The organism is Streptomyces sp. NPDC033177 (assembly GCF_055577715.1).
This window is the reverse complement of record NZ_JBVIPS010000010.1, coordinates 56,198-112,215: the sequence shown is the minus strand read 5'-3', so window position 1 is coordinate 112,215 and position 56,018 is coordinate 56,198. Positions and strand designations below refer to the sequence as shown.

The 56,018-nt window shown below is 71.0% G+C and carries 51 protein-coding genes (2 of these 51 running past the window's edge); 29 read left to right on the top strand and 22 right to left on the bottom strand.

Annotated elements, in window-relative coordinates:
• Together ACZ5U5_RS31185 and ACZ5U5_RS31180 are read left to right on the top strand one after the other, a co-directional pair.
• A protein-coding gene (locus ACZ5U5_RS31185; RefSeq protein ID WP_469028278.1) for a sensor histidine kinase crosses the window boundary here: on the top strand, window positions 1-1,857 show its 3' portion. The gene continues 393 nt to the left of window position 1, outside the view; 1,857 of the gene's 2,250 nt are visible here — the last part of the coding sequence; its start codon lies off the left edge, out of view; the stop codon is at window positions 1,855-1,857.
• 322 nt (window positions 1,858-2,179) lie between these two features.
• Window positions 2,180-5,737 carry an AfsR/SARP family transcriptional regulator gene (locus ACZ5U5_RS31180; RefSeq protein WP_469028275.1) on the top strand — a complete coding sequence of 1,186 codons (3,558 nt, stop codon included), beginning with the start codon at window positions 2,180-2,182 and terminating at the stop codon, window positions 5,735-5,737.
• A 75-nt stretch (window positions 5,738-5,812) separates the two neighbouring features.
• Here the strand turns inward: ACZ5U5_RS31180 and ACZ5U5_RS31175 are convergent, their stop codons facing one another.
• The 3 genes from ACZ5U5_RS31175 to ACZ5U5_RS31165 form a co-directional block, all read right to left on the bottom strand.
• Window positions 5,813-7,531, bottom strand: coding sequence for a bifunctional 3'-5' exonuclease/DNA polymerase (locus tag ACZ5U5_RS31175; protein WP_469028272.1), 1,719 nt, complete (start codon window positions 7,529-7,531; stop codon window positions 5,813-5,815).
• Between the two features lie 624 nt (window positions 7,532-8,155).
• Window positions 8,156-10,291: an ABC transporter permease gene (locus tag ACZ5U5_RS31170; protein WP_469028270.1), complete on the bottom strand. Its 2,136-nt coding sequence runs from the start codon at window positions 10,289-10,291 to the stop codon at window positions 8,156-8,158.
• Window positions 10,291-11,067 carry an ABC transporter ATP-binding protein gene (locus ACZ5U5_RS31165; protein WP_469028269.1) on the bottom strand — a complete coding sequence of 259 codons (777 nt, stop codon included), beginning with the start codon at window positions 11,065-11,067 and terminating at the stop codon, window positions 10,291-10,293. The genes ACZ5U5_RS31170 and ACZ5U5_RS31165 overlap by 1 nt, the downstream gene beginning before the upstream one ends.
• A gap of 104 nt (window positions 11,068-11,171) precedes the next feature.
• On the opposite strand from ACZ5U5_RS31165, the gene ACZ5U5_RS31160 reads away from it, so the two are divergent.
• A complete protein-coding gene (locus tag ACZ5U5_RS31160) occupies window positions 11,172-12,404 on the top strand; it encodes a DUF2786 domain-containing protein (protein ID WP_469028948.1) in 1,233 nt (410 codons plus the stop codon).
• A gap of 804 nt (window positions 12,405-13,208) precedes the next feature.
• Entirely contained in the window at window positions 13,209-15,392 is a 2,184-nt protein-coding gene (locus ACZ5U5_RS31155) for an FUSC family protein (RefSeq protein WP_469028266.1), read from the top strand.
• 37 nt (window positions 15,393-15,429) lie between these two features.
• Here the strand turns inward: ACZ5U5_RS31155 and ACZ5U5_RS31150 are convergent, their stop codons facing one another.
• The 3 genes from ACZ5U5_RS31150 to rpmB are packed head-to-tail and all read right to left on the bottom strand — an operon-like array spanning window position 15,430 to window position 16,529.
• Complete coding sequence (locus ACZ5U5_RS31150) at window positions 15,430-15,945, bottom strand: hypothetical protein (protein ID WP_469028263.1); 516 nt, start codon at window positions 15,943-15,945, stop codon at window positions 15,430-15,432.
• Window positions 15,946-15,987: 42 nt separating this feature from the next.
• Window positions 15,988-16,293, bottom strand: coding sequence for a 30S ribosomal protein S14 (gene rpsN / locus ACZ5U5_RS31145; RefSeq protein ID WP_469028260.1), 306 nt, complete (start codon window positions 16,291-16,293; stop codon window positions 15,988-15,990).
• The gene (gene rpmB, locus ACZ5U5_RS31140; RefSeq protein ID WP_451215230.1) at window positions 16,293-16,529 is read right to left on the bottom strand and encodes a 50S ribosomal protein L28; all 237 of its coding nucleotides are present in this window, start codon (window positions 16,527-16,529) and stop codon (window positions 16,293-16,295) included. Before rpmB ends, rpsN begins: the two co-directional genes overlap by 1 nt.
• Window positions 16,530-16,616: 87 nt before the next feature.
• On the opposite strand from rpmB, the gene rpmG reads away from it, so the two are divergent.
• The 4 genes from rpmG (at window position 16,617) to ACZ5U5_RS31120 (ending at window position 18,756) form a co-directional block, all read left to right on the top strand.
• The gene (gene rpmG / locus ACZ5U5_RS31135) at window positions 16,617-16,781 is read left to right on the top strand and encodes a 50S ribosomal protein L33 (RefSeq protein WP_009719228.1); all 165 of its coding nucleotides are present in this window, start codon (window positions 16,617-16,619) and stop codon (window positions 16,779-16,781) included.
• Between the two features lie 5 nt (window positions 16,782-16,786).
• Window positions 16,787-17,071 carry a 50S ribosomal protein L31 gene (gene rpmE / locus ACZ5U5_RS31130; protein ID WP_469028257.1) on the top strand — a complete coding sequence of 95 codons (285 nt, stop codon included), beginning with the start codon at window positions 16,787-16,789 and terminating at the stop codon, window positions 17,069-17,071.
• Window positions 17,072-17,106: 35 nt separating this feature from the next.
• A complete protein-coding gene (locus tag ACZ5U5_RS31125) occupies window positions 17,107-18,240 on the top strand; it encodes a CobW family GTP-binding protein (protein ID WP_469028946.1) in 1,134 nt (377 codons plus the stop codon).
• A 276-nt stretch (window positions 18,241-18,516) separates the two neighbouring features.
• Complete coding sequence (locus tag ACZ5U5_RS31120) at window positions 18,517-18,756, top strand: DUF397 domain-containing protein (protein ID WP_363210578.1); 240 nt, start codon at window positions 18,517-18,519, stop codon at window positions 18,754-18,756.
• Between the two features lie 52 nt (window positions 18,757-18,808).
• On the opposite strand, the gene ACZ5U5_RS31115 is transcribed toward ACZ5U5_RS31120, so the two are convergent.
• A complete protein-coding gene (locus tag ACZ5U5_RS31115; RefSeq protein ID WP_160506374.1) occupies window positions 18,809-19,294 on the bottom strand; it encodes an ATP-binding protein in 486 nt (161 codons plus the stop codon).
• Window positions 19,295-19,623: 329 nt separating this feature from the next.
• Between ACZ5U5_RS31115 and ACZ5U5_RS31110 the strand changes: the two genes are divergently transcribed.
• From ACZ5U5_RS31110 to ACZ5U5_RS31100, 3 genes are all read left to right on the top strand, one after another.
• Window positions 19,624-20,487, top strand: coding sequence for a helix-turn-helix domain-containing protein (locus tag ACZ5U5_RS31110; RefSeq protein WP_469028254.1), 864 nt, complete (start codon window positions 19,624-19,626; stop codon window positions 20,485-20,487).
• Between the two features lie 72 nt (window positions 20,488-20,559).
• Entirely contained in the window at window positions 20,560-22,017 is a 1,458-nt protein-coding gene (locus tag ACZ5U5_RS31105) for an aldehyde dehydrogenase family protein (RefSeq protein WP_469028252.1), read from the top strand.
• A gap of 135 nt (window positions 22,018-22,152) precedes the next feature.
• Window positions 22,153-22,698, top strand: a complete 546-nt coding sequence (locus ACZ5U5_RS31100; protein ID WP_469028249.1) for a DinB family protein — start codon at window positions 22,153-22,155, stop codon at window positions 22,696-22,698.
• Between the two features lie 24 nt (window positions 22,699-22,722).
• On the opposite strand, the gene ACZ5U5_RS31095 is transcribed toward ACZ5U5_RS31100, so the two are convergent.
• Window positions 22,723-23,316, bottom strand: a complete 594-nt coding sequence (locus ACZ5U5_RS31095; protein ID WP_469028247.1) for a bleomycin resistance protein — start codon at window positions 23,314-23,316, stop codon at window positions 22,723-22,725.
• A 42-nt stretch (window positions 23,317-23,358) separates the two neighbouring features.
• On the opposite strand from ACZ5U5_RS31095, the gene ACZ5U5_RS31090 reads away from it, so the two are divergent.
• The 3 genes from ACZ5U5_RS31090 (at window position 23,359) to ACZ5U5_RS31080 (ending at window position 25,933) form a co-directional block, all read left to right on the top strand.
• Window positions 23,359-24,000, top strand: coding sequence for a PadR family transcriptional regulator (locus ACZ5U5_RS31090; protein WP_469028244.1), 642 nt, complete (start codon window positions 23,359-23,361; stop codon window positions 23,998-24,000).
• A gap of 98 nt (window positions 24,001-24,098) precedes the next feature.
• Entirely contained in the window at window positions 24,099-25,100 is a 1,002-nt protein-coding gene (locus tag ACZ5U5_RS31085) for an ATP-binding cassette domain-containing protein (RefSeq protein WP_469028242.1), read from the top strand.
• An 83-nt stretch (window positions 25,101-25,183) separates the two neighbouring features.
• A complete protein-coding gene (locus ACZ5U5_RS31080; RefSeq protein WP_469028944.1) occupies window positions 25,184-25,933 on the top strand; it encodes an ABC transporter permease in 750 nt (249 codons plus the stop codon).
• Window positions 25,934-25,983: 50 nt separating this feature from the next.
• On the opposite strand, the gene ACZ5U5_RS31075 is transcribed toward ACZ5U5_RS31080, so the two are convergent.
• Complete coding sequence (locus ACZ5U5_RS31075) at window positions 25,984-27,411, bottom strand: glutamate decarboxylase (RefSeq protein ID WP_469028240.1); 1,428 nt, start codon at window positions 27,409-27,411, stop codon at window positions 25,984-25,986.
• Window positions 27,412-27,542: 131 nt separating this feature from the next.
• Here ACZ5U5_RS31075 and ACZ5U5_RS31070 point away from each other — a divergent pair, with 131 nt between their 5' ends.
• Window positions 27,543-28,301, top strand: a complete 759-nt coding sequence (locus tag ACZ5U5_RS31070; RefSeq protein WP_469028237.1) for a MerR family transcriptional regulator — start codon at window positions 27,543-27,545, stop codon at window positions 28,299-28,301.
• A gap of 52 nt (window positions 28,302-28,353) precedes the next feature.
• On the opposite strand, the gene ACZ5U5_RS31065 is transcribed toward ACZ5U5_RS31070, so the two are convergent.
• A complete protein-coding gene (locus ACZ5U5_RS31065; protein ID WP_469028235.1) occupies window positions 28,354-28,719 on the bottom strand; it encodes a YbjQ family protein in 366 nt (121 codons plus the stop codon).
• A gap of 139 nt (window positions 28,720-28,858) precedes the next feature.
• Here ACZ5U5_RS31065 and ACZ5U5_RS31060 point away from each other — a divergent pair, with 139 nt between their 5' ends.
• Window positions 28,859-29,551 (top strand): DedA family protein, encoded by a 693-nt coding sequence (locus ACZ5U5_RS31060; protein WP_469028232.1) that lies wholly within the window; start codon window positions 28,859-28,861, stop codon window positions 29,549-29,551.
• Window positions 29,552-29,574: 23 nt separating this feature from the next.
• On the opposite strand, the gene ACZ5U5_RS31055 is transcribed toward ACZ5U5_RS31060, so the two are convergent.
• Window positions 29,575-31,248, bottom strand: coding sequence for a threonine/serine exporter family protein (locus tag ACZ5U5_RS31055; protein WP_469028230.1), 1,674 nt, complete (start codon window positions 31,246-31,248; stop codon window positions 29,575-29,577).
• Window positions 31,249-31,377: 129 nt separating this feature from the next.
• Window positions 31,378-31,866, bottom strand: coding sequence for an inorganic diphosphatase (locus tag ACZ5U5_RS31050; RefSeq protein WP_135330561.1), 489 nt, complete (start codon window positions 31,864-31,866; stop codon window positions 31,378-31,380).
• 85 nt (window positions 31,867-31,951) lie between these two features.
• Here ACZ5U5_RS31050 and dacB point away from each other — a divergent pair, with 85 nt between their 5' ends.
• The 6 genes from dacB (at window position 31,952) to folE (ending at window position 39,674) form a co-directional block, all read left to right on the top strand.
• Complete coding sequence (gene dacB, locus ACZ5U5_RS31045) at window positions 31,952-33,532, top strand: D-alanyl-D-alanine carboxypeptidase/D-alanyl-D-alanine endopeptidase (RefSeq protein ID WP_469028227.1); 1,581 nt, start codon at window positions 31,952-31,954, stop codon at window positions 33,530-33,532.
• A 97-nt stretch (window positions 33,533-33,629) separates the two neighbouring features.
• On the top strand, window positions 33,630-34,748 hold the full coding sequence (locus tag ACZ5U5_RS31040) for a zinc-dependent metalloprotease (RefSeq protein ID WP_469028225.1): 1,119 nt from the start codon (window positions 33,630-33,632) through the stop codon (window positions 34,746-34,748).
• A 236-nt stretch (window positions 34,749-34,984) separates the two neighbouring features.
• On the top strand, window positions 34,985-36,094 hold the full coding sequence (gene tilS, locus ACZ5U5_RS31035; protein WP_469028222.1) for a tRNA lysidine(34) synthetase TilS: 1,110 nt from the start codon (window positions 34,985-34,987) through the stop codon (window positions 36,092-36,094).
• Window positions 36,095-36,145: 51 nt separating this feature from the next.
• The gene (gene hpt / locus ACZ5U5_RS31030; RefSeq protein WP_135330538.1) at window positions 36,146-36,706 is read left to right on the top strand and encodes a hypoxanthine phosphoribosyltransferase; all 561 of its coding nucleotides are present in this window, start codon (window positions 36,146-36,148) and stop codon (window positions 36,704-36,706) included.
• A gap of 204 nt (window positions 36,707-36,910) precedes the next feature.
• Complete coding sequence (ftsH, locus tag ACZ5U5_RS31025; protein WP_453444673.1) at window positions 36,911-38,935, top strand: ATP-dependent zinc metalloprotease FtsH; 2,025 nt, start codon at window positions 36,911-36,913, stop codon at window positions 38,933-38,935.
• 133 nt (window positions 38,936-39,068) lie between these two features.
• Complete coding sequence (gene folE / locus ACZ5U5_RS31020; protein ID WP_469028218.1) at window positions 39,069-39,674, top strand: GTP cyclohydrolase I FolE; 606 nt, start codon at window positions 39,069-39,071, stop codon at window positions 39,672-39,674.
• A 36-nt stretch (window positions 39,675-39,710) separates the two neighbouring features.
• Here folE and ACZ5U5_RS31015 read toward each other — a convergent pair whose 3' ends face one another.
• From ACZ5U5_RS31015 to ACZ5U5_RS30990, 6 genes are all read right to left on the bottom strand, one after another.
• Window positions 39,711-40,196, bottom strand: a complete 486-nt coding sequence (locus tag ACZ5U5_RS31015) for a DUF3180 domain-containing protein (protein ID WP_469028216.1) — start codon at window positions 40,194-40,196, stop codon at window positions 39,711-39,713.
• Window positions 40,197-40,280: 84 nt separating this feature from the next.
• Entirely contained in the window at window positions 40,281-40,892 is a 612-nt protein-coding gene (folK, locus tag ACZ5U5_RS31010; RefSeq protein WP_469028213.1) for a 2-amino-4-hydroxy-6-hydroxymethyldihydropteridine diphosphokinase, read from the bottom strand.
• On the bottom strand, window positions 40,889-41,248 hold the full coding sequence (folB, locus tag ACZ5U5_RS31005; RefSeq protein WP_160506392.1) for a dihydroneopterin aldolase: 360 nt from the start codon (window positions 41,246-41,248) through the stop codon (window positions 40,889-40,891). Before folB ends, folK begins: the two co-directional genes overlap by 4 nt.
• A gap of 132 nt (window positions 41,249-41,380) precedes the next feature.
• Window positions 41,381-41,908 carry a nuclear transport factor 2 family protein gene (locus tag ACZ5U5_RS31000; protein ID WP_469028210.1) on the bottom strand — a complete coding sequence of 176 codons (528 nt, stop codon included), beginning with the start codon at window positions 41,906-41,908 and terminating at the stop codon, window positions 41,381-41,383.
• Window positions 41,905-42,777, bottom strand: a complete 873-nt coding sequence (gene folP / locus ACZ5U5_RS30995) for a dihydropteroate synthase (RefSeq protein WP_469028208.1) — start codon at window positions 42,775-42,777, stop codon at window positions 41,905-41,907. The genes ACZ5U5_RS31000 and folP overlap by 4 nt, the downstream gene beginning before the upstream one ends.
• Window positions 42,778-42,807: 30 nt before the next feature.
• Window positions 42,808-44,667, bottom strand: coding sequence for a phosphatidylglycerol lysyltransferase domain-containing protein (locus ACZ5U5_RS30990; protein WP_469028205.1), 1,860 nt, complete (start codon window positions 44,665-44,667; stop codon window positions 42,808-42,810).
• A gap of 187 nt (window positions 44,668-44,854) precedes the next feature.
• On the opposite strand from ACZ5U5_RS30990, the gene ACZ5U5_RS30985 reads away from it, so the two are divergent.
• On the top strand, window positions 44,855-45,973 hold the full coding sequence (locus ACZ5U5_RS30985; protein ID WP_469028202.1) for an alpha/beta hydrolase: 1,119 nt from the start codon (window positions 44,855-44,857) through the stop codon (window positions 45,971-45,973).
• Between the two features lie 19 nt (window positions 45,974-45,992).
• Here the strand turns inward: ACZ5U5_RS30985 and ACZ5U5_RS30980 are convergent, their stop codons facing one another.
• Window positions 45,993-47,150, bottom strand: coding sequence for an ABC transporter ATP-binding protein (locus ACZ5U5_RS30980; RefSeq protein WP_469028200.1), 1,158 nt, complete (start codon window positions 47,148-47,150; stop codon window positions 45,993-45,995).
• 132 nt (window positions 47,151-47,282) lie between these two features.
• Here ACZ5U5_RS30980 and ACZ5U5_RS30975 point away from each other — a divergent pair, with 132 nt between their 5' ends.
• The 4 genes from ACZ5U5_RS30975 (at window position 47,283) to ACZ5U5_RS30960 (ending at window position 50,872) form a co-directional block, all read left to right on the top strand.
• Window positions 47,283-48,011 (top strand): ABC transporter permease, encoded by a 729-nt coding sequence (locus tag ACZ5U5_RS30975; RefSeq protein ID WP_469028197.1) that lies wholly within the window; start codon window positions 47,283-47,285, stop codon window positions 48,009-48,011.
• Window positions 48,008-48,688 carry an ABC transporter permease gene (locus tag ACZ5U5_RS30970; RefSeq protein ID WP_469028195.1) on the top strand — a complete coding sequence of 227 codons (681 nt, stop codon included), beginning with the start codon at window positions 48,008-48,010 and terminating at the stop codon, window positions 48,686-48,688. Before ACZ5U5_RS30975 ends, ACZ5U5_RS30970 begins: the two co-directional genes overlap by 4 nt.
• Before the next feature lie 58 nt (window positions 48,689-48,746).
• Window positions 48,747-49,721: an ABC transporter substrate-binding protein gene (locus tag ACZ5U5_RS30965; protein WP_469028192.1), complete on the top strand. Its 975-nt coding sequence runs from the start codon at window positions 48,747-48,749 to the stop codon at window positions 49,719-49,721.
• A gap of 152 nt (window positions 49,722-49,873) precedes the next feature.
• A complete protein-coding gene (locus ACZ5U5_RS30960; RefSeq protein ID WP_469028190.1) occupies window positions 49,874-50,872 on the top strand; it encodes a hypothetical protein in 999 nt (332 codons plus the stop codon).
• Window positions 50,873-50,986: 114 nt separating this feature from the next.
• Here ACZ5U5_RS30960 and ACZ5U5_RS30955 read toward each other — a convergent pair whose 3' ends face one another.
• Window positions 50,987-52,330 carry a PH domain-containing protein gene (locus ACZ5U5_RS30955; protein WP_469028187.1) on the bottom strand — a complete coding sequence of 448 codons (1,344 nt, stop codon included), beginning with the start codon at window positions 52,328-52,330 and terminating at the stop codon, window positions 50,987-50,989.
• Window positions 52,327-52,845, bottom strand: coding sequence for a PH domain-containing protein (locus ACZ5U5_RS30950; protein ID WP_469028184.1), 519 nt, complete (start codon window positions 52,843-52,845; stop codon window positions 52,327-52,329). The genes ACZ5U5_RS30955 and ACZ5U5_RS30950 overlap by 4 nt, the downstream gene beginning before the upstream one ends.
• 63 nt (window positions 52,846-52,908) lie before the next feature.
• On the opposite strand from ACZ5U5_RS30950, the gene ACZ5U5_RS30945 reads away from it, so the two are divergent.
• Window positions 52,909-54,060, top strand: coding sequence for an NADH-quinone oxidoreductase subunit D (locus ACZ5U5_RS30945; RefSeq protein WP_453444691.1), 1,152 nt, complete (start codon window positions 52,909-52,911; stop codon window positions 54,058-54,060).
• Here ACZ5U5_RS30945 and ACZ5U5_RS30940 read toward each other — a convergent pair.
• Window positions 54,025-55,008, bottom strand: coding sequence for an SAM-dependent methyltransferase (locus ACZ5U5_RS30940; RefSeq protein WP_469028941.1), 984 nt, complete (start codon window positions 55,006-55,008; stop codon window positions 54,025-54,027). The genes ACZ5U5_RS30945 and ACZ5U5_RS30940 overlap by 36 nt on opposite strands.
• 162 nt (window positions 55,009-55,170) lie before the next feature.
• Here ACZ5U5_RS30940 and ACZ5U5_RS30935 point away from each other — a divergent pair, with 162 nt between their 5' ends.
• A protein-coding gene (locus tag ACZ5U5_RS30935) for a sensor histidine kinase (RefSeq protein ID WP_469028181.1) crosses the window boundary here: on the top strand, window positions 55,171-56,018 show its 5' portion. Its footprint extends 355 nt past the window's final position; 848 of the gene's 1,203 nt are visible here — the first part of the coding sequence; it begins with the start codon at window positions 55,171-55,173; its stop codon lies off the right edge, out of view.

The following is a 56,018-nucleotide window of genomic DNA, read 5'->3' as shown; positions in this document are numbered from 1 at the left end:
AAAGCCTCGGCCGTCGTCGATCCGCTCGCCGTCGACGGGGCGCTGACCACAGGGGAGGGGAGCGGGGGCGAGGACACCGCGGGGCTCGACCGCATCGATCCGCGTGCCGTCGGGCCCTTCCGGCTCTCGGGGCGGGAGCGGGACGAACTGGCGAAGGTGGCCGCCGGCGTCGTGGGCTGCATGCACGACTTCGGGGTCGTCGCCCGGTCCGTTCAGGGGCCCGGCGGGCGTCCGCGTATCGAGGCCGCCAACGACCCGAACCGCTTCCTGGACTTCACCTGCAACGACACGCGGCTCGTCGTCCCCACCCGCACGGAGAGCAAGGCCCTCAAGAGGCTCAACGAGCTCACCAACGCGTGCTTGCGTCGCGGGTCGCAGCCGCCCGTCGCGGTCGAGCTCGATCTCACCTGGCGGCGGTCGGACGGGGCGGTGCCCGCTCCGGGTGTGGTGGGCCCGCCCGCCGAGTCGCCCCAGGCGGCCGGCTCGGGCATGCGTGCGGAGCCGGAGCTCCGGATAGAGGGGCGCGCCACCCCGACGCGTACGCCCGCCCGCACCCCCGAGGGCACCCATACGCCCGCCCCCACCCCCGAAACCACCCCCACGCCCGCCCCCAAGTCCACGCCCACCGAGCCGGACGGCCCCGAGTCAGACCACCGCAGCGCCGCCCGCCGTACCCCCACCGGACCGGCCGTCCCCGCCGATCCCATGGACGGCACCCGGGAGGCCGACGCCAAGGCCGCCGCCTGTCTGGGCAGCGCCCGCCGCGAGCAGCTCGGCCCGTACGTCTCCGCGCCCGCGCTCCTCTTCGTGACTTCCGCCGACGGCTCGCGCACCGCGGCGGCCCGTGCGGGCGAGACCTCGGGGTTCAGCCTCTCCCGGGCCAACACCGCCCGGCTCGCGGGCCTCTCCGCGGGCATCCTCGCCGTGACGGTCGCCGTGACCGCCTTCGCCGCGAGCCGGCTGACGCGCCCGCTGCGGGCGCTGACCACCGCGACGCAGCGGATGAAGACCGGCGAGGCGGCCGAACCCGTCAACGCGCGCTCGGCGGGGTCGGCGGGGGAGATCCGCCAACTCGCCGACGCCTTCAACGACATGGCCGCCCACCGCAAGGCCCTCGAAGATCACCGCAAGGCCCTGGAGGGCCAGCGCCAGGCCATGGTGAGCGACGTCGCGCATGAGCTGCGTACGCCGTTGTCCAACATCCGCGGCTGGCTGGAGGCGGCCGAGGACGGCGTGGTCGCCACCGACCCGGAACTGGTCTCCTCGCTCCTCGAAGAGGCCGTGCTGCTCCAGCACATCGTCAACGACCTGCAGGATCTCGCCGCCGCCGACGCCGGTACCCTCCGGCTGCACCGCGAGCCCGTGCACGCCTCCGACGTCGTGGACCAGGTCGCGGCGGCGCACCAGGCGGGTGCCGAGGCGGCGGGCGTACGGCTGAGCGCGACGACGACCGGCGACCCCTGTTTCACCGCCGATCCGCTCCGGTTGCGGCAGGCCATCGGCAACCTCGTCTCCAACGCGATCCGGCACACCCCGGAGGGCGGCAGCGTCACGATCGACTGCCGGGCCACGCTCGACGCGGTGGTGGTGGAGGTCGCCGACACCGGTACCGGTATCGATCCCGCCGACCTGCCGCACGTCTTCGACCGCTTCTGGCGCGCGGACAAGTCGCGTACGCGGTCCACGGGAGGCAGCGGGCTCGGCCTCGCGATCGTCCGGCAGCTGGTGGAGGGGCACGGCGGGACGGTGACGGTGCGGAGTACACCGGGGGAGGGGGCGGTGTTCACGGTGCGGGTGCCGTCGGAGGCGTTGGAGGCGCATGAGTCGTTGGAGTCGGCGGAGGCGTCCGAGGGGTGAGCGAATGGTGGGCGCTCCGTGAGCAACTGGTGCCGGAATCCGGCGGCCGGAGCAGGACGTCAGGGTTCGTGTGTCCGTGCTTCCCGCGTACGTAGGGTGGCGCGCGTACCGCCGCTGTCGTTCCGCGGGCACCTTAACTCCCCCACCCCGTCAGGAAGTTAAGCGTGTCCCGCAGAAACTGAGCGGGCCCGGCCGCAACGGTGACACTCCCCCGAGTTACGCGTTGAGCGCGAGTACCGGCGGGGCCGGGCCCGATGTTCTGATCCCATCAGGGCCCGCCAACCGATCGCTAACATGTGGCCAACGGTTGGCGGGAGATGGCGTGGACGTACGGTGCGACGGGTTGCGGTTCGGGCTCCTGGGCGCGCCTGCCGTGTACGACGCCAAGGGCGAGCCGCAGCCCGTGCAGAGCGCCAAGGGCCGCGCCCTGCTGGCCGCGCTACTGCTCGAACCGGGCCGGGTGGTGTCCGTCGGCGCCCTCAAGGACGCGCTGTGGGGCGGCGCCCCGCCCGCGTCCGCACACGCCTCGCTGCAGAACCACGTGACGCGGCTGCGTCGGCTCTTGGACGACCCGGGCCGGCTGCGGGCGGTGCCGCCGGGATACCGACTGCGGGTGGCTGAAGGGGAGTTGGACGTACGGGTCTTCGAGCAGTTGGTCGTACGGGCCAGGGCCGCGCACGCGGAACGCGACTGGGACGGTTGCGCGGACGCCGCGTCCGGCGCGCTCGGCCTGTGGCGCGGTACTCCGCTGGGTGGGGTGTCCGCGGATGCGGCGGGGCACGCGCTCGTACCGCGCCTTGAGGAGGCGCGGCTCCTCGCACTCGAACTGCGGTACGACGCGGAGCTCGCGTCCGGGGCCAGTGGCGGAGGACACGTGCCGGAGCTTGCGGAACTGGTCGCCGAGTATCCCCTGCGGGAGGCCTTCCACCGGCAGCTGATGCTGGCGCTGCACCGCACGGGCCGCCAGGCGGAAGCCCTCGCCGTCCACCGCGAGCTGCGACGCAGGCTGGTGGAGGAACTGGGCGTGGAGCCGGGCGCCTCGGTACGGGACGCGCATCGCGAGGTGCTGCGGGAGCCTGCGGGCGCGGCGTTGGTGGGGCGCGGGGGTGCGGTCGGTGGCTCGGGCGTCGAGGGCGTGGCGGGTTCTGCTGGTGCCGCAGGCGTCGCTGGCGCATCTGGTGTTGGGGGTGGTGGCGAGGGTGGGGGCGCGGCGTCTGCGGCGGGCGTGCCCGGCGCCGTGGGTGTTGCGGGTGCAGTTGGTGCGCTTGGCGTCGCGGGCGCGGCAGGTGCGGCTGGTGAACCTGGTGCCGCAGGCGTTGCTGGTGCGGCTGGTGTCGCGGGCGTGGCGGACGGTGCGGGCTTCGCGGGGGAGCCGGGCGGGGCTCACGCGGCGGGCTCCGCGGGGGGCTCGGGCGCCACGGCTGAGGCCGCGCCAGTTTCCGCACCCGCGTCCCACGCCAGCTCGGCCGGTGTCACCCACACGTCCGGTGTCGCCCCGGCCGGTGTCATCCACGCGCCTGGGCCCGCCCCCGCCGGTGCCAACCTCGCCCAGGACGCTCCCGCCGGCGCCACCCCCGCCCCCATCCCCGCAACCCCCTCCACCCCCCGCACCTCCCCCCACACACGTCCCGCCCAACTCCCACCAGCGCCACCGCACTTCACCGGCCGCAAGGAAGTCGTACGCACCCTGACGCAGCTGCTCTCCGGGCTGGACGGCGGCCGCGGCCGCGGCGACGGCAGCGATGGCAGCGGCAGCGGTGACGTCGATTGCGGCGTCCGCCCCCCGCATGCGGCCCCCGCCCCACCCGTAGCCGTCCTCTCCGGCATGGCCGGCGTAGGGAAAAGCGCCCTCGCCCTGCACGTGGCGCACCGGCTGCGAGCCCGCTTTCCCGATGGGCAGCTCTACATCAATCTGCGCGGGGCCACCCCCGGCATGACGCCCCTCACGCCGAGCCAGGCCCTCGCCGCCCTGCTCCGGGACCTCGGCGTCGATCCGAACCACAGTCCCGAACACCCGGACGCGGCAGCCGCGTTGCTCCGTTCGCTGCTCGCTCCCACCCGCACCCTGGTGGTCCTCGACGACGCGGCGACCGCCGCGCAGGTGCGGTTGCTGCTGCCCGCGGGACCCGGCTGCGCGGTCATCGTCACCAGCCGTTCGCCGCTCACCGCGCTCGACGGAGCAGGACGTTTCCCGCTGGATCCGCTCTCCGAGGGGGACAGCGTCGCCCTGCTGCGCGCCGTCTCCGGGCGCGCGGGGCTGGACGAGGGGCACCCCCTGGTCGAACTCGCGGGCCGGCTGCCGCTGGCCCTGCGGATCATCGCCGCCCGACTTGCCGCCCGCCGCGCCCTCACCCCCGACGCCCTCGCCGAGCTGCTCACCGTCAGCGGCGGACGGCTGCACCACCTGGAGCACGACGACCTGAGCGTCCGGCGCTCGCTGGCCGTGGCCCTGGAGGCGCTGCGTACGTCGGAGCGTGAGACCGACCGGGACGCGGCCGCCGCCCTCGCCGCGATCGGCGCGCTCGACCTCCCGGCGTACGGAGTCCCGCTCGTGGCACGCCTGTTGGGCCTGGAGGAGTGGCGCGCGGGGGCCGCGCTCGACCGCCTCGTCGACGTCGCGCTCCTCGACGAGACGGCCTACGGCCGCTATGCCCCGCACGACCTCGTACGCGACTTCGCGCGGGAGACCGCCCATCAGGACGAGGCGCGGGCCGCGGACGTCGTGGACCGGGCCCTGCGGTGGTACGCGGAGTCGGCGCGGCAGACCCTGCTCGCGATCATGCCGGAGGGGCTCGACCGCGACGACCGGCTCGGGGAGCTCCCCGACGGGTTGTCGGCACCATCGGCACCATCACCACCATTGGCACCGCATACCGCCGACGGCCGTCCGGTGCCCGCCGTGCCGCCGATGTCCACCGATGACGCCTTCGCCTGGGGCGACACCGAGCTCGCGAACGTCATCGCCCTCGCCGACCGCCACGGCCGCGGGTCCGCTCTCCTGCCCGTACTCGTCCGCTGCTTCTTCTCGTACCTCAAACGCCGTGGCCGCCTCGCCGAGGCCGACCTCCTGAACCGCCTCTCGGTGACCGCGGCCCGCCACCGGCAGGACACGGCGGCCGAGGCCCAGGCCCTCACCGACCTCGCGGGGCTCAGCTATGTGTCGGGCCGCAGCGGCACGGCGCTCGACCTGATCGACGAGGCCCTCGACCTGTGGCGGTCGCTCGACCGCACGTCGTGCGTCCACCGCGCCGTCATCAACCGCGGCCTCCTCCTCGAAGCACTCGGCCGTTACGACGAGTCGGCCGCGGCACTGCGCCACAGCCTGGAGCTCGCCCAGGCCGTGGACGACCCGCTGAGCGAGGCGTTCGCCCTCAGCACCCTGGGCAACGTCTACGAGCACACCGACGCGCGCGCCGCGATCTCCTACTACGAGCGGAGCCTGGCGATCGGCGAGACCCTCGGGCACGTGGGCCTGCGCCAGGAGCTCCACTGCGACATGGGCAAGGCCCACCTCGTCCTCGGCGAACCGGACGTGGCGCTCGGGCACTTCGAGGAGAGCCTGCGCATCCACGGCGAGGCCGAGGACTGGCACAACGAGTCCAAGGTGCGCCTCGGCATGGTGCGCGCCCTGCGCGAGATGTCCCGCACGCAGGACGCGGGGCGCGAGTGCGCCGGTCTCCTGGAGCGGGCGGAGCAGCGGTCCGACGCCCACATGGCGGGTCTTGCCCGCCATCAGCTGGGGCTGCTGCTGCACGCCGAGGGGCGTGCCGAAGAGGCGTACGCGCAGTGGAGGTCGGCGCTCGCGGCGCTGGACGGCACGGACAGCAGCGAGGTGGTCGGCGAGCTGCAGAGCCTGCTGGCGGTCTCACCGGCGGCCTGAACCTGTCTGACCGTAGGGCTACTTCGCGTGCGTAGGACTACTTCGCGTCTGTACGGCTACTTGGCGTTCGTACGGCTACTTCGCGTCCGCGTAGCACTCCACCACCGCGACGGTGAACGGGAAACGCACCGGTGTCTCGCCGAACGTGATGCGCCCCGCCAGGTCCCCGGCCGCGCGGATCGCCGCCGTGACCGTCTCGGCCTCCTCCTGCGGGCAGTGCACGATGACCTCGTCGTGCTGGAAGAAGACCAGCTCGGCGCGGAGTCCGGCCGCGGCGATGGACTGACGCAGCGCGGCCAGCATCAGCAGGGCCCAGTCGGCCGCGCTGCCCTGGACGACGAAGTTGCGGGTGAAGCGGCCGCGGGCGCGGGTGTTGCTCGATGCGTACCCCGGGGTGAACTCGCCGTCCTGGGCGGGAGTTTCGGCGGGCGCGTCCTGCGGAATGCCCGCCTCGTCGAAGTCCCCCGCACCGGCCGCCGGCGGGCTCGTGCGCCCCAGCCAGGTCCGTACGAGGCGGCCCTCCTCGCCCGCCTTCGCCGCGTCGTCGACGTATGCGACCGCGGCGGGGAATCTGCGGCGCAGTGCCGCCAGGTTCTTCAGGCCGTCGCCCGACGTCTGTCCGTACACGGCGCCCAGGAGTGCGATCTTGGCGTGGTCGCGGTCGCCGGAGAACGCGCGGTCGGACAGCCGTGTGTAGAGGTCCTCGTGGCTCCCGGCCACTTCCATCAGGCCCCGGTCGCGGGAGATCGCGGCGAGGACCCGCGGTTCCATCTGGTCGGCGTCGGCGACGACCAGCCGCCAGCCGGGGTCGGCGACGACCGCGCGCCGGATGATCTTGGGGATCTGCAGCGCGCCGCCGCCGTTCGTGGTCCAGCGGCCGCTGACGGTGCCGCCCGGGGTGTACTCGGGGCGGAAGCGGCCGTCGCGCACCCAGTCCTGGAGCCAGCTCCAGCCGTGCGCCGTCCAGATCCGATACAGCTTCTTGTACTCGACCAGGGGCCGCACCGCCGGGTGGTCGATCTCCTCCAGCTCCCAGCGGCGGGTGGACTTGATCCTGATCCCGGCCTGCGCGAAGGCCTTGATGACGTCGTTCGGCAGGTCGGGGCGGACGCGTCGGCCGAAGGCTGCGGAGATCTCGTCGGCCAGCTCGGCGAGGCGGCGCGGTTCGGCCGCGCCCGCGTTCCTGCCGCCGCCCGCGTACCGCTCGCCGAGGAGCTCGGTGAGCAGGGCGTGGTGGACGTCGGCGCGCCAGGGCAGGCCCGCCACGTTCATCTCGGCGGCCACCAGCAGGCCGGCCGACTCGGCCGCCGTGAGCAGCCGCATCCTGCCGGGGTGCTCGGCGGCCTCGTGTCTTCGCTGCTGGGCGGCATACACCTCCAGGAGGGCGTCGAAGGGGAGCGGGGTGCTGACAGGGGACGGCTCGAAGAGGGAGTCCTGGGCGCCGGGAGCTGCCGCTCTGGGTGGCGGATCGTTCGGGACGGGGGCGTTGTGCAGCCGGGCCCAGGCGGCCGCGGCCGAGCGGGGCTCGCCGAGGCGGCCCTCGTGACCGAGGAGGAGGAGTTCGGCGTCCTCGATGTCGTAACACCGGTCTACGCGGACGCCTGCTGCGAGCAGCGCGGGATAGATCTCGGCGGTGGACCGCCAGACCCAGCGGCTCACCTCGGGCCTGGCGCGGACGGCCGCGGCGAGATCCCGCTCCTGCCGCACCGGCCCCGCGGGCAGCCCGTCGTCCCCGAGGGGGGCAAGGGTGGCGCCACCGTCCTCGGTGGCGGCGAGGGCCCACCTTTCGGTCATGTGGCCGAGTGTGTCAGCAGGCACTGACAATGCGGCGGAAGGTGGGTGTGCGGTTGGCACTGCCGGCACGGCTGGTGCAGTTGATGGGGCTGGCGTGGCCGCTGCGGCTCATGGGCTTTTCTGCGGGGCCGGGCAGCTCTGAGGTCCGGGCCCGGACCGGGATGCCTCACCGGCGGGGCGGTCGGGCGTGTGGGGCCCTGCGCGGTGGGTCCGGCACGTCGGGGGGACCCACACGGCGATCCGGCGCGTGGGAAACCCGCGCGGTGGCCCGGCACATGGGGGCCCGCGCGGCGACCCGGCACGGGATGGGGCATGCGCGGTCGGCCCGGCACGCGGGTGCACTCACACGGTGACCCGGCGCGGGGACGCGCTTGGCGCCCCGGAGCACCCGTACGTCGACCCGGCGCGCAGGGGGTCCCGTACCCCGACTCGGCACGCAGGCGTCCCGTACGCCGCCCCGGCGCGCAGGGGCACCCGCACGCCGCCCCCGCACGCAGCCGCCCCGCAGTGGTGGAGCAACGCGTGCAGGGCCCCCGCACGGCACCCGCACGCCGCCCCCGCACGCAGGGGCACCCGTACGCCGACCGGCACGCACCGGCACCCGCAGTGGTGGAGCAACGCGCCTCACTCCCGCCGTCGTACCCCCAGCACCCCCGCTCCCGCCCCCACCACCGCGCAGACCCCCGCGGCTGTCCCCACCATCTCCCACGGCACCGATATCCCCGCCGGTGCCGACAGGCGGGCGAGGCCCGTGCTCAGCGTGCCCAGGTTGAGCAGGGTCACCGTCAGGCCCAGGGTCGCGCCCACCGCCACCGCCAGCAGGGACTCTCCGGCCACGACCAGCCGTACCTGCGACCGCGTGGCCCCCGCCATCCGCAGCGAACGCAGTTCAGGGCCCCGGGCCGATGTCGCCATCAGCAGGGTTCCCGCCAGGGAGATCGCCGTGTAGAGCAACGCGATGCCCAGCAGCATCAGCAGCCCCAGCCGTGTCTGCGGCTTCGTCACGGGGTGCGTGTCCGCCAGCCATTCCTCCGCCGTGCGGACCCGGAGCTCGCCCCCGCCCCGCTCCCGCAGCGCCCCCGCCACCGCAGCCGGGTCCGCCCCGTCCCGTAGCCGCACGTCGACGCGGTCCACCGCCGCGCCGGCGCCCGCGTTCGCCGACGTGACGTACGCACCGTTGTCCCCGGTACCCCGCGCCAGCACCGCGACGATCCGCAGCCGCGCGGGTCTGCCGTCCCCGAGCCAGACGCCGACCCACTCACCCACCCGCCGCCGCTCCCACTCCTCGTTGACGACGATCGACCGGTCGTCGAGGTCACGTACGTCCCCCGCCACCACCGGCAGCCGCGAGACCGAGGCGAACGCGGCCGGGTCGCGCACGGCCCGCGCCTCCGACCGGACGAGCGCCGTGCCCTCCTCCCGTACGAACACGGCCGTGGAAGCGGACGACGCGGCCACCGCCACCCCTTCGGTCCTCCCCAGCAGCTCCGGCTGTCTCAAATCCGCGCCCGTCAAAACCAGTTCGGCCCCGGTCCGCTCCCGCGCCTCCGCGGCTCTCGCCTCGCCCGCCGTCTCCGCGGAGCCGAGCAGCGAGCCCGCGAGAGCCACCGTCACCAGGACGGGCGCGGCGACGGCCGCGGTGCGGCGCACGGAGGCCGCGGAGTTCTCGCGGACCAGGAGGCCGATCGCGCCGGGGAGGCGGACGGCGCGCAGGACGGGGCGTACGAGCAGGGGGGTGAGTGCGGCGAGCGCGGTGATCAGGATCATCGGCTGGGTCGTGTATGTCTTCCGCTTCATCAGCGCGGAAGGATCGCTCCACAGCGTCAAGGCCAGCAGCCCGAGCCCCGCCACCAACAGCGCGCTCCCCACGACGCGTCGGCTCCACGGCATGACGCCGGTGTCGACGGATGCGTCCCGCAGCGCCTCGACGGGACCCACGCGACCCGCACGCCGCGACGCGATCCACGCCCCGGAGAAGGCCACCGACACCCCGACCCAGAACGCGAGATGGTACGGCCAGACCGCCCCGCCGATCGCGAACCACTCCGGCGCGATCTCCGCGTCCACCAGAGCCTCGGCGAGAACCGGCGCGCCCCAGGACCCCAGCACGCACCCGGCCCCGGAGGCTGCGACTCCCACCGCCAGCGCCTCCGCGAGCACCGTCCTGCGCACCTGTCCCGGTGTCGCTCCGGCCATCCGCAGCAGCCCGAACTCCCGCCGCCGCAACGCCACGACGAAGGAGAAGGTGGACGCCGTGACGAAGACGGACACGAACGCGGACACTCCGCCCGCCGTCCCGAGGAACGAGTTCACCGCCACCAGAGCCTCCGAGTCCCGCCCCGGCTCCGGATCGGCGAGCCGCCGGTCGCCCCCGGTCAGCACGCGCGCTCGGTCCCCGACCACGTCCCGCACCTCCCCGACCGGGGCATTCACCCCCACTGCATCCCTTTTCGCCCCGTCAAGCCGTACCGGCCCGAGGCGTCGAAGGTCGCGCAGAAGTTCGATATCCACAGGGTGTGGATGAGCGAGCGGCTTCGATACGTGGGTGATGTCCGGGCCGCGTCGCACCGGCACGGTCAGGGTGTTCTGCCCCATGACGACCACGGGCGACCCGGCGAACCGGACCGGCTCCCGCTCCGGCGCGCTGAACGTCGAGGCAAGCCCGAGCCCCATCGCGGCGGTGAGGCCCACGCCGAGCGCAACAGCGACAAACGCACCCAAAAGGCCGACCCATCGGCTACGGAGCGAGGCGAAGAACATCACCGACCACCCACGATCGCGGCATCCGTGCCCGTGACGGGGAGGAGCCCCGCACCCGTACCCGTCTCAAGCCCCGCCATCCGCCGGGCCACTTCCCCCGGATCCGGTGCGAGCACCTCGTCGGCCAACCGCCCGTCCACCAGGAACACCACCCGGTCCGCGTACGACGCCGCCACGGGGTCGTGCGTCACCATCACGGTCGTCTGGCCTTCCTTGTCCACCAACTCGCGCAGCAGCGCCAGTACTTCGCGGCTGGTCGTCGTGTCGAGCGCACCGGTCGGTTCGTCGCCGAACAGGACGGCGGGCCGGGTGACGAGTGCTCGCGCCAGGGCCACCCGCTGCTGCTGGCCGCCCGAGAGCTCTCCCGGGCGATGGCGGGCGCGGTCACCGAGGCCCACCCGGGCCAGCGCGTCCCCCACCTCCGCGCGCGAAGGTCTGCGGCCCGCGAGCCGTAGCGGCAGGGCGACGTTCTGCGCGGCGGTCAGTGACGGCAGGAGGTTGAAGGACTGGAAGACGAAGCCGATGCGGTCTCTCCGCAGCAGGGTCAGCCGCCGTTCGCTCAGCCCCGTCAGCTCCGTGCCGCCCACCTCGACCGTCCCGGACGTCGGCCGGTCAAGACCGGCGGCGCACTGCAGCAGCGTCGACTTGCCGGAGCCGGAAGGGCCCATGATCGCGGTGAAGGTACCGGCACGTATCGCGAGATCGACGCCGTCGAGGGCGGTCACGTCACGGTGGTGGCGGCGGACGGCGGTGAGCCGTACGGCAGTTGAGGTCATGCCCCAACCCAATCGCCCACGGCCCCGCCGGGCACGACCACTGGGGGGCGTCCTGGGGGTATGGCCAGCCATACCCTTGACGTATGGATGATCCGGTGGCCGACGTGACAGAGGTGATCGACAAGGCGTTCGCGGCAGCGCTGTACGCGGACGGGGACGAGGGGCTCGACACCGGCGCGTCCTTCCTCGCGGCCGCCCCCGAGGCCGACGCGGAGCTGTGGCGCAGGGGCGAGGAGCTGGTGCGCCGGGCGTGGGAGCGGGGCTGGCAGCCGGCGGACGTCATACGCATGGTCGGCCGCGCGCAGGATGATGTCGCCCATGGTGCCGACCGCGCGCACCAGATCCGGTTGGCCGCCGAGTTGATCACCACGGAGGCCGGGCGGTACGGCGACACGCTCCCGCCGCGGTGGGCCGCGCAACTGTCCGAGCTCACGCTCCAGTACGGGGGCCCCGTTCCCCGGCCGGGGGCGTCCCGGACGGGCGCGAGGTCGGACGGGTCGTCCCTGGCCGGCGGCCCGAAGCTGGATCGCTTTTCGCAGGCCACCGTCACCCTCGCCCTTTACCGCCTCCTCCTGTGCCTCCCGGTGATCGAGCCCGTCGGTCCGGCTCCCGGCGCCCCGCTCCACGCGCCCCCGCCGCCCGGGCACGAGGAGCCCCGCATCCTCACCCGTATCCGCGCGCTGCTCGCCAAGGCCGAGGCCACCGGGTTTCCCGAGGAGGCGGAGGCGCTCAGCGCCAAGGCGCAGGAGCTCATGGCCAGGCACACCATCGATGAGGCGCTGCTTGCCTCTCGTACGCATGCCAAGGACACTCCGGGCGCCTGCCGCATCGGGGTGGACGCCCCGTACGAGACGGCGAAGGCGATCCTCCTGGACGCGGTGGCCACGGCGAACCGTTGCCGTGCGGTGTGGAACGAGGCGTACGGGTTCTCGACCGTCGTCGGCTTCGAGCCCGACCTGGAAGTGGTCGAACTTCTCCACACCTCCCTCCTCGTACAGGGGACGGCGGCGATGACGAAGGCGGAGGCGGGGCAGCGGGCGGGCGGCCGGAAGCGTACGAAGACGTTCCGTCAGGCCTTCCTGCTTGCGTACGCGAACCGGCTCGGGGCGCGGTTGGCCGCGACGGCGGAGGACGTGACCGTGGGGTCGCCTGATGCGGGTGAGTTGTTGCCTGTGCTGGCTGCGAGGGACGTGGCCGTCACTTCCCAGGCGGAGCGGATGTTCCCTCGGACCACGACTACCCGGGTACGGGGCGCTGTGGATCGGGAGGGTTGGGAGCAGGGGGCGGCTGCGGCGGATGCGGCGGCGGTGGGTCCTGGGCGGGCTCGGCTTCCCTAGCGTTCCGGTTGCCCCGCGGCGCCTCCTGGCCGAACGGGCCTCTCCCACTCGTCCGGTGCCCGGGGCGTCACCTGCACGAGGGCCTCTCCCACTCGTCCGGTGCCCGGGGGCGTCACCTGAACGAAGGGCCTCTCCCACCCACCCGCCCGTTTGCCCCGTGGCGCCTCCTGAACGAACAAGCTTTTCCCACCCACCCGCCCGATTGCCCCGCAGCAGCAGCTGAGCGAACAGACCTCGGGGAACGGGTGGGGGCGGACCCCTGCGCCTGCGCAGCAGACCCGTGCCGGCCCCGCGCAGCGGACAGCCCCGCGCTTGGCGCACCGGCCCCGCGCAGCGCACCCACGCACGCGCAGTGCACCCGCGCACGCGATCGGCCCGCCACAGCAGACCCGTGCCCGCTCCGTGCAGTGCACCGCCCCGCGCTGGCACACCGGACCCGTGCAGTGCACCGCCCCGCGCTGGCGCACCGGACCCGTGCAGTGCACCGCCCCGCGCTGGCGCACCGGACCCGTGCAGTGCACCGCCCCGCGCTGGCGCACCGGCCCCGCGAAGCGCACCGCCCCGCGCTGGCGCACCGGCCCCGCGAAGCGCACCCACGCACGCGCTGCGGACCGCCCCGCGCTGGCACACCGGGCCCGTGCAGCGGACCGCCCCCGCTGGCGCACCGGCCCCGTGCAGCGCGCTTACGCACGCGCAGTGCACCCACGCACGCGCGCAGCGCACCCCCGCACGCCATCGGCCCGCCACAGCAGATCCGCCCCGCCCCCCCCCCGCACCATCCCAAATGCCCCGTATCATCGCAGAATGACCTGGCTTCGAGCGCTGAAGGAGACCAGCCGCTCGGGGCTGAGTGTTGAGCGCAAGCGGCTTGAGCCGCTGATCGCGCTTCGCGGCGCCGCCGGTCTCGCTGTCGTCATCGGCCTGAGCCTCACCCTCTTCGGACCGGCCGTGGCCGCGAGCTCGGCCTTCGGCGCCTTCCAGGCCGCCATCGCCACCTTCCAACGCAGCCGGCGCCCCCGCCCGGAACTCGCCCTGGCCTCCGGTACGAGCCTCGCCGTCTCCACCTTCCTCGGCTACCTCACCGGCTCCCACCTCCTCCTCTTCCTCGCCCTCCTCTCCCTCTGGACCTTCCTCTCGGGCCTGAGCTGGGCCGCGGGCCCGACCATCGGCATCATCGCCTCGTCCAACGTCGCGATCATGCTGGTCACGGTCACCCTCCCCGGCTCCATCGCCGCCGCGGCCGGCCACGCCGCGATGATGGTGGTGGGCGGCGCCGTACAGGCCGCCCTCGTCATCCTTTTCCCCGTACGCAGATGGGGCGCCCACCGGGATGCCCTCGCCGACGCCCTCGCGGCCGAGGCCGACTACGCCCGCCGCCTCCGCCACGACCCCCACGCCGACTTCGACCCGGAACCCCTGATGGCGGCCCGCGACGCGGCGACCATCACCCCGCGCCAGGCCCGCACCCGCCCCGCCGAACTCCACGGCGCCCGCGGCGTCGCGGAACGCATCCGCCCGGTGCTCGCCTCGCTGGCCGACCCCGCGGTGGGCGTACCGGAAGAGGGCCCCGAACGCGACCGCGTACGCGAGATCCTGGCCGCGGCGGGCGCGATCCTGGACGCGGCGGCCAGGGCGATCCGGCAGGGCGAGCCGGTGAAGATCCCACCCGAGGCCGTGGCCACCCTGCGGACCCCGCACACCGGAGCGATCCTCACGGGCCCGGCGCAGCGAGCGGCGAAACGCCTGGCCGCACTCCTGCGAGACGTGGTCGAAACCGCCGGCAGACCCCCCGCCGAATCACCCGCAGCCGAATCACCCCCAGCGACCCCGACCCAGCCCCCGACCCCGGCCCCCGCCCCCCTCCTCCGCCCCACCTTCCCCGCGCTCCTCCCCGCCGCCCTCCGCGCCATGAGGGCCGAACTCCGTCGCCGCCACGAATCCCCCGTCACCCGCCACGCGATCCGCGTCACCGGGGTGGCCGCCGCGGGCTACCTCCTCGGCACCTGGCTCCCCCTCGGCCACGGCTACTGGGCCCCCATGGCCTCCGTCATGATCATGCGGCCGGACTTCTCACAGACGTACTCCCGCGCGGTGGCCCGTTTCGGCGGCACGCTCGTGGGTGTCGCGCTGGCCACGGGCGTGGTGCAGCTGGCGCACCCCGACACCGGGCTCTCCGCGGCGCTCGCCGTCCTCTGCGCCGGGATGATGTACCTCCTGATGCGCACGGGCCAGGTCGCCGCCCAGGCCTGCGTCGCCGCGTACGTCGTGTTCCTGCTCGGCATGGGCGGCGAGCAGTGGACGCAGACGGTGCCGGAGCGTGTCGTGCTCACGCTCCTCGGCGGCGTCCTCGCGATGATCGCGTACGCCGTGTATCCGGCCTGGGAGACCCCGCGCCTGCGCAACCGCCTCGCCGATTGGCTGATCGCGGACGGCCGCTACGCCGCGGCCGTCGTCAGCCGCTACGCCGACCCATCCGGCAGCTCGTGCCCGGACGTACGCGAGGCACTCCTGGCCGCCCGCGACGCCCGTATCGCCTGGCAGGAAGCGGGCGCCCGCGCCAAGAACGAGCCGGTACGCCACCGCGGCCTCTCCCGCGCCGCGGCCGCCGACGCCGAGGACGCCCTCGCCCAACTCGGCCGCGTGGCCATGCTCATGGAGGCCCACCTCCCCGACCGCGATGCCACCCCCGTCCCCGCGGCCGAACGCCTCGCGGAAGCCCTGCGCAAGTCGACCGAGGACGGCGCGAAGGCCGTACGCGAGCGTCGCGTGCCGAAGTGGGCGGCCGTGCGCGAGGCCCTCGGCGAGTGGGACGGCGAGGGCGTCCCCGACCGGGTCGTACGCAGGGGAGCGGGCCTGCTCCTCGCGACCCTCGACGAACTGTCGGACGCCCTGGACACGGCACCGCCGCCCATGCTGGTGGACGGCTCGGACGCAACCAAAACTGACAACGGGCCGCAGGACCCCGAACAAGGTCCCACGGCCCGCTGACCGCGTCATATCAAGCAGTACCGAACCGGCTCAGAACTCACGACTCAGGAAGTCCCGCCGTCGGCAGCCCCTCCGGCAGCTTCCCGCCCTTGGTCCTGGTGAACTGGTCCTCGCCCGCGCCCTGCCAAGAGACCGTCATGGACGTACCGTTGACCGACTCGACCGTGCCCTCGGTGCGGTTCGAGTCACCCTTGGCGCACTTCAGCTTGATCGCGTCACCGGTCGCGGTCCCGCTGCACAGGACGTTCTCCCCGAGCAGCGTCGCCTGCTTCCCGGCGATGACCAGGGCCAGCGGATTCCCGTCGGCGGTGGCGACCCAACTGCCCTCGGAGCCACCGTCCTCGGCACCGGAGTCCGCATCACCCGACCCCGCATCCGCGCCCTCGTCCGGGGTCTCGGACCCGTCGGCCCCCGCGGAGGACCCCGCCGAGCCCTTGTCCTTGCCCTCGTCCCCACCGTCGCCGCCGTCACTGCTGCAACCGGTCAGGACAAGGGTGGCGACAAGACCCGCCGCCGCGGCGCCGATACGTACGTTCCGGACGTGCGTGCGCACTGAGTTCCCCCTACGAACCAAGCCGATGAACCGCGCGCCAAGCTACCAGGACGACTTGCGCACCCCGGGGAGGAATCCGGCGTGCGCTTGGTCACGCAGCTTGACCCTGGAAAGGCCGAATTTCCCGACGTATCCGCGCGGGCGGCCGTCGACGCTGTCCCGGTTGCGTACGCGCGTCGCGCTCGCGTCCCGCGGATGACGCGCCAACTCGGCCTGCGCCGAACGGCGTTCGGCCTCTCCGGTCGAAGGACTGCGCAGGATCTCCTTCAGCTCGGCCCGCCGCACGGCGTACCGCGCGACGATCTCGCGCCGCTTCTCGTTCTTCGCGATCTTGCTCTTCTTGGCCATCAGACCCTCACTCCACGCGCACGGATCCTGGCGACGGCGGCCTCGATGCCGATGGCGTCGACGGTCTTGATGCCCTTGGCGCTGAGTCGCAGCCGTACGTGGCGGCCCTCGCTCGCCAGCCAGTAGCGCTTGCGCTGGACGTTGACGTCGAAGCGGCGTGACGTGCGCCGGTGCGAATGGGAGATCTGGTTGCCGAAGCCCGGCGTGGCGCCGGTCAGCTGGCAGTGGGCGGACATGGTGACGCACCTCTCGGTCGTGGGGCCCCTGGCGGGCCCCTTGCGGAGCCGTTTTGAAAACGGGATTCATTTTCATACACTAGCGGCATGGCTCGCAACGAACTCCGCCCGATCATCAAGCTCCGGTCCACGGCCGGCACCGGCTACACGTACGTGACCCGCAAGAACCGCCGTAACGACCCCGACCGCATGACGCTGCGCAAGTACGACCCGGTCGTCGGGCGCCACGTCGATTTCCGAGAGGAGCGCTGACCGCCATGCGCAAGGACATCCACCCGCCGTACGGCCCCGTCGTCTTCCGTGACAAGTCCGCCGGCTTCGCCTTCCTCACCCTTCCCCAAGCTCTCGGCTTCGCTCGAGCAGGGGAGGCCCCAATCACCGCGACCAGCGAGAAGACGGTCGAGTGGGAGGACGGGCGTAATTACCCCGTCATCGACGTCGAGGTCTCCTCCGCGAGCCATCCCTTCTACACGGGCACGGCCAAGGTCCTGGACACCGCGGGCCGAGTGGAGCGCTTCGAGCGCCGGTTCGGTACGCGGTGAGCCCCAAGGACATGGACAAGGACTCGGTCAGGGGTATGGACGTCGCCATCGTCGGAGGGCTTCACTCCGACGCCCGTAAGGCAGCCGTCGAGCGGCTCCTGGCCACCGTCCCCGGGAGCGTCGCGCTCCACCACGACCTGGCGACGGCCGTGCACGGCACCGTCGTACGCACCGTGCGCGATGTCGGCGGAGTGCTCTCCTCCGGCGAGGTGCCGCTAGTCAACGACTGTGCGTGCTGCGCCCTGCGCGAGGACCTGGTCCCCGAGCTCGAACGGCTCGCGGACTCCGGTCTCACGCGGCTGGCGATCGTCGAGCTGTGGGATTCCGTCGAGCCCAAGGCGATGGCCGAGGTGATCACGTCATACGCACACGAGGGGGTGCGGCTCAGTGGCGTGATCACTGCCGTCGACCCTGCGCTCCTCATGCCCTACCTCGGCAACGGCGACGACCTGATGGAGGCCGGGCTCGCCGCGGCTGCCACGGATCAGCGCACGGTCGCCGACACCTGGGCCCGCCAGCTGGAGTACGCCCCTGTGCTGGCCGTCGCGGACTCGCCCGAGGCCGACGACGAGGACCGCGCGCTCCTCGCCCAGCTCCACCCGACCGCCCGCCAGGTCCCGATCAGCGGTCATGGGGACCTGGCGGGTGCCGCGCTCGCCGGTTTCGACGTCGAGGCGGCGGCCGCGGCCCAGCATCCGTCCTGTGCGCTGCTGCCGACCGACGCCGACGAGGCGGGGGTCGCCACCCTCGTATGGCACCGGGATCGGCCCTTCCATCCGGAGCGGCTCTACCAGGCACTGGAGGATCTGACCTGCGCGGCGGCCCGCAGCCGCGGCCGGTTCTGGCTCGCCGACCATCCGGACACGCTGCTCGGCTGGGACGCGGCGGGTGGCGCGCTGTGTGTGGAGAGCGCGGGGCCGTGGCTGGCCTCGCTGCCCGACGCCGCGTGGGAGATGGTGCCGCCGGTGCGGCGGGCCGCTGCCGCGCTCGACTGGCATCCCGATCACGGCGACTGCTGCCAGCACCTGGTCTTCGTGTCGCCCGGCCTGGACCGCGAAGCGCTCGAAGAGGTCCTGGAATCCTGCCTCCTGACGGATGAGGAGTACACCGCCGGGCGCGCCGCCTGGAAACACCTGCCCCCCGCTTTCGACACTCTCCTGGAGGTCTGAATGGCGGATCGGCCCGCTGAACCGCACCGCCATCAGGCTGTTGCGTAAACGTTGGAACAGGAAGGGCACGCCGTGCGTCTCTACGTAGAACGGTGTTCGCATGGCCCGGGGCGACCTGGGCAGGTGCTGACGGAGCTGTAATCAAGAGAGCACCCCGCGTGCACGTGCATCTGCCCATGCATCAGCATGTGAACACAGCTATGATCCGGGACAGTTGACCACTGCATCTAGAGCGATCTAGAGCCACACCAGGCACTGCACCACCGGGGAGCGACTGTGCATCACGTGTATAACGGCATGGCCGCCACGGAGCTTCATGGGGTGGTCTGGCAGAAGAGCAGGCACAGCAACTCGCAGGGTGCCTGTGTGGAGTTCGCGAAGTTGCCGGGCGGTGATGTCGCCATGCGGAACTCGCGCTTTCCCGAGGGGCCGGCGCTCGTCTACACGCGCGCCGAGATAGAGGCCATGCTGCTCGGGATGAAGGACGGGGAGTTCGACCACCTGATAGGTGGTTAGCCCCGCTCCTGAACGGCGTTCACGCCACTGAATTCCTGCCGCAGCCGGAACGTCAGGCCAGCTGGAACAGCGCCCACACGACCTTGCCCCGCAGCGCGCCCGCGAGCGGGTGCCAGCCCCAGCTGTCGCTGAACGAGTCCACCAGGAACAGGCCGCGGCCCGACTCGGCCGAGAAGTCGTCGTCGGTCTCGCGCGCGACCGGACTGTCGTCGCTGGGGTCGCGCACCGCGCACACCAGACGTGAGGTCCAGCGCATCAGGTGCAGCCGCACCGGCGGACCGTGGTCGCGCGGGGTGTCCGAGGGCAGCGCGTGTCTGAGGGCGTTGGTGACGAGTTCGGAGACGACGAGGGCGATGTCGTCGAAGCGCTCTTCCAGTTCCCACTGACACAGCGTCTTACGGGTGAACTGCCGTGCGCTGCCGACCGCTTCGTAGCGGGCGGGCAGTGAGCAGGACGCGGCGCTGGAGACGGCTGAGGGGTCGAGTGGGGGAAGCCCCTGCCGTAACGGCTCGAGCATGGTCGATCCATTCGTCCCCATGCGAGGCACTCCCCGGTTTCGCGGTACATAGCGATGGAGCGGTGGTGCGGTCGGTACAGCGGCGCCTCGACGCATCGGTACAGCTCGGTGCGACGGTGAACAACTGGTGGCGCGCGGACCATGGTTCCGAATGCGTACAGCAGATGCAAGGGCAGATGCACGTGCACGCGCCGGACTTGGTCGATCCCGTGCTACTTCTTGCCCATTTCTTCCTACGACTTCTTGTGGAGGACTTCCGAAGGCTTTCCGTTTCTGTAACCGAACGAGTACGGCCTGATGCGTTTAATGGCAGACTGCTGGCTTCCAAGTGATGGGGAGGATTGAGCGAAGTGACCGCAGGGGAGTCGAGCGGCTCGGTCGTACGGCGCATGCTCCTTGGCTCGCAACTCAGGCGCCTGAGGGAATCGCGCGGCATCACCCGTGAAGCGGCCGGCTACTCGATCCGAGCCTCCGAATCGAAGATCAGCCGCATGGAGTTGGGACGGGTGAGCTTCAAGTCCAGGGACGTCGAGGACCTGTTGACGCTGTACGGCGTCACCGACGAGGCCGAGCGCGTCGCGCTGCTCTCGCTCGCGAAGGAGGCCAACCTCGCGGGCTGGTGGCACAGTTACTCGGATGTCCTGCCGGGCTGGTTCCAGACGTACGTCGGTCTCGAAGGCGCCGCATCGCTCATCCGCGTCTACGAAGTCCAGTTCGTCAACGGCCTGTTGCAGACCGAGGCGTACGCCCACGCGGTCGTCGCGCGCGGCATGAAGGGCGCGAGCAAGGCCGACATCGAGCGACGCGTCGCCCTGCGCCTCGAACGCCAGAAGCTCCTCATCTCCGAGCGCGCCCCCCGCTTCCACTGCGTACTCGACGAGGCGGCACTGCGACGCCCTTATGGGGACCGGGAAGTGATGCGGGGTCAGCTCCAGCATCTGATCGACATCTCCGAACGGCCGAATGTCACTCTCCAGGTCATGCCGTTCGGTTTCGGTGGGCACTCGGGCGAGAGCGGAGCGTTCACCATGCTGCGCTTCCCGGAATCGGACCTCTCGGACGTCGTGTACGTGGAACAGCTGACGGGAGCCCTGTACCTCGACAAGCCCGAGGAAGTCGGCCAGTACGAGCGGGTGGTGGCCGAGCTGCAGGGCGACAGTCCGAATCCGGCCGATAGTCGCGATCTTCTCCGCGGTCTGCTCCAACTGACGTGACCCGTCAGTAGGATGACGCGAAATCAGGTGTCTGCACCGTCTGTCTGCACCGTCTCTGCGGCAAGGGGTCTCATGTCCTTCTTCACTGACCTGGCTCACCAGTACATCGACGGTGAGTGGAAGGCCGGTTCCGGCTCCTGGGACATCATCGACTTCAATCCGTACGACGGGGAGAAGCTGGCGTCGATCACCGTGGCGACGGCCGACGAAGTGGACCAGGCCTACCGAGCGGCCGAGCGCGCGCAGAAGGAGTGGGGAGCGACCAGCCCCTACGCCCGGCGTGCGGTCATCGAGCGTGCCCTGCGCATCGTCGAGGACCGTGAGGAAGAGATATCCGAGGCGATAGTCGCCGAGCTGGGCGGCACCCGGCTCAAGGCCGCCTTCGAGCTCCACCTCACCAAGGAGTTCCTGCGCGAGGCGGTGAACTTCGCGCTCCTTCCCGAGGGCCGGCTCCTGCCGTCGCCCGGCGAGGGCAAGGAGAACCGCCTCTACCGCGAGCCGGTGGGCGTGATCGGAGCCATCAGCCCGTTCAACTTCCCGCTCCTGCTCTCTACCAAAACCGTCGCCCCTGCTCTTGCCCTCGGCAACGCGGTGGTGCTCAAGCCCCACCAGAACGCCCCGGTGACGGGCGGCAGCCTCCTTGCGAAGGTGTTCGAGGACGCGGGCCTGCCGGCCGGCGTACTCAACGTGGTCATCACCGACATCGCCGAGATCAACGACGCGTTCATCGAGCACCCGGTGCCGAGCGTCATCTCCTTCACCGGCTCGGACCGCGTGGGCCGCCATGTCGCCACGGTCTGCGCCTCGCACTTCAAGCGCTCCATCCTGGAACTCGGCGGCAACAGCGCGCTGGTCGTCCTGGACGACGCGGACATCGACTACGCCGTGGACGCGGCGGTCTTCAGCCGCTTCGTGCACCAGGGCCAGGTCTGCATGGCCGCCAACCGCATCCTCGTCGACCGGTCGCTGGAGGCGGAGTTCACCGAGAAGTTCGTCACGAAGGTCGCCTCCCTGAAGGTCGGCGACCCGGCGGACCCGGCGACCCACATCGGCCCGCTGATCAACTCCTCGCAGGCGGAAGCGGTGACGAAGCTCGTCGACCAGACCGTGGCCGCGGGCGCGAAGGCCCTGCTGCACGGCCGTACGAAGGGCAATCTGGTGGCGCCCACCGTCCTGACGGACCTGCCGGCCGACTCTCCCGCCCTGCGGCAGGAGATCTTCGGCCCGGTGGCGCTGCTCGTGCCCTTCGACGGCGAGGAAGAGGCCGTCCGCATCGCCAACGACTCCCCTTACGGGCTCAGCGGCGCCGTCCACACCGCCGACGTCGAGCGCGGCGTGCGGTTCGCGCGGCGGGTCAACAGCGGCATGTTCCACGTGAACGACGGCACCGTGCACGACGAGCCGATCGTGCCCTTCGGCGGCGAGAAGGCCTCGGGCGTAGGCCGCCTGAACGGCGACGCGACGGTGGAGGCGTTCACGACGCAGAAGTGGATCTCGGTGCAGCACGGCCGCTCGCAGTTCCCCTTCTGAGCCACCCGAGTACGGCACGAACTCCCGGGCCCTTGCGGACAGAACCTGACCGCAAGGGTCCGTAACGTGGGTGGTGTCGGAAAGCCCGGCAGGCTGCAACTGGCTCTCCCAGAGGCTCCAAGAGAGGCGGACCCCATGGTCACCCACGTCAACGCAGAGGCCCCCGGCGACGAGCGCGGCGCGCTGCTCGCCTTCCTGGACGCGGAGCGCGGCGGCATCCGGCGTGCCCTGCTCGGCCTGACCGACGAGCAGGCGGCCACGAAGCCGAGCGCCAGTGAACTCTCGCTCTCCGGGCTGCTCAAGCATGTCGCGGAGGTCGAGGAGAGCTGGATCTCGCGGGCCATGGGTGTCGCCCCCGCCATCGAGCGCACCGAGGCGAACTGGGACGAGTGCTTCCGCCTGACCGAGGGCGAGACGGTCGACTCCGCGCTCGCGTACTGGCGCCAAGTCGCCGAGCGCACCGAGGAGTTCATCCGCTCCCGGCCCACGCTCGACGAGACCTTCGCGCTTCCGGACGCGCCGTGGTTCCCGAAGGAGGACGTGTCGATGCGGTGGGTGCTGCTGCGCCTGATCACCGAGATGTCCCGGCACTCGGGTCACGCCGACATCATCCGCGAGACGCTCGACGGCAAGACCGCCTTCGAGCTGGTGGCCCTGGAGCGCGGCGAGAGCTGGGGCTAGGGACCGGCGGCCAGGCCTCGGCGGTCAGGGGCCTTCGAGCTGCGCGGCCATCTCCGCCCGCAGGGCGTGCAGCTCCCGCAGCTGGTCGGGGGTGGGGGTGCCGTCGGCGGCGAGGGCGTGGTCGATGACGCGGAGGGCGGCCGCGTGGTCCTGCTTGGACTCGCCGAGGAGGATGGCCTGGTGCAGGGCGCGCGCGTACCTCTCCTTCGGTACGGGTGCGTGCTCGAAGGACTCGGCGATGGGCTGCCCGATGCGTACGCAGTTGCCGGCCGGGTCCGACATCAGGAACTGCCGGACGCCGTAGCTCATGTCCCGCACGGTCCCGATCCGGGGCAGGCCGCGGGTCGGTATCCGTCCGAGGGTCTCCTTGAGCCCGGCGCGGAAGGCCTCGTGGAGGGCGTCGACGCGGTCGGTCACGACGTAGCAGGTGCTGTAGGAGGCCTGTGGGTCGTAACCCTTCAGGCGGAATAACTGCAGCTCCATGTCGTCGCGCCGGACCGCGGCGAACGCGTTGGGGGCCTTTTGGTAGAAGGTCACCTCGAAGCCGACGGCCTTGTAGAAGTCGAGGGTCTCGTCGAGCTCGTGGCAGGGCAGGAGAGGGATCATTGTCTCGGCCATGGCGCTACTCTAATCAAAATTGATTAGAAGGAGGTGGCTTTGATGTCGGCGATCCGACTCCTTGTCCTCGGCGCCGTCCGGCAGCACGGACGGGCCCACGGCTATCAGGTGCGCAACGACCTGGAGTACTGGGGCGCCCACGAGTGGTCAAACGCCAAGCCCGGCTCGATCTATCACGCGCTGAAGCAGATGGCCAAGCAAGGCCTGCTGCTCGCCCACGAGATCGCCCCGTCGACGGCAGGCGGCCCGCCGCGCACGGAGTACGAGATCACCGAGGCGGGCACCGAGGAGTTCCTGAACCTGCTCCGGTCGAACCTCGTCTCGTACGACCAGCGCCCCGACATGCTCTCCGCGGCCCTCGGCTTCATCGTCGACCTGCCCCGGGCTGAGGCGGTCGACCTGCTGAAGCAGCGGGTGGCGGGCATCGAGGAGTGGCGCAGGTCCGTGACCGAGTACTACACGCCCGAGGAGGGCCCGGAGCAGCTCGGGCACATCGGCGAGATCATGAACCTCTGGGTCCACACGGCCGACGGGGGCGTGGAGTGGACGCGCGGGCTGATCGAGCGGATCGAGGGCGGCGCGTACACGTTCGCGGGGGAGGGCGAGCCCTTCGTCGGCGTCCTCGCCGAGGGTGAGGAGAACCCGTTCGGGACCGGGGAGCCGCATGCTGGGGACGATCACTGATCAAGTTTGACTAATCCCGAATTCGGGGATACCTTCCTTCGCGTTGGACTCGTAGTCAAGTTTGACTACGGGGGTGCCACGGGTTCGGAGGGAGACGGATGACGGACGCGATCATCGTCGAGGGCGCACGGAAGCGGTACGGGGAGAAGTGGGCACTCGACGGCCTTGACCTGGCGGTCGGGCGCGGCACGGTGCACGGCGTGCTCGGCCCCAACGGCGCGGGAAAGACCACCGCGGTGCGGGTGCTCGCCACGCTGCTGCGGGCGGACGAGGGCCGGGTGGAGGTCGCCGGGTACGACGTGCGGCGACAGCCGGACGAGGTGCGCAGGCGCATCGGCCTGCTCGGTCAGCATGCCGCCCTGGACGAGGAGTTGAGCGGCCGGCAGAACCTGGACATGTTCGGGCGGCTCTACCACCTGGGCGCACGCCACGCGCGCGTGCGGGCCGACGAACTCCTTGAGCGGTTCGGGCTCGGGGACACCGGCCGCAAGGCGGTCAAGCAGTACAGCGGCGGCATGCGGCGCCGTCTGGACCTGGCGGCCTCGCTCATCACGGAGCCCGACGTGCTGTTCCTGGACGAGCCGACGACCGGGCTCGACCCCCGGGGACGCACGGAGGTCTGGGAGGCGGTGCGCTCGTTGGTCGACGGCGGCACGACGGTGCTGCTCACCACGCAGTACCTCGAAGAGGCCGACCAGCTCGCCCACCGCATCTCGGTGATCGACCGGGGCCGGGTCATTGCGGACGGCACGGCGGACGAGCTCAAGTCGAAGACGGGTGGTGACCGCATCGACGTGGTGGTGCGCGACGCGGCCCACCTGGAGCTCGCGGCACGGCTGCTGCCCGGCGACGCCACCGTGGACGCGGACCGCCGTCTCGCCAGCGCCCCGGTCGCCGACCGCATGGAGGCGCTCACCGGCGTCGTACAGGCCCTGCGCGAGGCCGGTGTCGAGGCCGAGGACATCGCGGTACGCAGGCCGACCCTGGACGAGGCGTTCCTGCGCCTGACGGGCCCCGTGGACGGCCGGGAACGCGGGACGACGGACGGCCAGGAACGCAGGACGCCGGACGGTCAGGCGCGAACGAAGGAGACCGTGTGAGCACTGTGAGCACGACGACGATCAGCCGTACGCCGGTGGCGGGCGCCTCGCCCGTCCGATGGGCCGCGATCGACTCCTGGACCATGACGCGGCGCGAACTCGCGCACTGGGCGCGCCAGCCGGTGCAGGTGCTCGTCGGCCTGGCCTTCCCGGTGATGTTCCTGCTGATGTTCAACTTCCTGATCGGCGGCGGCAAGGGCATCGCGGGCAGCTACGCCGAGTTCCTGGTGCCCGGCATGTTCGCGCTGACCATGACCTTCGGGCTCGACGCGACGATGGTCGCCGTCACGCAGGACCTCAACAAGGGGGTGATCGACCGCTTCCGGTCCATGCCGATGACCAACGGGGCGGTGCTGGTGGGCCGTTCGGTCGCGGACATGCTGCAGTCGCTCGTCTCGCTGATCGTCATGATCGGCGTGGGCCTCGCGATCGGCTGGCGCTGGCACGGCTCCTTCGGGGCGGCGCTCGGCGCGGTCGGGCTGCTGCTCCTGCTGCGGTTCGCGATGCTGTGGATCGGCATCCACCTGGCGATGGTCGCGGGCAAGCCCGAGCTGGTCATGGCCGTGCAGATCCTGGTCTGGCCGGTCGGCTTCCTCTCCAATGCCTTCACCGTCCCGCAGAACATGCCGGGCTGGCTCGGCGCCACGGTCGAGTGGAACCCGATGTCGGCGACGGCCACGGCGGTCCGCGATCTGTTCGGCAACGACCCCGGCGTCGTGGGCACTTCATGGGCCGCCGAGCACGCGGGGCTGCTCGCGGTGGTGTGGCCCCTGGTGCTTGTCGGGGTGTTCATGCCGCTCGCCGTACGCAGGTTCGGGGGCCTCAGCAAGTAGCGGTACGGACGCGGCGCGGGCCTGGGGTTCCAGGATCCATCGGAAGGGCCCTAGTGGTGGAAGCCCGTCGCCGCGTTCCTGTCCCGGGTGAAGGGGTGCGGCTGCTCGCGCAGTTCGGGCAGCAGGCTGCTCAGATCCTCCAGGAAGAGCTCCGCGAGGTCGGCCGTGAAACCGTTGCGGCAGACCACGCGCAGGACCGCCAGATCCTCGCGGTGGGCCGGGAAGGTGTACGCGGGCACCAGCCAGCCGCGCTCGCGAAGCCGCCGGGACACGTCGAAGACGTCGTACGCCGTCGCGTCGTCCCCCGTCGTGAAGGCGAACACCGGCAGCTGGTCCCCGCGTGTGATCAGCCGGAAGTCGCCGAGCGCCTCGATGCGTTCCGCGAGGCCGCGGGCGACGTCCCTGGCCGCCTGCTGGACCGCGCGGTAGCCCTCGCGGCCCAGGCGCAGGAACGTGTAGTACTGCGCGGCGACCTGCGCGCCCGGCCGGGAGAAGTTCAGCGCGAACGTCGGCATGTCACCGCCGAGGTAGTTCACCCGGAAGACCAGCTCCTCCGGAAGCGCGTCCGCGTCTCGCCACAGCGCCCAGCCGACACCCGGATAGACCAGGCCGTACTTGTGGCCCGACGTGTTGATCGAGGCCACCCTCGGCAGTCGGAAGTCCCACTCCAGGTCCTCGTCGAGGAACGGCGCCACCATCGCGCCCGACGCCCCGTCGACGTGTACGGGGATGTCGAGCCCTGTGCGCTCCTGGAGGTCGTCCAGGGCCGCGCAGAGCTCGGCCACCGGCTCGTACGACCCGTCGAAGGTGGAGCCGAGCACGGCCACCACGCCGATCGTGTTCTCGTCGCAGAGCTCGGCGGCGGCCTCCGGGTCGAGGTGGAAGCGGTCGCCCTCCATGGGCACCTGGCGCGCCTCGACCTCCCAGAAGTTGCAGAACTTGTCCCAGCAGACCTGGACGTTGACGCCCATGACCAGGTTCGGGCGCACGGTGGGGGACGGGTAACGGCCGCTGTTCCGCTCGTCCTTGGCCCAGCGGCGCTTGAGCGCCATCCCGGCCAGCATGCACGCCTCGCTCGACCCGGTCGTCGAGCAGCCGACGGCACCCGCGGGGTCCGGCGCGTGCCACAGGTCGGCGAGCATGGCCACGCAGCGCCGTTCCAGCTCGGCGGTGTGCGGGTACTCGTCCTTGTCGATCATGTTCTTGTCCCGGCACTCCGTCATGAGGACGCCGGCCTGCGGCTCCATCCACGTCGTGACGAAGGTCGCGAGGTTGAGCCGTGAGTTGCCGTCCAGCATCAGCTCGTCGTGCACCAGCTGGTACGCCGTCGTGGGCGGCAGCGGCCCGTCGGGGAGGCGGTGCTTGGGCGGGGCCTCGGTCATGCCGCTGACCGGGTTCGCCTCTCCGTAGAAGGGGTTCACCGCGAGGGTGCGCCCCTTGGAGTCGTCGTTCGGGTCCTCGCTGCGGTGGAGCGGCATGGACGGTCTCCTTCATACGGGATTTCATGCCCCCGTTGGCGAGGATATGGGCGGCTGCCGGGGTCCGCACTTGCACCTCACGTGACGTGAGGACCCAGGCTGAGGTGCGTACCGAGAGAGAGGCGGAAGCCATGAGCTACTCCGTGGGGCGGGTCGCCGGTTTCGCCGGGGTGACGGTGCGCACGCTGCACCACTACGACGAGATCGGCCTGCTCGTGCCCAGCGAGCGCAGCCACGCGGGCCACCGGCGCTACAGCGACGGCGACCTGGACCGGCTGCAGCAGATCCTGTTCTACCGGGAGCTCGGCTTCCCCCTCGACGAGGTGGCGGCCCTCCTGGACGACCCGGAGACGGACCTACGGGTGCACCTGCGCCGTCAGCACGAACTGCTGACCGCGAGGATCACCAGGCTCCAGGAGATGGCCGCCGCCGTCGAGACCGCCATGGAGGCGAAGAAGATGGGCATCAACCTCACGCCCGAGGAGAAGTTCGAGGTCTTCGGGGAGAACGACCCGGAGCAGTACGCGGACGAGGTCGAACGCCGCTGGGGCGACACCGAGGCCTACAAGGAATCGCAGCGCAAGGCCGCCTCGTACACCAAGGAGGACTGGCAGCGGATCAACGACGAGTTCTCCGCGGTGCACGCGCGCATGGCGGACCGGCTCACCCAGGGGCTGCCGGCGGACTCGGTGGAAGCGATGGACGTCGCGGAGGAGCACCGCTGCTTCATCACGCGCTTCCACTACACCTGCCCGCACGAGCTGCACACCTGCCTCGGCGAGATGTACGTGGCGGACGAGCGGTTCACGGCCGTCTACGAGGCGATCCGGCCGGGGCTCGCGGTCTACATGCGGGACGCGATCGTGGCGAACGCGGCGCGGAACGGCTGAGCAGGGGGATCAGTAAGGGGCACCCGCCCACGGCGGGTGCCCCTTACTGTCATTACTCCTGGACGATCACGGCCGCCGTGCCGTACGCGCACACCTCGGTGCCCACGTCCGCGGCCTCGGCCACGTCGAAGCGCATCATCAGGACCGCGTTGGCGCCTCGCGCGCGTGCCTGCTCGATGAGGCGTTCCATGGCCTGGTTCCGGGTCTCCACCAGCGTCTTCGTGAGGCCCTTCAGCTCGCCGCCGATCATGGACTTGAGGCCCGCGCCGATCTGGCTGCCCAAGTGGCGGGAGCGCACGGTGAGGCCGAAGACCTCACCGATAACCTGTTGTACGCGGTAGCCCGGTACGTCGTTCGTCGTCACGACCAGTACGTCGGAGCGCGGATCGGTGCCACCGCCGAAGTCTTCGATACCCATGGCACACAGCTTTGCCCCGGAACGCGCACAGTGCACCCTGGGAAGAACGCTGGAACCTGGGCACGTCACCTCGCGTTGATAGCTTTGGGCGGCCATCCCCCCGCCGCATCGCCCCTCTCACCCACAGGAGCCCCGAACCGTGACGACGCTTGCGCTCGGACCAAGCTGGCTGGATCCGGATTACCTCCTGAACACGTTCGGGGTCTGGGGTCTGCTCGCGATCGTCTTCGCCGAGTCAGGGCTGCTCATCGGCTTCTTCCTGCCGGGTGACTCGCTGCTGTTCACGACGGGTCTGCTGATCACGACGAAGCAGCTCGACTTCCCGCTCTGGCTCTGCATCGTCCTCATCTGCATCGCCGCGATCCTCGGCGACCAGGCGGGCTACCTCTTCGGCAAGAAGGTCGGCCCCGCGCTCTTCAACCGCCCGGACTCCAAGCTGTTCAAGCAGGAGAACGTGGTCAAGGCGCACGAGTTCTTCGAGAAGTACGGCCCGAAGTCGCTGGTCCTGGCCCGCTTCGTGCCCATCGTGCGGACGTTCACGCCGATCATCGCCGGCGTCAGCGGCATGCGGTACCGCTCGTTCATCACGTTCAACATCATCGGCGGCATCCTCTGGGGTGCCGGTGTCACGATGCTCGGCGCCTGGCTCGGCAAGATCGACTTCGTGCACAAGAACATCGAGGCGATCCTCATCCTGATCGTCCTGATCTCGGTGGTGCCGATCCTCATCGAGTTCCTGCGGGCGCGCAGCAAGTCCAAGAAGGCCGCGGCGGCCGAGGGCGAGGCCCCCGGGGCGGCCCCGGCCTCACGCGGCCGGCACGCGAAGCGATAGGGCACTCGCCGGTGGACCCGGGGTCAGAAGCCTCGGGTCCGCTTGGCCGCCCGGCGGTTCGCCGCGGTGGTGGCGCCCGGGATCTTGAGGATCATCCGCGAGACCTCGCTCCCCAGGTTCACCCCGATCGCGATGGCCAGTGCCGTCGCCGCCGCCTTGGTGAGCGAGTTGATGCCCGTGTTCATGTCGTTCTGCGCGAGCGCCAGCAGACCGAAGTACGTGGCGCTGCCGGGCAGCAGCGGGCCGATGGCCGCGGTGACGTACGGCAGTGAAGAAGCGAAGCGGTAGCGCGAGAAGAGCTGGCCGAACAGACCCACGAGCCCGGCCGCGACGGCCGTCGCGGCGACCGGCGACAGCTCGAGGGACGTCTGCGCGAGGGCGCCGAACATGACCCAGGCGATACCGCCGTTCAGGGTCACGATGAGCACGGTGTGACGTTCCTGCTGGAGCAGTATCGCGAAGGCGAGGCTCAGCGCCATCGACGCCAGGATCTGGATCACCGGGCGCGAGTCGGTCGCCACGAACGCCGTCTCCGCCTTCAGGCTCGTCGCGTCCAGCATCACGCCGAGCGACAGCACGAGCAGCACGCCGCAGACGATGCCCACGACGAGATAGCAGACCTCGAGCAGGCGCGCGGCCGCCGTGATGTAGTAGCCGGTCAGGCCGTCCTGCACGCCTGCGACCAGGGCCCTTCCCGGGATCAGCGCGAAGAGGCCACCGGTGATGACCGCGGACGCGTTGACCTCCTGGGAGTGCAGGACGCTGAGCGTGACGCCCATCGCGGCGGGCGGCATCGCGGCCCCCACGAACTGGTAGAACTCCGGAAGCCCACGGCCCGCGCACAGCCAGGCGAGACGGTCGCCGAGCATCGCGCCGACCGCCGCGATCAGGAAGACCAGGGCGCCACCGCCGACGAGCACGGATGCCGAGCCCGCGAGCAGCCCGCTGGCCGCGGTGAGCGCCCAGCCGGGGTAGGGGTGGCGGTTACGGCGTATCGCCGCAAGGCGGCGGTAGGCCTCCTCCAGGGTGATCTCGATGTCCGTGTCGCTGATGTCGTCCACCAGCTGGAAGACGGCCGCGAGACGGGTGTAGTCGGTGCCCCGGCGGCGCACCGTCCTGGAGGCCGTGATCGGGTCCTCGACCAGGGACGGCTGGTGCGAGATCGAGAGCAGCGTGAACGTGACGGTCGGCTCGCAGCGGTCGAGGCCGTAGCTGCGGCAGACGGCGAACATCGCCGCTTCCACGTCCTCGGCGCCCTCGCCGCCCGCGAGGAGCAGCTCGCCGATACGCAGCGTCAGGTCGAGCACACGCGGCACCGCGGGCCCGGTCTCGTCCTCGTGCTTCTGCGTGGCCTCCGGAGTGGGCCGCTCGGCGACCGGCATGCGCAGCATCGTGCGCATCTGGTCCTGCCAGGGCGTCTCCTTGGTGAGCTTCACCAGGGGTATGCCGTGCGGGGGCGTGAAGGCGGGCGGCGCGTTGCGGGAGCTGTAGGTGTGCGGCGTGGTGAACGCCGACTTCTCCGTCTCCTGCGTGGTCGTGGCGGGACTCGCAAGGCCGTTCGGGATCGCGAACTCGGAGGTCGTCTGCGACTCGTCCTCGGGTAGCGGTGGCTGGTGCATCACGCCGGTGGGCTGAGTGAACGCACTCCGGGCCTCGTCCGACTGTGGCTTGCGGTCTTCGGCCTCCTGGTCAGCCACTTTCACTGCCTCGCTCCCACATACGTACCTTGTGCACCTCCAGTACGAACAGTATGCGCACAGATACGCGAACGGGCCGCGCGGTCCTCGTGAAGATCGCGCGGCCCGTCAGAGGCGATGCAGGGGCACTCAGTGACCCTGGGCCTCCGCACGCTTGTACGACTTCTCGATCTCGGCCTCGGCGTCCGCGCGGCCGACCCAGTCGGCGCCCTCGACGGACTTGCCGGGCTCCAGGTCCTTGTAGACCTCGAAGAAGTGCTGGATCTCCAGGCGGTCGAACTCGGAGACGTGGTGGATGTCGCGCAGGTGCTCCACGCGGGGGTCCGACGCCGGGACGCAGAGCAGCTTGTCGTCGCCGCCCGCCTCGTCGGTCATCCGGAACATGCCGATCGCGCGGCACTTGATGAGACAGCCCGGGAAGGTCGGCTCGTCCAGGATGACGAGGGCGTCCAGCGGGTCACCGTCCTCGCCGAGGGTGTTCTCGACGAAGCCGTAGTCCGCGGGGTAGCTGGTCGACGTGAAGAGGCGACGGTCCAAGCGGATCCGGCCGGTCTCGTGGTCCACCTCGTACTTGTTCCGCGAACCCTTCGGAATCTCGATGGTGACGTCGAACTCCACGGGTGGCTCCTCCATGATCAGCACATACTTCGGGTGGTTAAGTGTCCCTCACGCAGATGTGTGATCGCGAAAGGGGCTGGTCGTCGTGCCCGAGCTCAAGCCGTGGCAGCAGACCCGGCAGCAGATCGGGAAGCTGCTCGAGCAGCTTCCCAAGCCGTCGGCTCCCAAGATCTCCGCCGCTCTCAAGATTCCTGCGAAGCGCAAGACCTTGCAGCTCACAGCGGGTGCGGCCACCGTCGGACTCGCGATCGCGGCCGGTGCCGTGGCCGCGGCAGGACCCTGGGACTCCTCCGGTCAGCGTACGGCCGAGCGGGACTGGGCGGCTTCCCAGGAGGCCGGGGGTGGCACAGATCACGGCGGCCGTACGTCCGGACGGGCTCCCGCGGACGCCCCGAGCGCCCCGTCCGTGCTCAAGGGCCTCGGGTTGCCCGCGGGCTCCGCGCACGGCGGCTCCGCGCCCGCTCCGGACGGCAAGGCGGTGGCGGGGGTCCTCGATCCCCTCCTGAAGGCCAAGGCGCTGGGCCCCGAACGCTCGGCGGTCGTGATCGACGCGGGCACCGGGCGGCGGGTCTACGGCAAGGGCGGCAGCGAGGCCCTGACGCCCGCGTCCACCACCAAGATCGCCACGGCGGTCGCGGCGCTGACCGCGGCGGGGGCGGACCACCGCATCACGACGCAGACGGTCATCGAGCCGGACTCCAAGGAGGTCGTCCTGGTCGGCGGCGGCGACCCCACGCTCACCGCACGCAAGGACGGCCCCTACTCGGGAAGCGCCGCCAGCCTGCGGAAGCTGGCCGAGGACACCGCCCGCGCCCTGAAGGAGCGCGGAACCGAGAAGGTGACCCTGACGTACGACACCTCGCTCTACAGCGGGGAGCAGCAGCACCCCATCGGGCCGAACGAGAACCTCACCCTGGTCAGCTCCCTGATGGCCGACGAGGGCCGCCTCGACGACTCCTCCAGCGGCCCCGCCCCGCGCTCGGGCGACCCGGCCGGTGACGCGGCGAAGAAGTTCGCCGGCCTCCTGGAGAAGAAGGGCATCGAGACCGGCATCGGCGGGAAGGACAAGAAGGACCCCGGCCCGTCCAAGGCGGGCGACCGGGCCGAGTCCCTGGCCAAGGTCGAGTCCCCGCCCCTCTCGGCTCTCGTCGAGCGGATGCTGACGCACAGCGACAACGACATCGCCGAGGCGCTGGCCCGCCAGACGGCGCTCGCCTCGAAGGAGCCGGCGAGCTTCGACGGCGCGGGCAGGGCTATCGACACGCAGCTCAAGAAGGCGCAGCTGCCGCTGAAGGGCACGAAGTTCGCCGACGGCAGCGGCCTGGACCGCGCCGACCGCAGCTCGGCCGAGCTGCTCGCCGCGCTCCTGGACCGCGCCGCCGACCCCGCCCACCCCGAACTGCGCTCCGTGGTGACGGGCCTGCCGGTGGCGGGCTTCACGGGCACCCTGGTGGACCGCTACCCCAAGGACTCCCCGGGCACCGGCGTCGTCCGCGCCAAGACCGGCACCCTGACGGGCGTGAACACCCTGGCGGGCACGGTCGTCGACACGGAGGGCCGCCTCCTGGTCTTCGCCTTCATGACGACCGGCACGACGGACCCCAAGGCCGCCCAGGCGGCACTGGACGAGATGGCGTCAGCGGTGGCGAAGTGCGGTTGCCGCTGACTCTCGCCCCGCCTCGTTGACCCCTACGGGCGCGGAGTGGGGCAATCTCGGGGTTCAACCCCCTCCGCAGGCGGACACGACCACGTACCGTTGACGCATGACGAGCATCGGTGGTGCGGAGATGGTCGACTGGAATCTCGCGGTGGCGACCGCGACCCGGCTCGTGCGGCCGGGTCCAGAAGTGAGCCGCGACGAGGCACGGGCCATCGTCGCCGAGCTCCGGAAGCATGCGAAGTCCTCGGAGGAGCACGTCCGGGCCTTCACTCGGATGGGCACGGAGGACATTCACGACACCCCGGTGCTCGTCGTCGACCGCGCCGGATGGATCAAGGCGAACGTCGCCGGTTTCCGGGAGATCCTCAAGCCCCTCCTGGACAAGATGCAGGACCGCCGCTCCGGCGGCCCGGGCGCCGTGCTCGGTGCGGTCGGCGGCAAGGTCACCGGCGTGGAGCTGGGCATGCTGCTCTCCTTCCTCGCCTCACGCGTCCTCGGGCAGTACGAGACCTTCGCCCCGGCCACCCGCGACCTCCCCGCGGGGGAGCACGGCGGCGGCAGGCTCCTCCTCGTGGCCCCGAACATCGTGCACGTCGAGCGCGAACTCGACGTGGACCCGCACGACTTCAGGCTCTGGGTGTGCCTGCACGAGGAGACGCACCGCACCCAGTTCTCGGCCGTGCCCTGGCTGCGTGACCACCTCGAAGGCGAGATCCAGGCGTTCCTCTCGGAGACCGAGGTGGACCCGATGACGGTCCTGGAACGCATCAGGGAAGCGGCCCAGTCCCTCGCGGGCGGCCGCCCCGAGGGCGAGGAGGACGACGCCGGCCGCTCCATCGTGGAGCTGGTCCAGACCCCCGCCCAGCGCGAGATCCTCGCCCGCCTCACGGCGGTCATGTCGCTCCTGGAGGGCCACGCGGACTTCGTGATGGACGGAGTCGGGCCGGACGTGGTGCCCTCCGTCGCCGAGATCCGGGAGAAATTCAAGGAGCGCAGGGCGCGCGGGGCGAGCCGCCTTGACCAAGCCCTGCGCAAGCTCCTCGGCCTCGACGCGAAATTGCGCCAATACCGCGACGGCGAGAGGTTCGTGCGCGCGGTCGTCGGCGAGGTCGGAATGGACGGCTTCAACCGGGTCTGGACTTCGCCGAACACGCTGCCCACCAAGTCGGAGATCGCCAAACCGGCGGACTGGGTCGCGCGGGTGCACCGTAAGGGAGAGTGAGGGCAGCAGGGGAGCGAGTTGCGGCCGATGGCAGGCGAACGCCCCCGCAATCACCCGTCCGAGGGACCGTGAGCCATGGGTAGGCGTGCAATGCTCGGGGAACGGCTCGGCTCTGTCACCATCGACACACTCTGAGTGACTAACCTCTGGGGATCTGCCTGAGGCCCGATCTCCCGAGTGCGGTCCTGAGTGACAGGTCCGAGGCTCACCCCCGAACTTCATGAAGGGAACCGGACATGGGTCCCCATCCTGCGGTCGCGGCGATACGCCTGGCGGTCCGCCGCGTACTCCACGACGTACTGACCGACGTACAGCGCACCGACGCCCAGCGCGCCGATCTACGGCGCCCCGAAGCACAGCGCACCCCCGAGCTCGTCCCCTCACGCCCCGCGCACCCCAACCCTCCACGCGAGCAGGCCACGTCGCCACTCGTGCTGGTCGCCTGCTCCGGCGGCGCCGACTCCATGGCGCTCGCCTCCGCCCTCGCCTTCGAGGCCCCCAAACTCGGCATCCGGGCCGGCGGCGTCACCGTCGACCACGGACTGCAGGACGGGTCCGACCTGCGCGCCGCCGAAGTCGTCTCGCGGCTCACCGCCCTCGGCCTCGACCCCATCGAGTCCGTGGCCGTCGACGTCGGCCGGGACGGCGGCCCCGAGGCCGCCGCCCGCGACGCGAGATACGGCGCGCTCGACGCGGTCGCCGAGCGCCACGGCGCCGCCGCGATCCTGCTCGGCCACACCCGCGACGACCAGGCGGAGACCGTCCTGCTCGGTCTCGCCCGCGGCTCCGGCATCCGCTCGCTGTCCGGGATGGCGGCCGTGTCGGGCGGCCCCGGGGCCGCCCGCCGCTACCGCCGCCCCTTCCTGCACATCGACCGGCAGACCGCCCGCAAGGCCTGCATGGTCCAGTCGCTGCCCGTCTGGGACGACCCGCACAACACCGACCCCGCCTACACACGCTCGCGGCTGCGGCACGAGGGCCTGCCCGCCCTGGAGAAGGCCCTCGGCAAGGGCGTCGTGGAAGCACTCGCCCGTACGGCCCAGTTGTCCCGGGACGACGCCGACGCCCTGGACCACTGGGCCGCACAGGCGGAAGCTTCCGTGCGCGACGCGGCGGGACTCCTGGAGTGCGCCAAGCTCTACGCCCTGCCGCCCGCCGTCCGCCGCCGCATCGTCCGCCGCGCCGCCATCGAGGCGGGCGCCCCGGCCGGTGCGCTGTTCGCCCGGCACCTCGAAGAGGTCGACCGGCTGATCACTGGCTGGCGCGGCCAGGGAGCCATCAATCTCCCGGGCAAAGTCGTCGCCCAGCGCCAGGGTGGCAGACTGGTCATCCGGCAAGGCTGTTGACCGAGGGGCCCCTGGGCTCCGCGCAGCCGGTGTGACGGACGACCGAAAGTGATGCGGGTGGACGCGAAAGACATGGGCACCGACCTTCAGTCGGTGCTCATCACCAAGGAAGAGATCGACGCGAAGCTGGCAGAGCTGGCCGCGAAGATCGACGCGGAGTACGCGGGCAAGGACCTGCTGATCGTCGGTGTGCTCAAGGGCGCGGTGATGGTCATGGCGGACCTGGCGCGTGCGTTGTCCACCCCGCTCACCATGGACTGGATGGCCGTGTCGTCGTACGGCGCGGGCACCCAGTCCTCCGGTGTCGTGCGGATCCTCAAGGACCTGGACACCGACATCAAGGGCAAGCACGTCCTGATCGTCGAGGACATCATCGACTCCGGCCTGACGCTGTCCTGGCTGCTCTCCAACCTCGGCTCCCGCGAGCCCGCGTCGCTGAAGGTGTGCACGCTGCTTCGCAAGCCCGAGGCGGCCAAGGTCGCGATCGACGTGGAGTGGGTCGGCTTCGACATCCCGAACGAGTTCGTCATCGGGTACGGCCTGGACTACGCGGAGAAGTACCGCAATCTGCCGTTCGTCGGCACCCTTGCCCCGCACGTCTACGGCGGCTGATCACCGGGGCTCCCGGCCCTCTCCCGGCCAACTCGTCGGAGGCGGCCGGGAACCCTCACCCGTTTCCCCGCGTTGAAGCATGCGAAGACGGGTTTGTCAGCCGTCCCGTGCGGCTTCGGGTGACAATGCTGGGGTACCGTCCGAAGAACAGTCTTTATCAAACTCACTATGGCAGGAGGGACGGGGCGTCTTCGCTCCGTATGGATGGACGTGAAGCGATACTTCCGTGGGCCAGTCATGTGGATCGTGCTGGCCGTCCTTGCCGTGGTCGTGTTGATGCAGGTCGTCGGTTCGTCCGGCGGCTACAAGACGGTGGACACCGGCCAGGTTGTGCAGGCGATCAACGACGACAAGGTCGAATCCGCCAAGCTCACGACCGGTGACGAGCGGACCATCAAGGTCGAGCTCAAGGACGGCCAGAAGGTCAAGGACAGCAGCAAGATCCAGGCGAGCTACATCGGCGACCAAGGTGTCGCCATCGCCAACACCTTGCAGGAGAAGTTCGAGGACAAGAAGATCCCGGACGGTTACACCGTCTCGGAGTCGAAGCAGAACCCGTTCGTCGGCATCCTGCTCTCCCTGCTCCCCTTCGTACTCATCGTCGTCGTCTTCCTGTTCCTGATGAATCAGATGCAGGGCGGCGGCTCCCGGGTCATGCAGTTCGGGAAGTCCAAGGCCAAGCTCATCACCAAGGACACCCCGAAGACGACGTTCTCCGACGTCGCCGGCTCGGACGAGGCCGTCGAGGAACTCCACGAGATCAAGGAGTTCCTCCAGGAGCCTGCGAAGTTCCAGGCCGTCGGAGCCAAGATCCCCAAGGGCGTACTCCTGTACGGGCCGCCCGGTACGGGCAAGACGCTCCTCGCGCGCGCTGTCGCGGGTGAGGCCGGCGTCCCCTTCTACTCGATCTCCGGTTCCGACTTCGTCGAGATGTTCGTCGGTGTCGGTGCGTCGCGTGTGCGTGACCTCTTCGAGCAGGCCAAGGCGAACGCCCCGGCGATCGTCTTCGTCGACGAGATCGACGCCGTCGGCCGGCACCGCGGTGCCGGTATGGGCGGCGGGCACGACGAGCGCGAGCAGACGCTCAACCAGCTGCTCGTCGAGATGGACGGGTTCGACGTGAAGGGCGGCGTCATCCTGATCGCCGCCACGAACCGCCCCGACATCCTCGACCCGGCGCTGCTCCGTCCCGGCCGTTTCGACCGCCAGATCGCGGTCGACCGCCCGGACATGCAGGGCCGTCTGGAGATCCTCAAGGTTCACCAGAAGGGCAAGCCGGTCGCCCCGGACGTCGACCTGGGCGCGGTTTCCCGGCGTACGCCGGGCTTCACGGGTGCCGACCTGTCGAACGTGCTGAACGAAGCGGCGCTCCTCACGGCGCGCGGCGACAAGAAGCTGATCGACAATCACGCACTGGACGAGGCGATCGACCGCGTCGTGGCGGGTCCGCAGAAGCGGACGCGGATCATGTCCGACAAGGAGAAGAAGATCACCGCGTACCACGAGGGCGGACACGCCCTGGTCGCGGCGGCGTCTCCGAACTCGGACCCGGTCCACAAGATCACGATCCTGTCGCGCGGCCGGGCCCTGGGTTACACCATGGTCCTGCCCGAAGAGGACAAGTACTCGACCACGCGCAACGAAATGCTCGACCAGCTCGCGTACATGCTGGGCGGGCGCGCGGCCGAGGAGCTCGTCTTCCACGACCCGACGACGGGCGCGGCGAACGACATCGAGAAGGCCACCGCGACCGCACGGGCCATGGTCACGCAGTACGGCATGACCGAGCGGCTCGGCGCGATCAAGTTCGGCGGCGACAACACCGAGCCGTTCCTGGGCCGCGAGATGGGTCACCCGCGCGACTACTCGGAAGAGGTCGCGGCGCTGGTCGACGAAGAGGTCAAGAAGCTCATCGAGACCGCGCACAACGAAGCCTGGGAGATCCTCGTCGAGAACCGCGACGTTCTCGACAACCTGGTTCTGCAGCTCCTCGAGAAGGAGACGCTGAACAAGGAGCAGATCGCCGAGGTCTTCGCCGGCATCGTGAAGCGTCCGGCCCGCCCGGCGTGGACCGGTTCCTCGCGGCGTACGCCCTCGACCCGCCCGCCGGTGCTCTCCCCCCGGGAGCTGTCACTGACGAACGGTGCGAACGGCGCCACGCCCGCGGTGACCGCGGGACCGACGGAGACGCCGATCGACGTGACCAAGGAGGATCGCCCCGAAGGCTGATCCCCCCGGTCGCCTCAACAGGCCCGGAATGGAAGCTGCGCCCCCCTGGTTCTAGCCTGGGGGGCGCAGTTTTTTCGTACGCAGCAGCGCTTTCGTACGCAGTGACGCATGAAACGCAAGGAACGAGGCACAGATGACCGACCCCGTGACGCTGGACGGCGAGGGCACGATCGGCGTTTTCGACGAGAAGCGGGCCGAGAACGCCGTGCGCGAGCTGTTGATCGCGGTCGGGGAGGACCCGGACCGCGAGGGCCTGCGGGAGACTCCGGGCCGCGTGGCACGCGCGTACAAGGAGATATTCGCCGGTCTGTGGCTCAAGCCCGAGGACGTCCTGACGACGACGTTCGACCTGGGCCACGACGAGATGGTCCTGGTGAAGGACATCGAGGTGACCTCGTGCTGCGAACATCATCTGGTCCCGTTCAGGGGCGTCGCACATGTCGGATACATTCCGGCGGTCAGTGGCAAGATCACCGGTTTGTCCAAGCTGGCCCGCCTGGTGGACGTGTACGCCCGCCGTCCTCAGGTGCAGGAACGGATGACCACCCAGATCGCCGACTCTCTGATGGAGATCTTGGAGCCCCGTGGAGTGATCGTCGTCGTCGAGTGCGAGCACATGTGCATGTCGATGCGCGGCATCCGCAAGCCGGGCGCCAAGACGATCACCTCCGCGGTGCGCGGCCAGCTCCGTGACCCCGCGACGCGCAACGAGGCGATGAGCCTGATCATGGCGCGCTAGCGGATACGCGGACGCCCCGGCCCGCGCCCGCCCGCTTCAGGCGGCCGCGGCCGTTCCGCCGGTCTCGTCGTCGTCCTCCGGGAGCCTGCAGACGCGCTCCAGGAAGAAGGCGGCCGCTATGACCGCGATGCCGGCCACGAGCGAGGAGCCGGCGTAGATCGCCTGGTCGCGGCGTGAGGGGACGTCCAGGTGCTCCAGGAGGAAGGCGCCCGTGCCGCCGTACATCCCGGCGACCAGGGCGGCCACCAGGGCGCTCGCCTGGCCGAAGACGACCGCGCGGGCGGCCATCATCGGCTCGACGCCCTTGGCTCCGGGGCGCCGCTCGCGCTGTGCGCGCAGCCGGGCGCGCAGGGAGAGGGCCGTGGCGAGCAGGACCACGGCGATCACCGCGAGCACGATGGGCGCGGCCAGCGGGACCCGCGGCAGGGTGCCCACGGAGTCCCACAGCCGGGCGCCCGCCCAGGACAGCACGCCGGCCACCAGGAAGAGGCCGGCCAGTGTCCTGATGCGCAGCTGCTTCACGGATGACCCTTCATCGTCGTACGGACTGCTTCTTGCCGAGCTTCTTGTCGATCTCGATCGTGCGGGTCCGATAGACCCTAACGATTACTCGGGCAGGCGGAGTTCCAGGTCGACACGGGGCGTGACGCCTTCGCGGGTGACCTTGGCGAGCAGGTCGGCCACCTCACCGCGTCCCGCCAGCTGGGCCTCGGGCTCCACGTCGTGCCAGGGGGCCAGGACGAAGGCACGTTCGTGTGCCCGCGGGTGGGGGAGTGTGAGGTCGGGGTCGTCCGAGACGACGTCCGCGTACGCCACGATGTCGACATCGATCGTGCGGGCGGCCCAGCGCTCGTCCCGTACGCGGTGGAAGGCCTCCTCGATGGCGTGCGCCCGCTCTAGGAGCGAGGAGGGCGGCAGCGTCGTCTTCACCACGACCACCGCGTTGAAGTACGACGGCTGAGTGCCGGGATCGACGCCCCAGGGCTCCGTCTCGTACACCGGGGAGACGGCCTTGACGCGCAGGCCGGGGGTGTCCTCCAGGGCGTCGACGGCGCCCTGCAGCGTCTCCAGGCGGTTGCCGAGATTGCTGCCGAGGGAGATCACGGCGCGTTTGGGGTTGGAGAGGGTGGTGTCGGCGGCGTCGACCTGCTCCACGACGGCGGTGGGCACCGGCTGGACGGTCGGGTCGCTCTGCCCTTGCGTGGAAAACGCGGTCATACTCGGCTCCGGGTGATGGTGACGGTCACGTCGTCGAAGGGGACGGTGATCGGGGCGTCCGGTTTGTGGACGCACACCTCGACCTCCAGGACCCCTTCGTGCTTCAGACACGTCTGTGCGATGCGCTCGGCGAGGGTCTCGATGAGGTCCACCGGGTCGCCTTCGACGGCGGCCACGACCTCCTCGGCCACGACGCCGTAGTGCACGGTCTTCGCCAGGTCGTCGTCGGCGGCGGCCGCACGGGTGTCCAGGCCAAGAACCAGGTCCACGATGAAGGTCTGGCCCTCTTCGCGTTCCCGCGGAAAGACACCGTGGTGTCCACGGGCCTTGAGGCCGCGCAGCGCGACACGATCCACGCGAATCACTCCTGCAATCGTCGTTATCGGCAGGCTGCACCGAGTGCGGTCGGCACACCAGCCTCGATCGAATCTACCTGCGCGCACTGACAGCCCTCGTCCGCGGGGGCTCCCGGAATCGCCCCTACCCACTCAGGAGGGTGTGTCCTCGCCCTCTTCGTCGTCGGTTTCGGCGAGTACGGGTGAGGCGTGGTGCGACCAGAGCTTCCAACCGTCGACTGTGCGGCGGAACACATTGGTGGCGACGACGAGCTGGCCGACGAGCGGACCGAGCTCGCCGCCCGCCTCGGGGGGCGGGCCGCCGCTGAGGATGTTCTCCGTGCAGGTCACCAGGGCGGTGTCACCGGCCACACCGACGTGCACGTCGGTCAGGAAGAACTGGATGTACTCGGTGTTCGCCATGATCAGTGCGTACGACCTGAGGACCTCGCCGCGGCCCGTGAGCACCGGCCAGCCGGGGTGGACGCAGGAGATCGCGGCTTCGGCGCCGTCCTCCGCGATGTCCTCGTCGTCCCGGGCTTCGGGGTCGTGCGGCTCGGGGGCGGCGTCCGCGTCCAGCCAGAGGTCGGAGAGCTCGTCGAAGTCGCCGCGCTCCAGTGCTTCGTAGAAGGCCGTGTTGGCCAGCTCGACCTGTTCGACGTCCGTCCTGGCCCCGGTCACCGAGGACCGCCCGCCGCGCTGGTCACGGCGTGTGCGACACGGACGGCGTCGGCGGTGGCCCGCACCTCGTGCACACGGACCGCCCACGCGCCCTGGTGGGCGGCGATGGCGGAGACCGCGGCGGTGGCCGCGTCGCGCTCGCGGGCGGGCGGCGGGGAGCCCTCGGGTCCTGCGAGGACGCGGCCGAGGAAACGCTTGCGCGACGCGGCGACCAGGATCGGGTGGCCGAGCTCGCGCAGGCGGTCGATGCGGGCCAGGAGCGCCAGGTCGTGCTCCGCGTTCTTGGAGAAGCCGAGGCCGGGGTCGACGACGATGCGCTCGGGGGCGATGCCGCCCTCGATGGCGGCCGCCACGCGCGCGTGGAGCTCGTCGACCACTTCGGAGACCACGTCCTCGTACACGGGCGTGGCGTGGATGTCGGCGAGGAAGCCGCGCCAGTGCATCACCACGAAGGGCGCACCCGCGGCGGCGACCGCGGGGACCATGCGCTCGTCGGCGAGGCCGCCGCTGACGTCGTTGACCAGGACGGCGCCCGCGGCCAGTGCCTGCTCGGCGACGGTGGCGCGCATGGTGTCCACGGAGACCGTCACGCCTTCGGCGGCCAGGCCCCGCACGACGGGGACCACGCGCCGCAGCTCCTCGTCCTCGTCCACGCGCGTGGCGCCGGGACGGGTGGACTCACCGCCCACGTCGACCAGGTCGGCGCCCTGGGCGACCAGATCGATGCCGTGCTTGACGGCGGCCGTGGTGTCGAACCAGCGGCCCCCGTCGGAGAAGGAGTCGGGGGTCACGTTCACGACCCCCATGACCGCACAGCGGCCCCATTCCGGCAGCCCCTCGACCGATCCCCGCCCACGCAACGTACTCATGCCTCCAGCCTAGGCCCGAGCGGGCTGGCGCTACGCCGCCCGGACCTCACGCTCTGCGGTCCGGTGCGGGCAGGGGCGGCGCTGTGTGCCCGCCCGGCGCAGGACGCGGGGCAGCGCGAGGGTCACGAAGCCCTCGGCCTGCATCGCCGCGAAGCCGATGCGGGGGAGGTCCTTGGAGGAGCGGTAGACGACGAAGCGGGGCTCCCAGCGGGGGCGGAACTTCGCGTTGAACTTGTACAGGGACTCGATCTGGAACCAGCGCGAGAGGAAGACGAGCAGGCCCCTCCAGGCGCGCAGGACGGGCCCCGCGCCGATCTTCTCGCCGCGGGCGAGAGCCGCGCGGAACATCGCGAAGTTGAGGGACACGCGCGCGATGCCGAGCTTCGGGGCGGCCTGCAGGGCGGCCACGATGAGCAACTCGTTCATGCCGGGGTCGGCGGCGCGGTCGCGGCGCATGAGGTCCAGGGAGACGCCGTCCTTGCCCCAGGGGACGAAGTGGAGGACGGCCTTGAGGTCTCCGTAGGGGCCCGGTTCGTCGTCGGCCTTGTGGGCGGTAGCGATCAGGCAGTCGCCGTCGTCCGGGTCGCCGACGCGGCCGAGCGCCATGGAGAAGCCGCGTTCCGTGTCGGTGCCGCGCCAGTCGCCGGCCACGCGCTGTATCCGCTCCAGTTCGCGCTCCCCGAGGTCACGCACGCGCCGCACGCGCGTCTCGTAGCCATTGCGCTCGATCCGCTTGACCATCTGGCGTACGTTGCGCATCGCACGCCCGGCCAGGGAGAAATCCGCGACGTCCACCACCGCCTCGTCGCCCAGTTCGAGGGCGTCAAGGCCGGTCTCGCGGGTCCAGACCTCGCCGCCGGTCTCGGAGCAGCCCATCACGGCGGGCGTCCAGGAGTGCGCCTTGGCCTCGTCCATGAAGCGTTCGATGGCGCCGGGCCAGGCCTCCACGTCCCCGATGGGGTCGCCGCTCGCGAGCATCACCCCGGAGACGACGCGGTAGGTGACCGCGGCCTTGCCGCTGGGGGAGAAGACGGCGCCCTTGTCGCGGCGGAGCGCGAAGTGGCCGAGCGAGTCGCGGGCGCCGTGCTTGTCGAGCAGGGCGCGCAGCTTGGCCTCGTCGTCTTCAGTGAGGCGTGCGGCCGGGTGTTCGGGGCGGAAGGCCAGGTAGACGGTGGTGAGGGCGGTGAGCATGCCGAGCGCGCCCAGCGAGTAGGCGACGGTCCAGGACGTCGTCCCGTAGTAGTCGACCGGGCCCTCGAAGCCGAACAGGCCGTACAGGACGTGGGTGAGGCGGTCCGTGATGCTCGGGTCCCCGATGACCTTGCCCGGGTGGGCACTGACGATCACCAGGCCGAGGGCGAGGGAACCGGCCCCGAGGAGGACGAAGTTGGCGACCGCGCGCCAGCGGCTGCGCGGATCGGGCAGCGCGGCGAACTCGCCCCGGTGGCGAAGGAGCAGCGTCAGGAGGGCGAGTGAGATCAGCACGCCGATGACCGAGTGCCGGTAGGCGAACTGCGCGACGGCACCGGCCGGGAGCAGCACCACGGCGGCCCGCCAGGCCCGCCGCTTGTGGCGCCGCAGGCCGTGCGCGAGAAGCAGCAGGAGGACGCCGGAGCTGAGCGCGAGTGCGGCGGCGAAGGGGCCGAGCGCGCCGGGCAGGACCTCGGCGATGGCGTGCATGCGGCTGTACCGGAAGCGCGGGAAGACCCCGGCGGCTACGTTCAGCAGGCCCACGAGGGTGCAGGCGCGGGCGACGAGGGCCGGTACGGACTCGGGGCGCGGGCCGCGGAACAGCCGACTGAGTCTGCCGAGTCTGCCGTCACGGAGCCCGCCGGTACGGCGCCGTCCCTCGGGGCGGCTGCCCTCACTGTCCGGAACCCCACCCGACATTTCCGCATCTATCCTGACAGACATCGCATCCCGTGGTTCTGCGAGAGACCTTGATTCCGGCACCAAAACGGCATCCGGCGACATTGCGCCCTCTAGGACGGTCCTTCTGGGAGTCGGGTTCACTCCCGACCGGAAAACCGCCGGAAAAGAACTACGGAACAGGCAGAAAGCGCAGGCAGAACGTTCCATGGGTCTGACGAGCAACAAGCTCCTCGTGTTGGCGGTCCTCCTCGCCGTCCTGCTGTTCATCGGCACGGTCTGGCTCTGGCCGCGCCTGGCCCGCCGGTCCTGGCGGGCCGTCACCGGCCGCATCGGGCTGCTCATCGCCACCCAGTTGGCGATCTTCGCCGCGGTCGGCCTCGCCGCCAACCAGGCGTTCGGCTTCTACGCCACGTGGGCGGACCTCTTCGGCCAGGAGACGAGCCCCGGTGTCGTCGTCGACCACGATCCGGCGACGGGCGGGACGCCGGTCGACGTACGCAGCACCCGGCCGGTGAACGTCCCCGGCGGCGGCAGGCCGTCGACCGGCGGCCAGATCCAGAAGGTGGTCGTCAGCGGCAAGGAGGCGGACATAGCCAGCCCCGCGTACGTCTATCTGCCGCCCGAGTACTTCCAGCCGCGGTACAAGAAGCGTACGTTCCCCGTGTCTGTGGTGCTCACCGGCTACCCCGGCACCGCCGAGGCGCTGATCAAGGGCCTGCACTACCCGCAGACCGCCCACGGCCTCGCCAGGCGGGACAAGATGCAGCCGATGATCCTGGTCATGATGCGGCCCACCGTGGCGCCGCCGCGCGACACCGAGTGCGTGGACATCCCCGGGGGCCCACAGGCCGAGACGTTCTTCGCCAAGGACCTGCCGGGCGCCATCTCCGAGCACTACAGAGTGGGCCGTAACGCGAGCAGTTGGGGCGTCATCGGTGACTCCACGGGCGGCTACTGCGCCCTGAAGCTCGCCATGCACCACCCCGATGTGTACGCCGCGGGGGCGGGCCTCTCCGCGTACTACAAGGCGCCCATCGACGTGACGACGGGCGATCTCTTCCACGGCGACAAGGAGTTGGAGGAGCGTGCCGACCTCATGTGGTACCTCGACCACATGCCGGCGCCCAAGACGTCCCTCCTTGTCACCACCAGCCGACAAGGAGAGGACAACTTCGCGGACACCGAGAAGTTCATCGGCAAGGTGAAGTCGCCCACCAGGGTCTCGTCCATCATGCTCGACAGCGGCGGGCACAACTTCAACACCTGGCGCCGGGAGATCCCCGCGACCCTGGAGTGGATCAGCGGCCGGCTGAACGGCAAGTAGCGCCACAGCACGTGGCGCCTCAGAGCTTGCTGATGGCGGTGATGGTCTCCAACTCGACCTCCCCGCGCGCGATGTCGCGCGCGTCGGCCGCCGTCGACCTGCGCAGCGCCTCGTGCAGCCGGGCCGGGGTGAGAACGCCGAGGAAGCGGCCCTCGCTGTCCTTGTCGATCACCGCGATCCAGCCCGCGTCGTGCTGGAGCATCGTGGCGAACGCCTGCTTGAGGGTGGCGCCCACCGGGAGCCATGCCTCCATGCGGCGGGCGTGGTCCCTGACGGTCCCCTTCGCGCCGTGCGCGTGCTCGGTGGAGATCCAGCCGTGCAGGTTGTTCTCGCCGTCCAGGACGACCGCCCACTGGGCGTCGAGCCGTGCGGGCAGCGGGTCGTCCAGGTGCACGACGGGGGGCTGCTCCAGGTCGCCCTCCTCGATGGGCGTCACGGAGAGGCGCTTGAGGCCGCGGTCGGCGCCGACGAAGTCCGCGACGTACTCGTTGGCCGGTGCGCCCAGGATGGTCGACGGGGTGTCGAACTGCTCGATGCGCCCGTCTCCGTAGACCGCCATGCGATCACCCAGGCGGACGGCCTCCTCGATGTCGTGCGTGACGAAGAGGACCGTCTTGCGGACGGCCTGCTGGAGGCGGAGGAACTCGTTCTGCAGGTGCTCGCGCACCACCGGGTCGACCGCGCCGAACGGCTCGTCCATCAGGAGCACGGGCGGATCGGCCGCCAGCGCGCGGGCCACGCCGACCCGCTGGCGCTGTCCTCCGGAGAGCTGCTCGGGGTAGCGGTCGCCGAAGGTGGCGGGGTCGAGGCCGACCAGGTCGAGGAGTTCGGCGGCGCGCTCGCGGGCCCTGCCGCGCTTCACGCCGAGCAGGTGCGGGACGGTCGCCGTGTTCTCCAGGACCGTCTTGTGCGGAAAGAGGCCGATCTGCTGGATGACATAGCCGATGCGGCGCCGGAGTTGCACCGGATCGGTGGTGGATATGTCATCACCTTCGACGAATATCCGGCCCTCGGACGGCTCGATGAGGCGGTTCACCATCTTCATCGTCGTCGTCTTGCCGCAGCCCGACGGGCCGACGAGCGTGACCAGTTCACCCTCGGCGACCTCGAAGGACAGGTCGTCGACGGCCGTGGTGCCGTCCTCGTACCGTTTGGTGACGTGCTCGAACCGGATCATGATTCCCCATTGTTGCGGGCGTTGTGTAAAGCCCATGTTGCGCCAGTACGACGAGTCTCGGCGATTGTCGGTGCTGCGCGTTAGGGTCGCCAGAGCGCCTCAGGAAACGGGACTCGGGGGGAGTGGGGCGGGATGAGCGAACAGAACTGTCTGGTGACGAACGACTGGATCTGCGGGGAGTACGTCAGCTCCCGCAGCCAGGAGCTGATCGACGCCACCGTGCAGCACGTGGGCATCACCGCCGCCTCGGTCGCCATCGGTGTCGCCGTCTCGCTGCCGCTCGCGCTGCTCGCCCGGCGCTGGCGCTTCCTGGCGGGACCGATCCTCGGCGTGACGACCGTGCTCTACACCGTTCCGTCGCTTGCGATGTTCTCGCTGCTGCTGCCGTTCTTCGGTCTCTCGGCGTCGCTGGTCGTCACGGGCCTCGTCCTGTACTCGCTGACGATCCTGGTGCGGAACATCCTGGCGGGGCTCCAGGCCGTGCCGGACGAGGCCAGGGACGCGGCCAAGGGGATGGGGTACGGCCCGCTGAGGCTGCTGTGGGAGGTGGAACTGCCGCTCGCGCTGCCCGCCTTGCTCGCAGGGGTCCGCATCACCACGGTCTCGACGGTGGCCCTGACGACGGTCGGCGCGATCGTCGACTACGGAGGCCTCGGATCGCTGATCCTCGACGGCCTCGACACGACCTTCAAGGCGCAGGTGCTCACCGCGTCCGCGCTCTGCGTGGTGCTCGCGGTCGTCGCCGACCTGCTCCTCCTCGCGCTACAGCGGTGGCTGACTCCGTGGACCCGCGTCCATCGCATACGTACGAAGCGTCCCGCCCCGGCGGAACGCACGGCCAAGGTGGCTGAACCTGCATGAACGCGATAACCGGCGCGTACGACTGGTTGACCACGAGCGCCAACTGGCAGGGCGAGAAGGGGGTGTGGCACCGCCTCGCCGAGCACCTCTACTTCAGCGGTGTCTGCCTCGCCGTCGCGTGCCTGATCGCGCTGCCGATCGCCCTGTACCTCGGCCACATCGGCAAGGGCGGCGCCCTCGCGGTGAACATCTCGAACATCGGCCGCGCGGTGCCGACGCTCGCGGTGCTCGTGCTGCTCACGCTCACCCCGCTCGGCGAGCACGGGGACATTCCGACGCTCATCGCGCTCGTGCTCTTCGCGGTGCCGCCGCTGCTGACCAACGCGTACATCGGGATGCGTGAGGTCGACCGGGCGGTGGTGGAGGCGGCCCGGGGGATGGGCATGAGCGGCCGCCAGCTGTTCGCGCGGGTCGAACTGCCCCTCGCGTACCCACTGATCATGACCGGCGTGCGGTCCGCGGGCGTGCAGGTCGTCGCCACGGCGACGCTGGCCGCGATGGCGGGCGAGGGGGGCCTCGGCCGGATCATCACCGCCGGGTTCAACCTGCAGAACACGCCTCAGGTGGTGGCGGGCGCGCTTCTTGTGGCGCTTCTCGCGCTCTTCGTGGAGGTGGTGCTCGTCGTGGTGGGGAAGGTGTTCAGTCCCATGCGAGGGCGCTCGGGGGTCGCGCAGTGATCTCCGGTATCCCCATGTTTTCCAGTTTTCCCGGGTCTTTCGAAATGGTGGTTCACCCATGAACAGCACAACGCGTCGCGCACGACGGATGGCAGGGGCGGCCGTGGCCGTCGTGGCGCTGACCGCGGGGCTCACCGCGTGCGGCGGGGACAGCCTGGAGAAGGACGGCAAGGGCGAAGGGGACAAGGCGGGCGGCAAGGGCAAGATCGTGGTCGGGTCGGCCCGTTTCACCGAGCAGAAGGTGCTCGCCGAGCTCTATGTGGGCGTCCTTGAGGACGCCGGATACGACGCCGAGGTCAAGACCGTCCAGAACCGCGAGGTGTACGAACCCGAGCTCAAGAAGGGCTCGATCGATGTCGCTCCCGAATACGCGGCGACACTCGCTGAGTTCCTCAACCTCGGCAAGAACGGCCCGAAGGCGAAGCCGGTCGCCTCGAATGACGTGGACGACACGGTGGCCGCGCTGAAGAAGCTCGCGGAACCGCAGGGCCTGAAGGTGCTGCCCGCCGGCGGGGCGGTCGACCAGAACGCGTTCGCGGTGAGCAAGGAATACGCGAAGGAGCACAAGCTCAAGACGCTTTCGGATCTCGGTAAGTCCGGCGAGAAGGTCAAGATCGCCGCGAGTGACGAATGCGAGTCGCGTCCGTTCTGCGCCCCGGGACTCAAGAAGACGTACGGCATCGATGTCGCGGGAATCGATCCCAAGGGCGTCGGCACCACGCAGTCCAAGCAGGCCGTGAAGAACGGCACGGACCAGGTGGTGCTGACCACGACCACCGACGCGACGCTCGACAGCTTCGGTCTTGTGGCCCTTGAGGACGACAAGAAGCTGCAGAACGCGGACAACATCCTTCCGGTTGTGAACGCGAAGGAAGCGGGCGACAAGGAGATAGCCGACGCGCTCGGGAAGCTGACCAAGACACTGACGACGGAAGATCTCGCGGAACTCGACCGGAAGGTCGATGTGGAGCGGCAGAAGGAAGCCGATGTCGCCAAGGAGTATCTGGAGTCGAAGGGATTGATCAAGAAGTAGCGCGGGAAGGAGGAGCATCCTCGAAGTCGCACGGCCAAAAGTGGAGTTGAGTGGCCGAAGAGGATCGTGAAGGGTGGGGAGTTAGCGCTGTGACGTTCTCATTTTGGCGGGCGGGGCACCATAGTTCGCCTACGCGCGGTAAGTTTCTGGCCATGCCACGTGGACGTCACCGCCATTCCCCACCCCTGCACAGGCTGCTGCCTCCCTCGACGGTCGCAGGTCTCTCCCTTGTCTGCGCCGGCGGCGCCTGGCTGTTCGCGGAACCCGTCGTGCTCCGCGGCCTGGTCGCCGCCGCGGCGGCGGCTGCCGTCGTGGGCTCGGTCGTCATGCGCCGCTGGGACCTGGCGGCCGGCAAGCAGGTCGCCGAGCTGGGCCGGGCCCGCAAGAGCGACGAGTGGCGCTACGAGGAACGCATAGCCGAGTGCGAGTCCGACCTCGACGAGTCCCGCGAGATCCGGGGCCGTCTGGAGACGAAGCTGCGCTCCAAGCGGGCCGAGCTGGCCGCCCTGCGCAACGAACACGCGGCACTCCTGCGGCGGTACGCGACGGCGGAGACCGAGCGCGCGAGCGCCCTCGAGGGGCGGCGGCTGCTCGCCATCGAGGCGTCCACCCCGGCGCGGGCGTTGCCGCCGGCCCCCACGCGCGCGGAGCCCGCGGCCCGTGCCGAGGCGCCGGCTCCCGTCGTACGCCCGGGGTCGATCGCGCCTCCGTCGCTGTACGACAGGGCGAACATGGCCCTTGACCGGCTGACCCCGAAGCCTTCTCCCGAGGGCGATGCCTCCCGGCAGCGCGCGGACGGGGACGAAGCGCGGGGGAAGTCCGGGGCGGCCGAGGGGTACGGCGGGCATGAGCGCGCGGTCGCCGTCGCGCCGCCCGCGCACAGGCGCCGCCAGACCGCCCAGGGCGGCTTCGACTTCTTCGGCACGAAGAGCGAGGCGACCGCCGGTGCGCTGGAGTCCGTGCAGAACGTGGACCTCGCGGACGTCGTGGGCGAGGAGGCACTCGCCGTGCACAAGGCGGAGTCCGAGGCGGAGTTCAAGGCCCCCGCGGAGGGCTCGGACCGCGCCGTGGGCCAGGTCATCGACCTGACGGCGCACGACGAGACCGAGCAGATCGACGTGGCGGAGCTGCGGACGGCGTTGCGGGCGTAGGCGGGCCCCGGGCCTTGGCTGCCGTCATCACCGGCTCCGCCGAGTTCGTCCTCAAACTTCCCCAAGCTCTTTAAGAGCAGGGGGACCCCCACGACGGGCTGAACTCCAGCCCCGTCAAGCCATCCACCGATCCGGCCGCGCCGTCCTCCGTCCCGTACGTGACCTCTCCGCCTGCGCGGACAGCAGCGCAACCGCCTCCTCCGTGGGACGCAACCGTGCCGTCACCGTCTTGTTGGCCCCCGTGTCGACGTGCACGTCCGCCACGCCCTTGAAGCGCTCCCAGGGCCCCTGCGTGAGCCGCACGCTCTGCACCTTCGCGTGCGGGACCAGGGACAGGCGGCGGCGCAGAAGGCCGTGCCGCGCCGCGAACACCGTGTCCGTCACCGTCAGGCCGTACCCCTTCCACCACACCGGAAGGCACCACGCGGCCCGCGCGGGCGGGCGGACGAGCTCGGCGGCGTCCGGCACCCGCACCCCCGGCAGGATGCGCGCGATCACGGCCTCCGCGACCTCCCGCGGCGCGACCGGCACCAGGACGCTGTTGGACGATCCCGCGACATCCAGCTCCACCCGAACCCAGCCGCGCCGCCGCCACAGCCACGGCTCCACGACGCGCACCGTCTGCACGCGTCCCGGGGGCACCGTCTCGTGTGCCTTGTCGAGCAGTCCGTGGTCGATGCGCAGGCCGTCGGGGGACTCGCCCACCTTCCAGTCGTACTCCCCGATGTACCGCCCCACGCTGCCGGCGAACGCGCCGCCCAGCATGGGCAGTCCCGTCGCGAGCACCGTCCACAGGTTGTGGGTGACGAACCACAGGAAGGGCGGCACGATGAGCGTGGCGACGAGCATGGCCCACGTCGTGCCGGTCAGGAGCAGGGCGATAGCGAGCATGCGCGGCTGAACGTGCACCAGGTTGTTGACCGGCGCCTCGCCGACCTCGTGGGCCGTCTCGGGCGCGAAACCGGCCGCGCGCGCGAGGAGTTCGGCCCGCAGGACGGAAGCCTCCTCCTGCCCCAGATAGGCCAGTTCGTCCTTCTTCTCCGCCCCGACGACGTCCAGCTTGAGCTTGGCGACGCCGACGATCCGGGCCGCGAGCGGCTGCGTCACGTCCACCGCCTGGAGCCGGTCGAGCCGGATGTGCGCGGTACGCCGGAAGATCAGGCCGGTACGGATGCGCAGTTCGGTGTCGGTGACGGCGAAGTGCGTGAACCACCAGCTCATGAAGCCGTAGAGGGCGCCGCCCAGGAGGACGGCGGCGACGCCCGCGAGCAGCCCGGTCACGGGGAGCTCGGAGACCCGCCGCTGAGTGCCGCCCGGGTCGTGCACCGCGAAGCCCACGAGGACCGCGACCGGGGCCCAGGCCCGGCGCAGGGGCGTGACGGGGTGCAGACGCCTCTCTCGTACGACCTCGACGCCGGGGACGTGTTCCTCCCCCGCCACTTCCCGTACGCCGCTCACAGCCCCGCCGAGCGGGCCTCGCCCAGTTCGGTGAGCCGGTCGCGCAGCCGCTCGGCCTCTTCGGGGACGAGGCCGGGGATGCGGGCGTCCGTGGCGGCGGCCGCCGTGTGCAGCTGGACCCCGGCGAGGCCGAAGTAGCGCTCCATGGGCCCCGATGTCACCTCGACGAGCTGCATCCGCCCGTACGGGACGACGGTCTCCTCGCGCCAGAGCACGCCCCGGCTGATCAGGAGGTCGTCCACCCGCTCCGCGTACCGCCACGAGCGCCAGTTGCGCCCCAGCATCGGCCAGCCCCACGCGACGAACGCCAGCGGGACGGCCGCGAACGCCGCCCACGCGGGCCCAGCGAAGATCCACAGCAGCACTCCGACGGCCGCCGCGAGCGGCACGAGCCACACCACGAGGAGCAGTCGCCGCATCCGCAGCACCCCCCGCGGCAGCCCGGTCCACACCGGCTCCGCGTCTGACTCTCCCGGCCGCGCCGGCCGTGCCGGTCCCGCCGTCCCCGTTTCCATGCCTCAAGCGTACGTAGCCGATGTGACAGTCGCGTAGGAGCGCGCGTACGAGAGAATGCGCGCATGAGCCCCACGACGGAGACCACCCTCGGCATCGGCGGCGCCGCGGAGAGCACCGACATGGTGCTCAACATCGGCCCGCAGCACCCGTCCACGCACGGCGTGCTGCGGCTGCGCCTCGTCCTCGACGGCGAGCGGATCCAGCAGGCCGAGCCGGTCATCGGCTATATGCACCGCGGTGCGGAGAAGCTCTTCGAGGCGCGTGACTACCGGCAGATCGTGGTGCTCGCCAACCGGCACGACTGGCTGTCCGCGTTCTCGAACGAGCTCGGGGTCGTCCTCGCCGTGGAGCGGATGCTCGGCATGGAGGTGCCCGAGCGCGCCGTCTGGATGCGCACGCTCCTCGCCGAGCTGAACCGCGTCCTCAACCACCTGATGTTCCTCGGCTCCTATCCCCTCGAACTGGGCGGAATCACCCCGGTGTTCCACGCTTTCCGGGAGCGCGAGGAGCTCCAGAACGTGATGGAGGAGATCTCCGGCGGCCGCATGCACTACATGTTCAACCGCGTGGGCGGCCTCAAGGAGGACCTGCCCGCCGGCTGGGCCGCACGCGCGCGTGCGGCCGTCGCATCGGTCCGCTCCCGCATGGACGTGTACGACAAGCTCGTGCTCGGCAACGAGATCTTCCGGGGGCGTACGCGCGGCGTCGGCGTGCTGTCCCCTCAGGCGGTGCACGCCTACGGAGTGAGCGGTCCCATCGCCCGCGCCTCCGGAGTCGACTTCGACCTGCGCCGTGACGAGCCCTACCTCGCGTACGGGGAGCTCCAGGACACCCTGAAGGTCGTCACGCGGCAGGAGGGCGACTGCCTGGCCCGCTTCGAGTGCCTCCTGGAGCAGACCCACAACGCCCTGGACCTCGCCGACGCCTGCCTGGAGCGGCTCGCCGAGCTGCCGCAGGGGCCGGTCAACCAGCGCCTCCCGAAGGTGCTCAAGGCCCCCGAGGGCCACACGTACGCGTGGACCGAGAACCCCCTGGGCATCAACGGCTACTACCTGGTCTCCAAGGGCGAGAAGACCCCGTACCGCCTGAAGCTCCGCTCGGCGTCGTACAACAACATCCAGGCCCTCGCCGAACTGCTCCCGGGGCAGTTGGTCGCCGACATGGTGGCGATCCTGGGGTCACTGTTCTTCGTGGTCGGCGACATCGACAAGTAGCGGCCCGCCGGGCGCGGCATCGATCCCCATGGGCTGGATCAGCCACCCGAAGTCGCCGAGCCCACCCGCGGCGGTCAGTTCTGCCGCCTCTCCCGCGCGCGTGAGGGCGTGTACGTACGCCTTCGGATCACTGGAGGCCAGGGAGAGCGGCGGGCGGCCACCGCTCACGCCGAGCGCCCGCAGGGCCGCCCGCTGGGTGAGCAGACGGGCTCCGGGCAGCGCGCACGCGTCGAGGGCCACATGGGCGGTGATGTCGCAGGTGCCGTCGGGCACGGGCGCCGTCTCGCGGCCCGCGCGGAAGCCGGTCAGTGTCCCGAAGGGCGGCCGTGCGGCGCGGTCGTGCGCGTAGTCCACGGCGACCGCGAGGCCGCGCGTCAGCGTCGCCGCGGCCGTCGCCCACGCCTCGTCCCGGGGGTGGCCGGTCTCCGCGCGCAGGCCGGGCTCCGGGGCGAGCGGCCACCAGCGCGCGAGCCAGGAGGCGTCCGCGCCCTCCACCGGGCCGCCGAGGGACTCGGAGCCGTCGTCGCCGACGAGCACGTGCCGCGCCACGCCTTCGGAGTCCACCTCGACGACGTCCAGGGGGACGTTGTCGAGCCATTCGTTGGCGAAGAGCAGGCCGGTGACGCCGGTGGGCGGCAGGTCGCGCCACTCGACGCGCGGATCGAGGCCCGCCGGGCGACCGGCCCGCTCGACCGCGCAGGCACGCACGCGTGGCGCCACGTCGACGGGCAGCGCGGCAAGGACGGCGGCGGTCAACTCGCCGCGGCCCGCGCCAAGATCGACGAAGGCGAACTCGTCCGGGTGGTCGAGTGCCGCGTCCACGCGGCACAGCAGCCGGGCCACCGCGCCCGCGAAGAGGGGCGATGCGTGCACCGACGTCCGGAAGTGTCCCGCGGGTCCTTCGGGGCGCAGATAGAAGCCGTCGGGCCCGTAGAGAGCGGCCTCCATGGCGTCCCGCCAGCCACGCCGCGCGTCTTTCCGCTCACCTCGGACCTCGTTCGTCACGCGAGAAGGCTAAGCGGGCCTCCACCTTGGGGAGTACACGCGAGCGGTACGGATCGGACCTCCGGTTGACCCCGGAGGGCCGTCTCGCTGCCTACGCTGGGTTACGTGCAGCGCGTCTATGACTTCTTCCGCAGACACCCGACCGGGGTCGATGGCTTCTGGGCCCTCGCCCTGCTCGGGATGTCCGGCATCGGTCTGGTCTCCATGGCCGAGGGGGAAGGCCGTGACCCGAAGGTCGCGGCCGCCGTCATCGTCCTCGGCATGTCCGTCGTGGTGGCGCTGCGCCGCAAGTACGTCGAGAAGATGCTCATCCTCGCCGTCGTGCTCGGCGTCGCCCAGCTGATCTTCGACGTGGAGACGATGCCGGCCGACTTCGCGATGCTGGTGATCATCTACACCGCGTCGGCCGACGGCGCGAAGTGGGCCTCGCGGTTCGCCCTCATCGGCGGTCTGTGTGCGGCTCCGCTGTCGTCGCTGCGCTGGCCGGAGGAGAGCATAGGCACCTTCGGCAGCATCTTCTTCACGATCTTCCAGATGGTGCCGTTCGCCCTGGCCTGGGTGCTCGGCGACTCCATCCGCACCCGCCGCGCGTACTTCGCGCAGCTGGAGGAGCGCGCCGACCGCCTGGAGAAGGAGCGGGCGGCGCAGTCCAAGGTCGCGGTGGCCGCCGAGCGGGCCCGGATCGCGCGCGAGCTGCACGACGTCGTGGCGCACAACGTCTCGGTGATGGTCGTCCAGGCGGACGGCGCCGCGTACGTACTCGACGCGGCCCCCGAGCAGGCCAAGCAGGCCCTGGAGACCATCTCCGGCACCGGGCGGCAGGCACTGGCCGAGATGCGCAGGCTGCTGGGCGTGCTGCGCACCGGCGAGCACCAGGAGGGCGGTGAGTACGTCCCGCAGCCCGACGTCGAGCAGCTCGACGAGCTCATCGAGCAGGTGCGCACGGCGGGCCT

What these genes read in the sequence shown, in the direction of transcription:
- ACZ5U5_RS31100 (WP_469028249.1), top strand. Translation starts at nt 22,153, where the DNA reads ATGGTCACCCACGTCAACGCAGAGGCCCCCGGCGACGAGCGCGGCGCG.
- ACZ5U5_RS30950 (WP_469028184.1), bottom strand. Translation starts at nt 52,845, where the DNA reads ATGGAAACGGGGACGGCGGGACCGGCACGGCCGGCGCGGCCGGGAGAG.
- ACZ5U5_RS30940 (WP_469028941.1), bottom strand. Translation starts at nt 55,008, where the DNA reads ATGGAGGCCGCTCTCTACGGGCCCGACGGCTTCTATCTGCGCCCCGAA.
- folE (WP_469028218.1), top strand. Translation starts at nt 39,069, where the DNA reads ATGACCGACCCCGTGACGCTGGACGGCGAGGGCACGATCGGCGTTTTC.
- rpsN (WP_469028260.1), bottom strand. Translation starts at nt 16,293, where the DNA reads ATGGCCAAGAAGAGCAAGATCGCGAAGAACGAGAAGCGGCGCGAGATC.
- ACZ5U5_RS31065 (WP_469028235.1), bottom strand. Translation starts at nt 28,719, where the DNA reads ATGGGTATCGAAGACTTCGGCGGTGGCACCGATCCGCGCTCCGACGTA.
- ACZ5U5_RS30990 (WP_469028205.1), bottom strand. Translation starts at nt 44,667, where the DNA reads ATGTCGGGTGGGGTTCCGGACAGTGAGGGCAGCCGCCCCGAGGGACGG.
- ACZ5U5_RS30965 (WP_469028192.1), top strand. Translation starts at nt 48,747, where the DNA reads ATGAACAGCACAACGCGTCGCGCACGACGGATGGCAGGGGCGGCCGTG.
- ACZ5U5_RS31125 (WP_469028946.1), top strand. Translation starts at nt 17,107, where the DNA reads ATGGACGTCGCCATCGTCGGAGGGCTTCACTCCGACGCCCGTAAGGCA.
- ACZ5U5_RS30970 (WP_469028195.1), top strand. Translation starts at nt 48,008, where the DNA reads ATGAACGCGATAACCGGCGCGTACGACTGGTTGACCACGAGCGCCAAC.
- ACZ5U5_RS31040 (WP_469028225.1), top strand. Translation starts at nt 33,630, where the DNA reads ATGACGAGCATCGGTGGTGCGGAGATGGTCGACTGGAATCTCGCGGTG.
- ftsH (WP_453444673.1), top strand. Translation starts at nt 36,911, where the DNA reads ATGGACGTGAAGCGATACTTCCGTGGGCCAGTCATGTGGATCGTGCTG.
- ACZ5U5_RS31090 (WP_469028244.1), top strand. Translation starts at nt 23,359, where the DNA reads ATGTCGGCGATCCGACTCCTTGTCCTCGGCGCCGTCCGGCAGCACGGA.
- ACZ5U5_RS31070 (WP_469028237.1), top strand. Translation starts at nt 27,543, where the DNA reads ATGAGCTACTCCGTGGGGCGGGTCGCCGGTTTCGCCGGGGTGACGGTG.
- rpmB (WP_451215230.1), bottom strand. Translation starts at nt 16,529, where the DNA reads ATGTCCGCCCACTGCCAGCTGACCGGCGCCACGCCGGGCTTCGGCAAC.
- ACZ5U5_RS31105 (WP_469028252.1), top strand. Translation starts at nt 20,560, where the DNA reads ATGTCCTTCTTCACTGACCTGGCTCACCAGTACATCGACGGTGAGTGG.
- ACZ5U5_RS31075 (WP_469028240.1), bottom strand. Translation starts at nt 27,411, where the DNA reads ATGCCGCTCCACCGCAGCGAGGACCCGAACGACGACTCCAAGGGGCGC.
- ACZ5U5_RS30960 (WP_469028190.1), top strand. Translation starts at nt 49,874, where the DNA reads ATGCCACGTGGACGTCACCGCCATTCCCCACCCCTGCACAGGCTGCTG.
- ACZ5U5_RS30945 (WP_453444691.1), top strand. Translation starts at nt 52,909, where the DNA reads ATGAGCCCCACGACGGAGACCACCCTCGGCATCGGCGGCGCCGCGGAG.
- rpmG (WP_009719228.1), top strand. Translation starts at nt 16,617, where the DNA reads ATGGCTCGCAACGAACTCCGCCCGATCATCAAGCTCCGGTCCACGGCC.
- tilS (WP_469028222.1), top strand. Translation starts at nt 34,985, where the DNA reads ATGGGTCCCCATCCTGCGGTCGCGGCGATACGCCTGGCGGTCCGCCGC.
- ACZ5U5_RS31085 (WP_469028242.1), top strand. Translation starts at nt 24,099, where the DNA reads ATGACGGACGCGATCATCGTCGAGGGCGCACGGAAGCGGTACGGGGAG.
- ACZ5U5_RS31080 (WP_469028944.1), top strand. Translation starts at nt 25,184, where the DNA reads ATGACGCGGCGCGAACTCGCGCACTGGGCGCGCCAGCCGGTGCAGGTG.
- ACZ5U5_RS31175 (WP_469028272.1), bottom strand. Translation starts at nt 7,531, where the DNA reads ATGACCGAAAGGTGGGCCCTCGCCGCCACCGAGGACGGTGGCGCCACC.
- ACZ5U5_RS31170 (WP_469028270.1), bottom strand. Translation starts at nt 10,291, where the DNA reads ATGTTCTTCGCCTCGCTCCGTAGCCGATGGGTCGGCCTTTTGGGTGCG.
- ACZ5U5_RS31165 (WP_469028269.1), bottom strand. Translation starts at nt 11,067, where the DNA reads ATGACCTCAACTGCCGTACGGCTCACCGCCGTCCGCCGCCACCACCGT.
- ACZ5U5_RS31155 (WP_469028266.1), top strand. Translation starts at nt 13,209, where the DNA reads ATGACCTGGCTTCGAGCGCTGAAGGAGACCAGCCGCTCGGGGCTGAGT.
- folP (WP_469028208.1), bottom strand. Translation starts at nt 42,777, where the DNA reads ATGAGTACGTTGCGTGGGCGGGGATCGGTCGAGGGGCTGCCGGAATGG.
- ACZ5U5_RS30985 (WP_469028202.1), top strand. Translation starts at nt 44,855, where the DNA reads ATGGGTCTGACGAGCAACAAGCTCCTCGTGTTGGCGGTCCTCCTCGCC.
- ACZ5U5_RS31115 (WP_160506374.1), bottom strand. Translation starts at nt 19,294, where the DNA reads ATGGGGACGAATGGATCGACCATGCTCGAGCCGTTACGGCAGGGGCTT.
- rpmE (WP_469028257.1), top strand. Translation starts at nt 16,787, where the DNA reads ATGCGCAAGGACATCCACCCGCCGTACGGCCCCGTCGTCTTCCGTGAC.
- folK (WP_469028213.1), bottom strand. Translation starts at nt 40,892, where the DNA reads ATGACCGCGTTTTCCACGCAAGGGCAGAGCGACCCGACCGTCCAGCCG.
- hpt (WP_135330538.1), top strand. Translation starts at nt 36,146, where the DNA reads ATGCGGGTGGACGCGAAAGACATGGGCACCGACCTTCAGTCGGTGCTC.
- ACZ5U5_RS31095 (WP_469028247.1), bottom strand. Translation starts at nt 23,316, where the DNA reads ATGGCCGAGACAATGATCCCTCTCCTGCCCTGCCACGAGCTCGACGAG.
- ACZ5U5_RS30975 (WP_469028197.1), top strand. Translation starts at nt 47,283, where the DNA reads ATGAGCGAACAGAACTGTCTGGTGACGAACGACTGGATCTGCGGGGAG.
- ACZ5U5_RS30980 (WP_469028200.1), bottom strand. Translation starts at nt 47,150, where the DNA reads ATGATCCGGTTCGAGCACGTCACCAAACGGTACGAGGACGGCACCACG.